Source organism: Dactylosporangium siamense, from assembly GCF_016862795.1.
Lineage (GTDB): Bacteria > Actinomycetota > Actinomycetes > Mycobacteriales > Micromonosporaceae > Dactylosporangium > Dactylosporangium siamense.
Genome location: NZ_BONQ01000138.1, coordinates 1 through 56,832 on the forward strand (window position 1 = coordinate 1; position 56,832 = coordinate 56,832).

52 protein-coding genes are annotated in these 56,832 nt (G+C 72.8%); 30 read left to right on the forward strand and 22 right to left on the reverse strand.

Features of this window, described 5'->3' with window-relative positions:
• The first annotated feature begins 935 nt into the window (after positions 1-935).
• From Dsi01nite_RS43770 to Dsi01nite_RS43810, 11 genes are all read left to right on the forward strand, one after another.
• Positions 936-2,585 (forward strand): WxL domain-containing protein, encoded by a 1,650-nt coding sequence (locus Dsi01nite_RS43770; protein WP_203852354.1) that lies wholly within the window; start codon positions 936-938, stop codon positions 2,583-2,585.
• 58 nt (positions 2,586-2,643) lie between these two features.
• Positions 2,644-3,621, forward strand: a complete 978-nt coding sequence (locus tag Dsi01nite_RS43775; protein ID WP_203852355.1) for a WxL protein peptidoglycan domain-containing protein — start codon at positions 2,644-2,646, stop codon at positions 3,619-3,621.
• Positions 3,618-4,838, forward strand: a complete 1,221-nt coding sequence (locus Dsi01nite_RS43780; protein ID WP_203852356.1) for a hypothetical protein — start codon at positions 3,618-3,620, stop codon at positions 4,836-4,838. The genes Dsi01nite_RS43775 and Dsi01nite_RS43780 overlap by 4 nt, the downstream gene beginning before the upstream one ends.
• Positions 4,825-6,180, forward strand: coding sequence for a type 1 periplasmic-binding domain-containing protein (locus tag Dsi01nite_RS43785; protein WP_203852357.1), 1,356 nt, complete (start codon positions 4,825-4,827; stop codon positions 6,178-6,180). Before Dsi01nite_RS43780 ends, Dsi01nite_RS43785 begins: the two co-directional genes overlap by 14 nt.
• On the forward strand, positions 6,167-6,895 hold the full coding sequence (locus Dsi01nite_RS43790) for an ABC transporter ATP-binding protein (RefSeq protein ID WP_203852358.1): 729 nt from the start codon (positions 6,167-6,169) through the stop codon (positions 6,893-6,895). Before Dsi01nite_RS43785 ends, Dsi01nite_RS43790 begins: the two co-directional genes overlap by 14 nt.
• An 82-nt stretch (positions 6,896-6,977) precedes the next feature.
• A complete protein-coding gene (locus tag Dsi01nite_RS43795) occupies positions 6,978-9,980 on the forward strand; it encodes an ABC transporter permease subunit (RefSeq protein WP_203852359.1) in 3,003 nt (1,000 codons plus the stop codon).
• An 11-nt stretch (positions 9,981-9,991) separates the two neighbouring features.
• Entirely contained in the window at positions 9,992-10,609 is a 618-nt protein-coding gene (locus Dsi01nite_RS43800; RefSeq protein ID WP_203852360.1) for a neocarzinostatin apoprotein domain-containing protein, read from the forward strand.
• Positions 10,606-11,952 carry a hypothetical protein gene (locus Dsi01nite_RS43805; protein WP_203852361.1) on the forward strand — a complete coding sequence of 449 codons (1,347 nt, stop codon included), beginning with the start codon at positions 10,606-10,608 and terminating at the stop codon, positions 11,950-11,952. The genes Dsi01nite_RS43800 and Dsi01nite_RS43805 overlap by 4 nt, the downstream gene beginning before the upstream one ends.
• An 82-nt stretch (positions 11,953-12,034) precedes the next feature.
• Entirely contained in the window at positions 12,035-12,154 is a 120-nt protein-coding gene (locus Dsi01nite_RS57840; protein WP_239136610.1) for a DUF4242 domain-containing protein, read from the forward strand.
• A 75-nt stretch (positions 12,155-12,229) separates the two neighbouring features.
• Positions 12,230-12,361 (forward strand): hypothetical protein, encoded by a 132-nt coding sequence (locus Dsi01nite_RS58540; protein WP_275423461.1) that lies wholly within the window; start codon positions 12,230-12,232, stop codon positions 12,359-12,361.
• Between the two features lie 12 nt (positions 12,362-12,373).
• On the forward strand, positions 12,374-13,597 hold the full coding sequence (locus Dsi01nite_RS43810; protein WP_239136611.1) for an MFS transporter: 1,224 nt from the start codon (positions 12,374-12,376) through the stop codon (positions 13,595-13,597).
• Positions 13,598-13,637: 40 nt separating this feature from the next.
• Here Dsi01nite_RS43810 and Dsi01nite_RS43815 read toward each other — a convergent pair whose 3' ends face one another.
• The 3 genes from Dsi01nite_RS43815 to sigJ all read right to left on the reverse strand — a co-directional run bounded on the left by Dsi01nite_RS43815 (position 13,638) and on the right by sigJ (position 15,753).
• On the reverse strand, positions 13,638-14,375 hold the full coding sequence (locus Dsi01nite_RS43815; RefSeq protein WP_239136612.1) for an aminoglycoside phosphotransferase family protein: 738 nt from the start codon (positions 14,373-14,375) through the stop codon (positions 13,638-13,640).
• A gap of 32 nt (positions 14,376-14,407) precedes the next feature.
• Positions 14,408-14,770 (reverse strand): DUF6928 family protein, encoded by a 363-nt coding sequence (locus Dsi01nite_RS43820; protein WP_373318935.1) that lies wholly within the window; start codon positions 14,768-14,770, stop codon positions 14,408-14,410.
• Between the two features lie 95 nt (positions 14,771-14,865).
• Entirely contained in the window at positions 14,866-15,753 is an 888-nt protein-coding gene (gene sigJ / locus Dsi01nite_RS43825) for an RNA polymerase sigma factor SigJ (RefSeq protein WP_239136613.1), read from the reverse strand.
• A gap of 131 nt (positions 15,754-15,884) precedes the next feature.
• Here sigJ and Dsi01nite_RS43830 point away from each other — a divergent pair, with 131 nt between their 5' ends.
• On the forward strand, positions 15,885-17,000 hold the full coding sequence (locus Dsi01nite_RS43830) for a nuclear transport factor 2 family protein (RefSeq protein WP_203852363.1): 1,116 nt from the start codon (positions 15,885-15,887) through the stop codon (positions 16,998-17,000).
• Between the two features lie 3 nt (positions 17,001-17,003).
• Here Dsi01nite_RS43830 and Dsi01nite_RS43835 read toward each other — a convergent pair whose 3' ends face one another.
• Complete coding sequence (locus Dsi01nite_RS43835) at positions 17,004-18,098, reverse strand: AI-2E family transporter (protein WP_203852364.1); 1,095 nt, start codon at positions 18,096-18,098, stop codon at positions 17,004-17,006.
• Positions 18,099-18,135: 37 nt separating this feature from the next.
• Entirely contained in the window at positions 18,136-18,894 is a 759-nt protein-coding gene (locus Dsi01nite_RS43840) for a class I SAM-dependent methyltransferase (protein WP_203852365.1), read from the reverse strand.
• Positions 18,895-19,057: 163 nt separating this feature from the next.
• Between Dsi01nite_RS43840 and Dsi01nite_RS43845 the strand changes: the two genes are divergently transcribed.
• The gene (locus tag Dsi01nite_RS43845; protein WP_203852366.1) at positions 19,058-20,056 is read left to right on the forward strand and encodes a hypothetical protein; all 999 of its coding nucleotides are present in this window, start codon (positions 19,058-19,060) and stop codon (positions 20,054-20,056) included.
• 88 nt (positions 20,057-20,144) lie between these two features.
• Here Dsi01nite_RS43845 and Dsi01nite_RS43850 read toward each other — a convergent pair whose 3' ends face one another.
• The 9 genes from Dsi01nite_RS43850 to Dsi01nite_RS43890 all read right to left on the reverse strand — a co-directional run bounded on the left by Dsi01nite_RS43850 (position 20,145) and on the right by Dsi01nite_RS43890 (position 28,643).
• Positions 20,145-20,888 carry a maleate cis-trans isomerase family protein gene (locus Dsi01nite_RS43850; RefSeq protein WP_203852367.1) on the reverse strand — a complete coding sequence of 248 codons (744 nt, stop codon included), beginning with the start codon at positions 20,886-20,888 and terminating at the stop codon, positions 20,145-20,147.
• Entirely contained in the window at positions 20,885-21,514 is a 630-nt protein-coding gene (locus Dsi01nite_RS43855; protein WP_203852368.1) for a hypothetical protein, read from the reverse strand. The genes Dsi01nite_RS43850 and Dsi01nite_RS43855 overlap by 4 nt, the downstream gene beginning before the upstream one ends.
• Positions 21,511-22,281, reverse strand: coding sequence for an SDR family NAD(P)-dependent oxidoreductase (locus Dsi01nite_RS43860; RefSeq protein ID WP_203852369.1), 771 nt, complete (start codon positions 22,279-22,281; stop codon positions 21,511-21,513). The genes Dsi01nite_RS43855 and Dsi01nite_RS43860 overlap by 4 nt, the downstream gene beginning before the upstream one ends.
• A gap of 76 nt (positions 22,282-22,357) precedes the next feature.
• A complete protein-coding gene (locus Dsi01nite_RS43865) occupies positions 22,358-23,281 on the reverse strand; it encodes a hypothetical protein (protein WP_203852370.1) in 924 nt (307 codons plus the stop codon).
• Positions 23,278-24,006, reverse strand: coding sequence for a hypothetical protein (locus Dsi01nite_RS43870; protein ID WP_203852371.1), 729 nt, complete (start codon positions 24,004-24,006; stop codon positions 23,278-23,280). The genes Dsi01nite_RS43865 and Dsi01nite_RS43870 overlap by 4 nt, the downstream gene beginning before the upstream one ends.
• Positions 24,006-25,214 (reverse strand): aromatic ring-hydroxylating dioxygenase subunit alpha, encoded by a 1,209-nt coding sequence (locus Dsi01nite_RS43875; protein WP_203852372.1) that lies wholly within the window; start codon positions 25,212-25,214, stop codon positions 24,006-24,008. Before Dsi01nite_RS43875 ends, Dsi01nite_RS43870 begins: the two co-directional genes overlap by 1 nt.
• Positions 25,215-25,223: 9 nt before the next feature.
• Positions 25,224-26,189, reverse strand: a complete 966-nt coding sequence (locus tag Dsi01nite_RS43880) for an alpha/beta hydrolase family protein (RefSeq protein WP_203852373.1) — start codon at positions 26,187-26,189, stop codon at positions 25,224-25,226.
• Positions 26,186-26,986, reverse strand: coding sequence for an oxidoreductase (locus Dsi01nite_RS43885; protein WP_203852374.1), 801 nt, complete (start codon positions 26,984-26,986; stop codon positions 26,186-26,188). The genes Dsi01nite_RS43880 and Dsi01nite_RS43885 overlap by 4 nt, the downstream gene beginning before the upstream one ends.
• Before the next feature lie 61 nt (positions 26,987-27,047).
• On the reverse strand, positions 27,048-28,643 hold the full coding sequence (locus tag Dsi01nite_RS43890) for a carbon-nitrogen hydrolase family protein (protein WP_203852375.1): 1,596 nt from the start codon (positions 28,641-28,643) through the stop codon (positions 27,048-27,050).
• 77 nt (positions 28,644-28,720) lie between these two features.
• Between Dsi01nite_RS43890 and Dsi01nite_RS43895 the strand changes: the two genes are divergently transcribed.
• The 3 genes from Dsi01nite_RS43895 to Dsi01nite_RS43905 are packed head-to-tail and all read left to right on the forward strand — an operon-like array spanning position 28,721 to position 31,659.
• Positions 28,721-29,002, forward strand: coding sequence for a Dabb family protein (locus Dsi01nite_RS43895; protein WP_203852376.1), 282 nt, complete (start codon positions 28,721-28,723; stop codon positions 29,000-29,002).
• A 28-nt stretch (positions 29,003-29,030) separates the two neighbouring features.
• Positions 29,031-30,260 (forward strand): hypothetical protein, encoded by a 1,230-nt coding sequence (locus Dsi01nite_RS43900; RefSeq protein ID WP_203852377.1) that lies wholly within the window; start codon positions 29,031-29,033, stop codon positions 30,258-30,260.
• 46 nt (positions 30,261-30,306) lie between these two features.
• Positions 30,307-31,659 carry an MFS transporter gene (locus Dsi01nite_RS43905; protein WP_203852378.1) on the forward strand — a complete coding sequence of 451 codons (1,353 nt, stop codon included), beginning with the start codon at positions 30,307-30,309 and terminating at the stop codon, positions 31,657-31,659.
• Between the two features lies 1 nt (position 31,660).
• Here the strand turns inward: Dsi01nite_RS43905 and Dsi01nite_RS43910 are convergent, their stop codons facing one another.
• Genes Dsi01nite_RS43910 through Dsi01nite_RS43935 form a run of 6 tightly spaced genes read right to left on the reverse strand, consistent with a single transcriptional unit; the run spans position 31,661 to position 39,032 of the window.
• Positions 31,661-33,109 carry an aldehyde dehydrogenase family protein gene (locus tag Dsi01nite_RS43910; protein WP_203852379.1) on the reverse strand — a complete coding sequence of 483 codons (1,449 nt, stop codon included), beginning with the start codon at positions 33,107-33,109 and terminating at the stop codon, positions 31,661-31,663.
• A complete protein-coding gene (locus tag Dsi01nite_RS43915) occupies positions 33,106-34,230 on the reverse strand; it encodes an FAD-dependent oxidoreductase (RefSeq protein WP_203852380.1) in 1,125 nt (374 codons plus the stop codon). The genes Dsi01nite_RS43910 and Dsi01nite_RS43915 overlap by 4 nt, the downstream gene beginning before the upstream one ends.
• Complete coding sequence (locus Dsi01nite_RS43920) at positions 34,227-35,078, reverse strand: isocitrate lyase/PEP mutase family protein (protein ID WP_239136614.1); 852 nt, start codon at positions 35,076-35,078, stop codon at positions 34,227-34,229. The genes Dsi01nite_RS43915 and Dsi01nite_RS43920 overlap by 4 nt, the downstream gene beginning before the upstream one ends.
• Positions 35,075-36,493 (reverse strand): aldehyde dehydrogenase family protein, encoded by a 1,419-nt coding sequence (locus tag Dsi01nite_RS43925; protein ID WP_203852382.1) that lies wholly within the window; start codon positions 36,491-36,493, stop codon positions 35,075-35,077. The genes Dsi01nite_RS43920 and Dsi01nite_RS43925 overlap by 4 nt, the downstream gene beginning before the upstream one ends.
• A 1-nt stretch (position 36,494) precedes the next feature.
• Positions 36,495-37,784, reverse strand: a complete 1,290-nt coding sequence (locus Dsi01nite_RS43930; protein ID WP_203852383.1) for an acyl-CoA dehydrogenase family protein — start codon at positions 37,782-37,784, stop codon at positions 36,495-36,497.
• Between the two features lie 15 nt (positions 37,785-37,799).
• The gene (locus Dsi01nite_RS43935; protein WP_203852384.1) at positions 37,800-39,032 is read right to left on the reverse strand and encodes a flavin reductase; all 1,233 of its coding nucleotides are present in this window, start codon (positions 39,030-39,032) and stop codon (positions 37,800-37,802) included.
• A gap of 125 nt (positions 39,033-39,157) precedes the next feature.
• Between Dsi01nite_RS43935 and Dsi01nite_RS43940 the strand changes: the two genes are divergently transcribed.
• Complete coding sequence (locus Dsi01nite_RS43940) at positions 39,158-39,973, forward strand: IclR family transcriptional regulator (RefSeq protein WP_239136615.1); 816 nt, start codon at positions 39,158-39,160, stop codon at positions 39,971-39,973.
• On the opposite strand, the gene Dsi01nite_RS43945 is transcribed toward Dsi01nite_RS43940, so the two are convergent.
• Entirely contained in the window at positions 39,970-40,659 is a 690-nt protein-coding gene (locus tag Dsi01nite_RS43945; protein ID WP_203852385.1) for a hypothetical protein, read from the reverse strand. The two genes, Dsi01nite_RS43940 and Dsi01nite_RS43945, sit on opposite strands and share 4 nt — an antisense overlap.
• A gap of 77 nt (positions 40,660-40,736) precedes the next feature.
• Between Dsi01nite_RS43945 and Dsi01nite_RS43950 the strand changes: the two genes are divergently transcribed.
• From Dsi01nite_RS43950 to Dsi01nite_RS44005, 12 genes are read left to right on the forward strand one after another with little or no spacing between them, the layout of a single operon-like run.
• A complete protein-coding gene (locus Dsi01nite_RS43950) occupies positions 40,737-41,240 on the forward strand; it encodes a MaoC family dehydratase (protein WP_203852386.1) in 504 nt (167 codons plus the stop codon).
• The gene (locus tag Dsi01nite_RS43955) at positions 41,237-42,244 is read left to right on the forward strand and encodes an LLM class flavin-dependent oxidoreductase (protein WP_203852387.1); all 1,008 of its coding nucleotides are present in this window, start codon (positions 41,237-41,239) and stop codon (positions 42,242-42,244) included. Before Dsi01nite_RS43950 ends, Dsi01nite_RS43955 begins: the two co-directional genes overlap by 4 nt.
• Positions 42,241-43,452 carry a CaiB/BaiF CoA transferase family protein gene (locus Dsi01nite_RS43960; protein ID WP_203852388.1) on the forward strand — a complete coding sequence of 404 codons (1,212 nt, stop codon included), beginning with the start codon at positions 42,241-42,243 and terminating at the stop codon, positions 43,450-43,452. The genes Dsi01nite_RS43955 and Dsi01nite_RS43960 overlap by 4 nt, the downstream gene beginning before the upstream one ends.
• The gene (locus tag Dsi01nite_RS43965) at positions 43,449-44,774 is read left to right on the forward strand and encodes an MmgE/PrpD family protein (protein ID WP_203852389.1); all 1,326 of its coding nucleotides are present in this window, start codon (positions 43,449-43,451) and stop codon (positions 44,772-44,774) included. The genes Dsi01nite_RS43960 and Dsi01nite_RS43965 overlap by 4 nt, the downstream gene beginning before the upstream one ends.
• Positions 44,771-45,721 (forward strand): RidA family protein, encoded by a 951-nt coding sequence (locus Dsi01nite_RS43970; protein ID WP_203852390.1) that lies wholly within the window; start codon positions 44,771-44,773, stop codon positions 45,719-45,721. Before Dsi01nite_RS43965 ends, Dsi01nite_RS43970 begins: the two co-directional genes overlap by 4 nt.
• A complete protein-coding gene (locus Dsi01nite_RS43975; protein ID WP_203852391.1) occupies positions 45,718-46,206 on the forward strand; it encodes an FAS1-like dehydratase domain-containing protein in 489 nt (162 codons plus the stop codon). The genes Dsi01nite_RS43970 and Dsi01nite_RS43975 overlap by 4 nt, the downstream gene beginning before the upstream one ends.
• Positions 46,203-46,586, forward strand: coding sequence for a MaoC/PaaZ C-terminal domain-containing protein (locus Dsi01nite_RS43980; protein WP_239136616.1), 384 nt, complete (start codon positions 46,203-46,205; stop codon positions 46,584-46,586). Before Dsi01nite_RS43975 ends, Dsi01nite_RS43980 begins: the two co-directional genes overlap by 4 nt.
• Positions 46,583-47,683, forward strand: coding sequence for a thiolase C-terminal domain-containing protein (locus Dsi01nite_RS43985; RefSeq protein WP_203852392.1), 1,101 nt, complete (start codon positions 46,583-46,585; stop codon positions 47,681-47,683). The genes Dsi01nite_RS43980 and Dsi01nite_RS43985 overlap by 4 nt, the downstream gene beginning before the upstream one ends.
• Positions 47,680-48,054: a Zn-ribbon domain-containing OB-fold protein gene (locus tag Dsi01nite_RS43990; RefSeq protein ID WP_203852393.1), complete on the forward strand. Its 375-nt coding sequence runs from the start codon at positions 47,680-47,682 to the stop codon at positions 48,052-48,054. The genes Dsi01nite_RS43985 and Dsi01nite_RS43990 overlap by 4 nt, the downstream gene beginning before the upstream one ends.
• Positions 48,055-48,064: 10 nt before the next feature.
• Positions 48,065-49,228 carry an acyl-CoA dehydrogenase family protein gene (locus Dsi01nite_RS43995; protein ID WP_239136617.1) on the forward strand — a complete coding sequence of 388 codons (1,164 nt, stop codon included), beginning with the start codon at positions 48,065-48,067 and terminating at the stop codon, positions 49,226-49,228.
• Entirely contained in the window at positions 49,225-50,070 is an 846-nt protein-coding gene (locus Dsi01nite_RS44000) for an HpcH/HpaI aldolase/citrate lyase family protein (RefSeq protein ID WP_203852395.1), read from the forward strand. The genes Dsi01nite_RS43995 and Dsi01nite_RS44000 overlap by 4 nt, the downstream gene beginning before the upstream one ends.
• Positions 50,071-50,119: 49 nt before the next feature.
• Complete coding sequence (locus Dsi01nite_RS44005; protein ID WP_203852396.1) at positions 50,120-51,268, forward strand: hypothetical protein; 1,149 nt, start codon at positions 50,120-50,122, stop codon at positions 51,266-51,268.
• Positions 51,269-51,342: 74 nt separating this feature from the next.
• On the opposite strand, the gene Dsi01nite_RS44010 is transcribed toward Dsi01nite_RS44005, so the two are convergent.
• Entirely contained in the window at positions 51,343-52,206 is an 864-nt protein-coding gene (locus tag Dsi01nite_RS44010) for a hypothetical protein (RefSeq protein WP_203852397.1), read from the reverse strand.
• A 503-nt stretch (positions 52,207-52,709) separates the two neighbouring features.
• On the opposite strand from Dsi01nite_RS44010, the gene Dsi01nite_RS44015 reads away from it, so the two are divergent.
• On the forward strand, positions 52,710-56,642 hold the full coding sequence (locus tag Dsi01nite_RS44015) for a CHAT domain-containing protein (RefSeq protein WP_203852398.1): 3,933 nt from the start codon (positions 52,710-52,712) through the stop codon (positions 56,640-56,642).
• Positions 56,643-56,832 lie beyond the last annotated feature (190 nt).

The following is a 56,832-nucleotide window of genomic DNA, read 5'->3' on the forward strand; positions in this document are numbered from 1 at the left end:
CTGTCCTGTGTTGCTGGCGTTGCGCTGTCCTGTGCCGTGCTGCTCGGCGTTGCCTGCGTCGCGCTGTCCCGCGTGGCCTGTGTCGCGCTGCCCCGTGTTGCCTGGCCCGCGTTGCTCGGCGTTGCCTGCGTTGCGCTGTCCTGTGTTGCTCGCGTTGCGCTGTCCTGTGCCGTGCTGCTGCGTGCCGTGTCGCGTGGTGTGTTGCCCCGAGCTGTGCTGGGGCGTGGCAGGACTGGCCGGTTTGCGGGATGCCCTTGGCCGGCAGTGCGTCGTCGGTTGGTGGTGTGGGTTGCGTGGGCGGGGGCGGATCGTCGAGGTCCTTGTCGCTGGCGCCGGCGTACCCCGCTGACCTGCGGCCACGCCATGCCACGCCACGCCACGAGGCGGTTGGCGATGGCTCGTCGGGGCTTTCTGGGGAGCGGGGCTGCGGGAGAGGGCGGCGTTCTGGCCCCGTGCCTTGCGCTGGTGTGGGCAGGGTGGGCTGTTCGCGCGGCACGGCTTCCCGTGCGGGTCCGTGATGTCGGCATTCTGCGCATTTCATGCACCGACCTGCCGGCCCGCGGTGAACGGGTCCTGATTGATGGTCTGGTCGTCCGCACGGCCAGCGCCGTCCTTCGATCGACGCCCCTCGGCCCGCGAGGTCGGTCGCCCAGGTGGGTCGCCCAGGTCCAGCGGCCATCGCTCCGTGGCTGTGGTCGGGGTCCGGTGGCGGGGGCGGCCGTGGCTGGATTCGCACCGGGTCGGTGGTGCGGTCCCGGTATGTGGGCACTGGGCTCAACGGGGCAACAGCAGCTGTCCGGACGGTTGACAACCGGAGACGCGACTGCCTTCATAGACGTTACCACCGAAGAAACATCGTTCCACTCTGCGAAACGGCGACTGGATGCGGTGGGGCAGACCGCCGGAGCAAACACCAGAGAGGAAGCAGCAATTCGATGAAGACCCCCTCCAGGTTGGCGGCCGGGGCCCTCGGCCTCACCGCCGCCATCGCGCTCGGCAGCACCAGTGCCGAGGCGTACGGGCCCGCGGCGAACTCGCTCGGTTGTCGGCTGTACTTCAGCGACGCCGGCACCGGTACCTCGCCGACGACGTGGAACGACACGTTCGGGCTCACCCAGACGCCGGCCACGCCGTCGCCCGGGCAGACCGTCACCGTCACCTTCACCGCGACGACCGGGCCGAACAACGGGCCGGTCCCGCTCAACGCGGGTGATGTGCCGGTCATCATCAAGTTGGCGCTCGGCGGGTCCCAGTCGGGCACCGTCACGCTCAACATGGCCACCTATCCGACCGCCCCGGCGGCCGCGGGTGCGCCGCTCGGCTCCATCACCGCGACCGGCACCTACGTGGCCGGCACGGCTGGAGCGGCGTCCCTCACCGTCACGCAGGCCGTGTTCAACAACGCGACCGCGAAGACGTACTGCTCGGGTCCGGGCGACCGCGACCACAAGGCCGCCCCGGCAAGCAGCACGATCGTCGAGAACTACAGCGTGTTCGGCGGCGGCACCAGCATCACCTCGGTCACCGGGCAGGCCGTCACCAGCGCGGCGCGGGCGGGGAACACGATCAATTTCGCTGTGACCGGCCTCAACGCGAGCGCCACGCTGAGCGCGTCGCTGAAGAACGCGGGCGGCGGTGGCACCGCTGAAGGCAGCGGGGCCGGCACGACCGACGCCACGGGTGCGGGCACCGGGACGCTCGTCGTCCCGGCCGGGGCCACGACGGGGGCGCGGACACTGTCCGTGTCCGACGGCACCAACACGGTCACCACGCCGATCACCATCCTCGGCGCACCGGCCATCTCCATCACCCCCGGTGGTGGCGGCGCGGGCACCGCGGTCGCGGTGAGCGGCACCAACTGGAACCCGGGCAGCACCGTTTCCATCCGGGGTTACAAGGCCGGGGCACCTCCGCCGCCGCCCACCGCGGACGCGGCGGTCACGGCGACGGCGAGCGCGACCGGCGCGATCAGTGGCTCGTTCACCGTCAACGACCCGACCACCGCCTACATCGGCGCGACGTCGGGCGTGGGTCCGGGCACCCTGTTCGCGGTCGCCACCTGGACGGCCTCGGCCGACTCCTGCGTGGCGAAGACCGGGCTGGCGACCACGGGTTCCTGCAACCTCTCCTACAACCTGTCCCAGACGGTCACGGCGGGCAACCTCGCGATGTCCCGCACGGCCGGCTCGGGCAACGTCACGCTGAGCGGCGTCACGCTCAACGGGACCGTCCAGCACGGCACCGGCGCGCTCGCGCCGATCACCGTGACGGACTACCGGGGCAGCACCTTCGGCTGGAGCCTGGTCGGTGCGGTCACCGACTTCACCGGTACGCCGGGCGGCAGCATCGCGAAGGCGAACCTCACCTGGACCCCGACGTGTGTCGCCGCCGCAGGATCGACCAACGCGGTGACGGCGACGGCGGGCTCCGCGGGTGCGGTGGACGGCTCGACCCTGTGCTCGGCCCCGGCCAACGCGGCCGGCACGGGTGGCGGTTTCGACGCCGGCGCCGCGCTCGACCTGCAGATCCCGGCCAACCAGCTGGCCGGCAGCTACACCGCGACGCTCACGATCACGCTGAGCTAGCAACCGAGGAGGTGGGGGCCGGAAGGCCCCCACCTCCGAAGAACAAGGGGGAGCAACGTTGCGGAGAGCAGTAGCGATCATCGCAGCCCTGATGATCATGGCACCGGTAGAAGCCCACGCGGCTGACAACGGCGAGTGGTCGGTCAACCCGACCCCGCCCGCCGAGCCGGGACCCGCGCCCCGCCTGTACTTCTTCCTGGAGTCACCGCCCGGCACCTCCGTGCAGGACTCGGTCCGCGTGACCAACCTCGCCGACCAGCCGCGCACCTTCCGCCTCTACGGCGCCGACGCGTACAACACCCCCAACGACGGCGGGTTCGGCCTGCGGACCCAGGACGCCACCAACACCGACGTCGGCGCGTGGACACGGGTCGGTGCCGCGACGGTGACCGTGCCCGCGAAGTCCCAGGCGGACGTCCCCTTCGTCATCACCGTGCCGCCCAACGCGACCCCCGGCGACCACGTCGGCGGGGTCGTCGCCATGGAGGAGCAGCCGGGCGCGACCACGAAGCAGAACGGCGTCGACGTCACCGTCCGCCGCGCCGTGGCCGCCCGCGTCTACCTGAGGGTCAGTGGCCCGACCGTGCCCGGACTGCGCATCGACGGCGTACAAACGAAAAGCGAAAACCCCTGGCTGCCGACCACAGTGGACGGTGCCTACTCGTACACCGTGGTCAACACCGGCAACCTGCACCTGCCGCCGACCCTCCAGGTCCGGGTCACGGGCCTGTTCGGCCATAAGATCCGGCAGCACGGCAGCACCCCGCAGATCGACCTCCTGCCCGGCGCGCAGACCCGCCTCGGCGGCACCGTCAGCGGCGTGTGGCCGTTCGACGTGGTCACGACCTCGGTGACCGTCACCGCCGACGGCGGCGTGCAAGCGAGGGGCGAGGACACGACGGTGGTGGTCTCGTGGCCGACCCTCGCCGTCATCGTCGCCGCGATCGCACTCTTCATCTGGTACCAGAAGCGCCGAGCCCAAGCGCATACCGCCAAGCCTCGCAGGCGACTGCCCGAACCGGTGACGGTGCGATGAGGCGGATCCTCACCGTCCTGTGTGGACTCGCGCTGATGATGCCGGCCGCACCGGCCCGCGCCGACGGCCTGACCGCGAGTGTCAGTGCCCCGTCGGCGAAGCCCGGCACCAGTGTCAAGGTCACCGGCGCAGGCTGGCCCGCCGGGCAGCTGCTGCAGCTCGTCACCTGCGGTGAGCTCGCCATGACCGGCTCGGGCGCCTGCGACATGCGCGCGGCCCTCGCCACCCCGGCCAGGGCCGACGGCACGTTCAGCGTCGACATCCGCGTCGGTGACCCGCCGCGGCCGTGCCCGTGCGTCGTGCACGTCGCGCTCGTCGGCACCGGCGCCAGCGGCCACGTCGACGTCCCGCTCGAGATTCCCGGTCACACCACCGGACCGGCGCCGACCGCGGCGAGCACCGTGGCCCGGCTCGACGCGGTGCGGATCCGCCTCGATGGCCGCCCGTCGTGGACCGAATGGTTCGGCGCCAGGGCCGAGCGCACCCTGGTCTACGAGGTCCGCAACCCGGGCGCGCAGAGCCTGCGGGAGCTGCCGCTCAACGTGCGCGTCGGCAAGGGCGGCGGCGACCCGACGGCCGCGCCGCGGTCCGGCGAGATCCGGCCCGGCGAGACCCGCCAGTACCGGGTGCCGGTGACGATCCCGTTCGCGGCGTTCGGCCGGTACCAGGTCCGCGCCGACATCGCCGGGCTCGGCGCGGCGAACGTGGCCTACGACGCGTACCCGTGGGGGCTGTTCGCGCTCAACGCGCTCGGGCTCGCCCTCATCGTCCTCGGCGTCCGCAACCGGCTGCGGGCCCGGCGCCGCGCCGGTGACCCGCTCCCGGACAGCGCCGACCCGTTGCTCCTGCCGCCGCTGGTGCGGGTACCCGCGCTCGGCGCCGTGCTCGTCTTCGACGACGCCCCGGGCGCGAAGCGGCTCCGCCGCCAGGCCCGGGCCCAGATCAGCGCCGCGACCCTGCGCCAGCTGATCGGCGAGCCGGACGGCGACGGCGGCACGGCGATCGTCGACCTCGCCGCCCTGGACGCCGTCCTGGCCGGTGACACCCCGAAAGCGGACACCACACCAGCGGCCAGCACCGCCGTCGTCGAACTCGGCGAACTGGACGCGTACCTCGCCGGCCACGCGGACGCCGACGACTGGCGGGCCGCGTTGCAGCGTCCACCACGGAAAGGCCGGTTCGGCCGGCAGAAGAGGAGCCCCGGTGCGGGTGCATGACTGGTCCCTCGCGCTGAGGGCGGGCGTCGCGGCGGTCGCGGCCGTGGTGGCGTTCGCCGGCTGCTCGTCCGTGATGCCCGGCGCCCTGGACGGCGACGGCGGCGGCGACGCGGCCCCGCGCACCGGTGCCGGGCCCGGCGTCACCGCCGACAGCGTCAAGGTGGTGTTCGTCGGCGTCGACCTCAAGGCCACCGCGAGCGTCACCGGGTTCAAGACCGCCGACGCCGGCGACCCGGCGCGCCAGGTCAAGGCCCTCGAGACGTGGGTCAACGCCAACGGCGGCATCGCCGGGCGCAAGATGGTCGCGGTCTACCGCAACTACGAGGCGGCCGACGACTCACCGGCCGCCGAGGAACGGCTGTGCAACCAGATCACCCAGGACGACAAGGCGTTCGCGGTGGTGCTGACCGGGCAGTTCCAGAGCAACGCGCGCCCCTGCTACGCGTCCCGGCGCACGCTGGTGCTCGACGCGACCCTCGTCGCCAACGACCAGAGCACGTTCACGAAGCTGGCGCCGTACCTGTGGTCGGCCAGCTACCCGGACTACGACGAGTTCGTCCGCGCGTTCCTCGGCAGCCTCGAGCAGCAGCAGTACTTCGCCGGCACCACCAAGGCCGGCGTCGTGGCCGCCGACACGCCCACGAACCGCACCGCGTACGAGCGGCTGGCCGTACCCGAGCTCAAACGCCTCAACGTGACACCCACGGTCGCCTGGATCGACACGACCGACCTGGGCACCCTCAACGCCGGGTTGAACCAGGCCGCGGTCGACTTCCGGGCCAAGGGCGTCGAGCGGGTGTTCTTCCTCGGCGGCGCGCGGATGGCGTCGTTCTTCCTCACCGTCGCCGCCGCGCAGAGCTTCACCGCCCGCTACGCACTGTCCAGTTTCGACAACCTGACCTTCCTGGTGAACAACCCGGCGACGATCCCGCGCGAAGGTCTGCAGGGCGCCGTCGGGATCGGGTTCAACCCCAGCCAGGACGTCCCGGACAGCGCGTACCCGTTCCCCGGCACCGACGCCGAACGCGCCTGCGTGGACATCTACGCGGCCGACGGCCAGAAGTTCGCGACCCGGGAGAACGCCCGCGTCGCGTTCCCCTACTGCGACGCGGCGCTGCTGCTGCAGGCCGGCGCCCGTAACCTCGGCGCCGACCTCAACGCGTCGGCGTGGTCGCAGGCCGCCCGCGCCCTCGGCACGCAGTTCCGCCCCGCGACGGGGTTCTCGGGGCTGCTCGGCCCGGGCCGGTTCTCGGCCGCGAACGGTTACCGCGCCATCGCGTACGACGGCGGCTGCGGCTGCTTCGCCTACCAGGGCGAGGAGGTGCCCTTTGCCGCCCGCTGACGCCCTGGCCTGCACCGGCGTCGACGCGGCCTACGGGCAGGTCCAGGTCCTCTACGGCGCCGGCGTGCACGTCGCGGACGGCGAGATGGTCGGGCTGTGCGGCCCCAACGGCGTCGGCAAGACCACCCTCGTGCGGGTGCTCGCCGGCCTGCACCGCCCCGCGAGCGGCCGGGTGCTGCTGGACGGCCGGGACATCACCGCGGTGCCGGCCGCCCGCCGGGTCCGGCTCGGCATGTCCACAGTGGTCGGTCAGCAGGCCTTCGGGTCGCTGACCGTCACCGAGAACCTGCGCATGTACGGATACACGGTCAGCCGCCGCGACGGCCGCCTGCGCCGCGCGGTCGACGGCGCGTTCGCGGTCTTCCCCCGCCTGTACGAGCGGCGCGACCAGCTCGCCTCGACCCTGTCCGGCGGTGAACGGCAGATGCTGGTCCTCGCCAAGACCCTCATCCAGCGGCCCCGGGTGCTGCTCATCGACGAGTTCTCCCTCGGTCTCGCGCCAGTCGTCGTCGGTGGGCTCCTGGAGATGGTCCGCCGCCTGAACCGGCTCGGCACCTCCCTGCTCGTGGTGGAGCAGTCGGTCAACGTCGCGCTGTCCCTGGTGGACCGCGTGTACTTCATGGAGAAGGGCACGATCGTCGCCGAGCACACCTCCGCCCACCTCGCCGGGCAGCCGGAACTGGTCCAGACCCTCATGCTGGGCGGGCACGCATGAGCGGCCGGCGCAGCGGCTCGGGCCGCTCATCGGGATGGCAGGTCAGCTCAGGCCGACGCTGGAGCGCAGCGAAGGTGGCGGCATGAGCATCTGGGGCTACGACTTCGGGCCGGACCGGATCCTGCTCGGCCTGTTCACCGGCCTCACGTACGCGTTGCTGGCCGTCGGCCTGGTGCTCGTGTACCGCTCCAGCCGGTTCGTCAACTTCGCGCACGGCTCGATCGGGGTGTTCGGCGCCGCCGTCCTCGGCCGGCTCGTCGCCGGGGAGGGCCTGCCGTACTGGGTGGCGTTCCCGGCCGCGATGGCGGTCGCCGCGGGGGTGGCGGCGGCCGTCGAGGCGGGCGTGGTGCGAAGGCTGCGGCACCGCTCCCGTGTCATCGGCATGATCGCCACGCTCGGGCTGTCCCAGTTCATCCTCGTCGTGTCGCTGCTGGTGAACCGGCAGGGCGTCAGCGGCGCCACGTTCCCCCGCCCGCCGGGGCTGCCGTCGTTCACGGTCGGGCGGACGCCGGTCGGGCCCGCGTTCACCGCGATGCTGATCCTGACCCCGCTGCTGCTTGTGGCGCTCGCACTGTTCCTGAAGCGGTCCCGGCACGGCCTGGCCATCCGCGCCGCCGCCGACCAGCCGTCCGCCGCTCTGCTCGACGGGGTCGCCGCACCGCGGATGGCGACCGTCGCCTGGGCGATCGCCGGCGGGATCGCGGCCTTCTCCGCCATGCTCGTCACCCCCACCCAGGGCGCCCAGTCCATCGAGACCCTCGGGCCGGACCTGCTGCTCAAGGGTCTCGCCGGAGCGGTCATCGCCCGGCTGTCGTCGATCCCGGTCGCGTTCGCCGCGTCGCTGGGCATCGGCGTGCTCGAACAGATCCTGCTCTCTGGTTCCTCCGGTGCCGGTGTGGTACAGGTCGTGCTCGGCGCGACGATCCTCATCGCGCTGCTGCGCCAGCCCCGCCTCGGCCGGCGGGACACCGACGACGGCGGCTGGGCCCGCTCCGGCGCCGGCCCCCTGTCCGGGCCATGGCCGGTGCGCCACCTGGGCCGGCTCACCGCCGGTGCCGGGTTCCTGCTCGCCGCGGCGCTCGCGTATCTGGTGGACAACCAGACGGCGTCGGCGCTGACCACGGTCGCCGGCTTCACCCTCGTGGCGCTGTCGGTCCTCGTCGTCACCGGCGTGGCCGGGGAGCTGTCCCTGGGCCAGTTCGCGTTCGCCGGCATCGGCGGCGCCGTGTCGGTGCGGGTCGCCGCGCACACCGGCAACTTCTTCGTCGGGGTCGTCGCCGGCTGCGCCGCGGCCGCGCTCGCCGCCGCCGCGGTCGGCGTCCCGGCGCTGCGGCTGCGGGGGCTCGCCCTGGCCGTCACCACCCTCGCGTTCGCGCTGGCGACCAGCGCGTTCCTGCTGCGCCGGGACTGGTTGCTCGGCTCGGGCGTGGCCACCCCGAAACCGCGGTGGGCCGGCTACACCCTCGAGGTCGCCAAGGACTACTACCTGTTCGCCCTGCTCATGCTCGGACTCGGGCTGTGGCTGACCGCGAACCTGCGGCGCGGCGCGTTCGGCCGGCTGCTCACCGCCCTGCGCGACAACGAGGAAGCGGCGAGGGCGCTGACCGTGTCCGCACCGCTGCGCAAGCTCCAGGCGTACGCGGTCGCCGGCGCCCTCGCCGGCCTGGGTGGCGCTGTCATCGGGCACGGGCAGACCCAGCTCACCGTCAACAGCTTCCCGGCCGGGGCGAGCGTGGACGTCGTCGCGATCACCGTCGTCGGCGGGATCGGGTTGCTCGGCGGGCCGCTGCTCGGCGCGCTCGTCATCGTCGGCATCCCCGCCTTCGTCGACCTCGGCATCGCCGGTCAGGCCGCGCTCACCCTCGCCTGGCTGCTCGTCGTCGTGCTGCTGCCCGGCGGGCTCGGCGGCCTGGTGGTGCGCGCCCGCGACCTCCTCGCGGCCCGCTGGACCAGGCCACCGGCACCCGCCGCGGCGCCGCCACCCGGCGACACGGCGGCGGGCGGCCGTACCGAAGACGCGGCGGACGGCCCACCCGATGACGCGGTGGCGGACGGCGCGTTCGACGACGTGGCGGTGGACAGCGCATTTGGCGACGCGGTGGTGGACGGCGCGTTCGACGACGTGGCGGTGGACAGCTTTGCTGGAGGCGCGGCGGTGAACGGCACACGGCCGCGCACGGCGGTCGAGGGCCCGGCACACCGCGGGATCCCGTTGCAGCGCGTAGGGGAAGCCGTCGCGGGACGGCACGCGGCGACGCTGCCGGCCCGCACCGAGCCCGTCAGGGCGCCCGCGCCCGGGGAGCCGCTGCTGGTGGTGCGTGACATCGCCCGGTCGTTCGGCGGGGTCAGGGCCGTCGCCGGGGTCCGCCTCGACGTCGCGGCCGGCGAGGTGCTCGGCATCATCGGCCCCAACGGCGCCGGAAAGACCACGCTGTTCGAGATCATCGCGGGATTCGTACCCCCCGACGCCGGCACCGTCACGTTCGCCGGGCGGGACGTCACCCGCGCCACCCCCGAGCGCCGCGCGAAGCTCGGCCTGGTCAGGTCGTTCCAGGACGCGCGGCTCTTCGCCACGATGACCGTCCTGGAGACGGTGATGACCGCTGGGGAGCGGACCGCGCCGAGCGGGCTGCTCGCCTCCGCGCTCGGCGCGCCCCTGGCCGAGCGGCGCAAGGCCGCGCGGGCCCGCGAGCTGATCGACCTGATGGGACTGTCCACAGTGGCCGGTTCGCTGGTCGGTGCGCTGTCCACCGGCACCCGGCGGATGGTCGAGATCACCTGCCTGCTCGCGCTCGAACCGGCGCTGCTGCTGCTGGACGAGCCGTCCTCGGGCGTCTCCCAGGCCGACGGCGCGGCCCTGGGCGACCTGCTGCTGCGGGTGCACCGCGAGCTCGGCACCACGCTGCTCGTCATCGAGCACGACCTGCCGCTGCTGTCCCGCCTCGCCACCCGCATGGTCGCGATGGAAAGCGGCCGGATCATCGCCGACGGCACCCCGGACGACGTCCGCGCCCACCCGGCGGTGGTGCGGTCCTACCTCGGCACCGACCTCGCCGCCGTCAACCGTTCAGGCGCAACGACATGAGGAGCATTCCGATGCAACGACGGATTCCGACCCTGGCGGTGCTGGTCACGGCGGCGCTCGCCGGGATTGTCCCGCTCGGCGCGGCGCCCGCGTGGGCCGCGCCCACGCTCACGGTCAGCAAGACCACCGGCCTGACCGACGGTGCCTCGGTGACCGTCGGCGGCAGCGGGTTCACCCCCAATCTCAAGCAGATCGCGGTCGGGCAGTGCATCGAGGAGGTGAAGGGCCCCACCGACTGCAACCTCGCCGGCGGCAGCCAGTTCGTCAACGCCGACGCCGCCGGCAAGCTGCCGACGGTGACGCTGAAACTGGCGCAGAAGTTCGGCACCTTCGACTGCACGAAACGCACCTGCGTGATCGCGGCGCAGATCCTGCCGTCCGGCGGCAACGCCGGCGAGATCGCCGCGAACAAGGCGTCGGTGAAGCTCACCTTCGGCGCCGCGGCGGCCGCGACCACGACCCAGGCGGCGGCCGCCACGACGGAGCCCACGGCACTGCCGAAGACCGGGCCCGGCGACGAGCCGTTCGTGGTGCTGCTCGCCGGTTCGGCGCTGCTGACCGTCGGTGTCGGGCTGCTGGTCGTGCTGCCGGCCCGGCGGCGCCGGGCCCGTGCCGCGGAAGGGGTGTGAGCACCGTGCGCCGCATCGCGACCGGAGCCGCCGTCGTGGCGGCCGTGGCACTCGTGGGCCTTGCCGTGCCCGCGCTGGCGGCCGACCCCGTCGCCGCGACCCTCGGCTGCCGGCTGTACTTCAGCGACGCCGGCACCGGCACCTCACCGACCAGCTGGAACGACACGTTCACCCTCACCCAGTCCCCGGCCAGCCCGGCGGCCGGGCAGACGGTCACGGTCACCCTCGCCGCCGCGGCGGGCGTCACCAACGGCCCGGTGCCGCTCAACGCCGGTGACGTGCCGGTGCGGGTCACGGTCGCCGTCGGTGGCGCGCAGACCGGCACCGTCACGCTCAACCAGACCGCCTACCCGGCCTCGGCGAAGGCGGCCGCGGTGCCGCTCGGCCCGATCAGCGCGACCGGCACGTACACCGCGACGACCGCCGGCACCGTGACGCTGACGGTCCGGCAGGTGGCCTTCGCCAACGTCACCGCCACCACGTACTGCTCGGCGACCGGCGACCGGGACCACAAGGTCGCGCCCGTGGACACGCCGATCACGCTGTCGTCCGTGGTGGCGCCGGCCCCGTCGGGCTCGCCCTCACCGAGCGCGTCCGCGTCCGCGTCTGCTTCGCCGAGCCCGTCCGTTTCGCCGTCCGCGTCCGCGTCCGCTTCGCCGAGCGCGTCCGCGTCGAGCACCGAGGCGACCACCGCCGCGGAGACGTTCGGGCCCAAATCGGTGACGATGAGGTGCAAGACGCTCAGCACGATCCGCGACTGGACCGCCACGCACACGCTGAGCATGTCGCCCACCAACCCCGGGTACGGCGCGAACGTGACCATCACGTACACCTTCGACAACGGTGGGAAGAACGGCCCGGCGCCGATCACCGCGGGCGACCTCAAACCGACCGCGACCGTGAAGCTCAGCGGCGCCCAGTCCGGCACGGTGAAGCTCGCCGGCCCGGCCTACGGCGCGATCGCGGCCCAGGCGACGGTGCCCGGCGCCACGCTCACCGGCCAGTTCACCGCCGGCACGCCCGGGCTGGTCACGCTGACCGTGGCGGACATCCTGTTCGACCACCCGCAGGTGGACACCGAGTGCAACAACGGCAGCGACCCGGTGACCGGGCCGGCGGACACGACGATCGTCGCCAAGTTCACCGTCAAGTCCACGGCGGCGACCGCCGCGGAGGCCGCCGGGCAGGCGCTGCCGAAGACCGGCGACGGCGGGATCCTGCCGGTGCTGCTGCTGTGGGGCACGGCGCTGCTGCTGACCGGGGCCGGCGCGCTCGTCGTCCTGCCGGCCAGGGCCCGCCGCCGGGCCGCCCTACATACCGGGCTCCCCACGCCCGGCGAATAGGGAACCGCTCCCGATGCCGGCGCGGCCGGCGGCGGCGAGGCCTGCCTCATCGCCGCCGGCACCGCGCCGCGGCAACGATCGCGTGCACGAGACCGAGGACGAGGAGACCATCCCGGAGCATGCCCGCCGCGGCGGCTTCCCGGCCGACCTGGTGTCGGTGGTCGCCAACGAGTTCGGCCCCCAGACGGCCGGATCGGCCTGACAGATCGGCCTGACGGATCGGCGCCGCTCATACCGCTGTGCTCCGGTGTCGGCCTGGGCCGCCCCTGCGTCGCTGATGAGCGGCCCGAGGCGCTGCGCCGGCAAGCTGTTCATCTCCGTCACGACCGCCGACCACCACGTCCCCGCGGTGCTGACGAAGCTCGGCCGCGCCGTCGCCGGGCAGGCCGAGGAGCTCAACCTGGCGTAGGGTCCTGTGCTCGTGAGCACCTTGAGCAAACTCGTGCCGGACCGGCTCGGCACCGGGTTCCGGTGGCTGCTGGCGTCGTCGTGGACGAGCAACCTCGGCGACGGCATCGCCGTCGCGGCCGGTCCGCTGCTCGTCGCGTCGCTCACCACCAACGCGTTCCTGGTGTCCCTCGCCGCCATGCTGCGGTGGGCGCCGCCGCTGATCTTCGGCCTGTACGCGGGGGTCCTGTCCGACCGCCACGACCGCCGGCGGATCGTCATGGCGTCCGACGGGTTCCGGGCCGTCGTCCTCGCGGTGCTGATCGCCTGCATGGTCACCGACCAGCTCACCGTCGCGCTCGCCCTCGTCGCGCTCGGCCTGCTGACCACGGCCGAGGTGTTCGCCGACAACGCCGCCGCGACGCTCGCCCCGATGCTGGTCCACCGCGACGACCTGGCGATCGGCAACACCCGACTCCAGGCCGGGTTCCTCACGCTCAACCAGCTCGTCGGCCCGCCGATCGGCGCGGCACTGTTCGCGGCCGGCGTCGCCTGGCCGTTCGCCGCCGAGGCGGTCCTCGTCGGCGCCGGCGTGCTGCTGGTGTCCCGGGTCGTCCTGCCCAAGGACACGACCGAGGCGGTCGGGGTGCGGCACGCCGTCGTCGAAGGACTGCGCTGGACCGTGCGGCACCCCGCCGTGCGGACCCTGTCGCTGACGATCCTCGTCTTCAATATCACGTTCGGCGCCGCCTGGTCGGTCCTGGTCCTCTACGCCCAGCAACGCCTCGGCCTCGGCGCCGTCGGGTTCGGCCTGCTCACCACCGTGAGCGCCATCGGCGGTCTGCTCGGCACCGGCCTCTACGGCCAGCTGACCCGCCACGTGAGCCTCGGCAACATCATGCGGGCCGGCCTGATCATCGAGACCCTCACCCACCTGGCCCTCGCCGTCACGACGTCGGCGTGGGTCGCCTCGGTCATCCTCTTCGTCTTCGGCGCCCACACGTTCATCTGGGGCGCCACGTCGATCACCGTCCGCCAGCGCGCGGTCCCCACGCACCTGCAGGGCCGCGTCGGCAGCGTCAACACCATCAGCGTCTACGGCGGCCTCGTGATCGGCTCGGCGATCGGCGGGACACTGGCGACCCGCATCGACGTGACGGCACCGTTCTGGTTCGCGTTCGCCGGCTCGGCCGTCTTCGTCGTGCTGCTGTGGCGCGAGCTGACCCGCATCGCGCACGCCGATCAGTCGTCAGTGTGATTCCGTTCCGCCGGAGGTGTACGACCAGCGCCGGCGCGCGTCACATCCTGGCCCGCAGCACGTCGACCTCGCAGCCTGGCGCGGACGGGTCGAAGCCGTGCTCGACCAGCCAGCGAACCGCCAGCAGGCTGCGCAGCGACCACCATCCCCGGATCGCGTCTCGGTCGACGTCCGCGCCGTAGCCGGCGAGCAGGTCGTCCAGGCGGTCCTCGTGCCCGAGCGTCAGCGACGCCACGTCGAACATGGCGTCGCCCCGGCTCGCCTCCGACCAGTCCAGCACGCCGGTGACCGTGTCACCGTCGACGAACACGTGCGAGATCTGCAGGTCGCCGTGCGTGAACACCGGCGTCCACCGCCGCAGCGCTGCCCCGGCCACGTGGCGGTTGCGCGTGACCAGGTCGGCGGGCAGGACGTCGTTCGCGACGAGCCACCCGCATTCGCGGTCGAGCTCCGAGGCGATGTCCTCGACGCTGCGCCCCGGCCACGGCGGCAGCGGCGCGTCGTGCAGCTTCCGCACCGCCGCCCCCGCCGCGGCCCACGCCGCCGGTGACGCGGCCGACGGCTCGCCGAGGCGCCCGAGGGCCGTGCCCGGCAGGCCGGCGAGCGCCAGCACCGGCGGCTCGCGCCACAGGATCGCCGGTGTCGGGATCGGCGCCAGGGCCATCGCCTCGACCTCGACGTCGATCCGTGCCTGATCGGCGTCGACCTTCAGGAACACGTCCCCGACGCGCAGGGTCGCCCGCTCATGATGGGCGACGACGACCTTGACCTCATCCATGCCGGCCATTGTCGCGGGGGTGACCTCCGGCGTCACCGGGTTTCCGGATCCTCGCCGATCTCGCGCCACTGGCCGTCCGGCATCGGGCGGAACCGCTGCGGCGGCCGCATGCGCCGCATGACCTGCCGCGTCCTGGCCTCGCGTTCCGCCGCTTCCCGCCCGGTCGGGTCGGCCACCCGGAACCCGTGCAGGTGGACCCCGAACGGATCGACGTCGTCCGGGCGGCGGCTCTCGAGGACGAAACCGAGCAACCCACGCAGGGCCGCGTCACCCACCTCCAGCGGATGGAACGGCAGCGGGTACGGACCGTCGCCGGGGAACGTCGACCCGACCGGATGCTCGCCGGCAGCCCCGCCGGGTCGGACCCGGACCGCTCCCCGCAGGATGGTCCGCAGGTCCCCTCGGCGAACGCCAGCAGCGCGGTCTTCGCGCCCATCGAGCCGTCGCCTCCCCGGAAATGATCACCACGCCACCCCGGTCCGGCGTCGGGTCAGTCGGTCGTCCAGGGGCGGAGTTTCTCCGGGTTGCGGACGGCCCAGATGCGGTTGATCCGGTCGTCGGTGACGGCGAACGCATACACCGTCAGCGTGCGCCCGTCCTGCCGGGCGACCAGGCCGGGCCGGCCGTTGACGGTGCGCTCCAGGAACGTCACGCCGGCCGGGGCCTGGTGAGCGATCTCGACCCAGGCGCGGGCGATCTCCGCGGCGCCTTCGATCGGGTCGAGGAAGGTCATGGCCCGGCCGCCGCCGTCGGCGGTCGCGGTGGCGTCGGGGTCGAGCAGGCCGATGAGCGCGTCGACGTCCTTGGCCTCCCAGGCGGCCTTGAAGGCGCGGACGACGGCGGCCTGGCGGGCGGCCGGGGTGGCGGGAGCCTGGGCGGAGCGGATCCGGCGGCGGGCCGAGGACGCCAGCTGGCGGCACGCCGCCGGGGTGCGGCCGACGATGTCGGCGATCTCGGCGAACGGGTAGCGGAAGACGTCGTGGAGGATGAACGCGACGCGCTCGGCCGGGGTCATCGACTCGAGCATCACGAGAAACGCCATGTTGACCGACTCGTCGAGGGTGACCCGGTCGGCCGGGTCCGCCGGGGACCGGCCGGTCCACTCCGTGTGGTCGGGCAGCGGCTCGGGGAGCCATTCGCCCACGTACCGCTCGCGGCGGGCCCGGGCCGAGCTCAGCAGGTTGAGGCAGATGCGGCTGGCGACCGTGGTCAGCCAGGCGCCGGGAGACTCGATGGCCTCCTGCTGTTCGCGGGACATGGCGTACCAGCGGGCGTAGGTCTCCTGCACGGCGTCCTCGGCCTCCGCGAGGGAGCCCAGCAGCCGGTAGGCCAGGTTGATCAACTGACTGCGTTCGCTGATGATCGCTGGGGTGGTCATGACCTGCGGCTCCCTCGGTTGGTCTCAACGGTCCGACAAGACAGCGCGCCGAAATGTGAGCCTGACATTTCCGGGCGCTGTGCTGTCGGACCGGTGCGACCAACCCATTTTCCACTGAGCAGGGGACACCGATGACGGACTTTCAGGCGATCGCGGACCGGGTCGAGATCGAGGCGCTGCGCGGTGAGTTCACCGACGCGGCGATGATGCGCGACCGGGCCCGCATGGCCGCGCTGTTCACCGACGACGGCGCGCTGCGGATGCCGGACATCCCGGTCGACCTGGTCGGCCGGGAGGAGATCATCGCCGGGGGCGAGCGGCTGCAGGCCCAATGGGACTTCTTCGTGCAGAACTCCCATCCGGGCACGATCCAGCTCGACGGCGACACCGCGGCCGGCCGCACCTACATGCAGGAGATCGCACGGACCAAGGACGGCCGTCAGGGGCAGAACTTCGCCATCTACCACGACCGCTACCAGCGCACCGGCGACGGCTGGAAGTTCGCCGAGCGGGTCTACGAGATCAGGTACCTGGACACCAGCCCACTGGCCGGCACCGCACCGACCAGCAAGCCGGCCGGTGAGCCGACCAGCAAGCCGGCCAGTGAGCCGGCCGGTGAGCCCGCCGAGGCGCCCGCTGACGCGTTCACCGAAGCGGTGCCCGAGGCGGTCCTGGAGCGGACGGCGGCGGCGCTGCGGGCCAACAACTTCACCGTCGAGATCCTCGACGACGTCGCCGCCGCCCGGGCCCGCGTCGAGGAGCTGATCCCGGCCGGTGCCAGTGTGTTCACCGGGGCCAGCGAGACCCTCCGCCTGTCCGGCATCGACGCGGACATCAACGCCGGCGGGCGCTACGACGCGGTCAAGTCGCGGACCCTGACCATGGACCGGGCCACCAGCAGCCGCGAGATCTGGGGGCTGATCGCCAGCCCCGACGTCATCGTGGGCAGCGTCGCCGCGGTCACCGAGACCGGCTCCCTCGTCGTCGCGTCGGCCAGCGGCGCCCAGGTGCCCGGCTACGCCGGCGGTGCCGGCCGCGCCATCTGGGTCGTCGGGGCGCAGAAGGTGGTGCCCGACCTGAGCACCGCCCTGCGCCGCGTCGAGGAGCACTGCCTGCCGCTGGAGAGCGTCCGCGCCCAGGCGGCTTACGGCCGGCCCAGCGTCGTCAACCGCGTGCTCATCCTCAACGGGGAGCTCGAGCCCGGCCGCGGCACGGTCCTGCTGCTCCGCGAGGCCATCGGCTTCTGAACCTCAGTCGACGGTCGCCGCGACGTCGTCATCAGGGGGAGGCGAGGTGCTGTCGTCGGGGGGAGGCGAGGTGCTGTCATCTGGGGGAGGCGAGGCGCGCAGCATCGCCTGCCAGGAGACGGCGATCGCGGCGATGGGCGGCGCGAGCAGCACCCCGACCAGTCCAGCGACGGCAGCGCCGACGATCGTGACCGCGAGGATCGCGACCGGGTGCAGGTCCAGGGCCCGGCCGAACACGAACGGGCGCAGCACCCCCTCGAGCACGTTCTGCGTCACCAGCACGATCACCAGCATCCAGGTCGCCGCCACCGGACCGCCGGCGCCGAGGGCGACGAGCACCGCGAAGGCGGCCGAGACCCACGCGCCGAGATACGGCACGTATGCCGCGACGAACGTGAGCAGCGCGATCATGCCGACCAGCGGCAGCCTGAGCACCACCGCCCCGAGCCCGATGACCAGCGCGTCCATGGCGGCCACCACGGTCGTGCCGAGGACGTACTGCCGCATCCGGAGCGCGGCGCTGCCCAGCAGTTCCCGGGTCAGCCCCGGTCGCAGCGGCAGCCGCCGGTCGAGGTGATCGACCAGTTTCGGGCCGTCCTTGAACATGTAGAACAGCAGGAACGCGCCGAGCAGCACACCGATCGCGGCCTGGCCGGCGAGCGCGGCACCGCTCAGCACCGCCGAGCCGACGCCGAACAGCGCGGCCTGCCACTGCTTCGAGGCCAGGAGCGTGTGCAACGGGTCGGCACCCAGTGTTGTGCGCAGGTGCCGGCCCGCGTCGGCCGCGACGGTGGTCCAGTCGGAGCTCGCGGCGGTCACGGTGCGCACGGTGAGGGCGGCGAGCAGCACGAGGACCGCCGGGACGAACAGCGCCCCGACGAGCGCGGCGAGGGCCGGCGGGACCCCTCGCCGGCGCAGCCGGTCGACGAGGGGCTGCAGCGCCGCGGCGATCACGACGATGACGAGCACCGGCGCCAGGACCGCGAGGATCAGGCCCAGCCCGGCGATCAGCGCCGCCGCGCCCACGATCGCACCGGTCACCAGCCAGCCCGACCGCCCCAGCCGCGAAAGCCAGATCGGCGGGTCCTGCAGAGCCATGGCACGGCACTGCCCCGCGACGGTGCCGATAATCCGATCAGGGTGCGGTGGCGGTGGCGAACATCCGGCGCAGCGAGCCGAACGTCTCCAGCGACCGCCGCCCCTCCTCCTGCAGCGACCGCATCGCCGCGTCCGGTTCGGGCTCGACCACGACCGCCTCCCACAGCGCCCGTTCCGCCGCCCGCCAGTCCGGTCGCTCCCGGACGTCGATGTCGGCGAAGCCCGCTGTGGTCAGATCCTGCAGCAGGTGTACGCCGTTGATCCGCGGCGGCACGAGCGGGTCACCCGGGTTGACGGCCTCCCAGCAGGTCAACGCGAGCCGCCCGCCGGGCTTGAGCACCCGCCGGAACTCCTGCAGGGCGGCCAGCGGCGGCACGGCGAACTGCAGGGCGTCCACGCACATCAGCGCGTCCGCGGTGCGGGCGGCGACCCCGGTCTCCAGCAGCGTCCCGACCCGGAACTCGGCCCGCCCGCCCGGCAGCCGCTCGGTGGCGGCCTCGCCCGCCAGCCGCACCGCCGTCGCGGAGAAGTCCACCCCGATCAGCCGGGCGCCGGTGCGCTGGGCGATCTCGATGCCGTACCCACCCCGCCCGCAAGCGACGTCGACCAGCAAACCGCCGTCCGGCACCCGCAGCCGCTCGGTGACCTCGGCGACACCTTCCCAGGTGAGCAGGCTGGTGGACCGCAGGTGCGCCGGCAGGCCGAGCATCCGGGCCACGAGGGCGTCCCGGCTGGTCGAGCCGGCCATGTCGGCGTACCACTGGTCGAAGTAATCCGCGTCGGGGAGCGTGGTCATCCGGGCATTGTGTCCCAGCGACCACCGGGGGCGCCCGCCCTTGTGCACAGGGGGCGAATTCCCGCGGACCGCATGACGGTCGGTGACCGCAACTCCTTACGAGCCACGAACGGCATCGATCAGGTGCTACCGCCGGCACTGTCACGATCGATACGTTCGGCCCATGACTCATACCACGGGGAGAGCCATCCGCCGATGGCTCGTAAGAGTCGGCGCGACTGTCGTCGTCGCCGGGACCGCCACCAGTCTGGCACCCGGCGCGGCGGCGTCCGCAGGCGTCCAGCCGTACGTCCAGTCGAGCACCGTATCGAAGCCCGTCCTGAACGGTGGTGAGCGCGCCACCCAGACCATCACCCTGAACGCGCCGGCGCCGGCCGGTGGGGTGAACGTCCGGCTCTACGGCGACCGCATCTACAACTTCAGCACCGGCGGCTCGGTGGTCGTGCCGCAGGGGAGGCGCAGCGTCACCTTCCCGTTCCACGTCGGCGCGCCGGCCGAGACGTTCACGCTCAACCTGTCGGCGCAGACCGCCGGGTACGACCTGAAGGCCGTCACCCAGCTCGAGGTGCGCGCACTGGACCCCCGCAAGCAGGCGGTCACGGGGTTCCGCGTCAGCGTCCCGGAGGCGGTGGCCGGTGACACGGTCGCGGGCACCGTGCAGCTGCTGCGACCGGCACCGTCCGGTGGCTTGGCGGTGGCACTGTGGCCGAACAGCACCTACGAGTACGGCGCGCTCGGCTTCGAGGAGCTCTGGGCGCTGGTGCCGGCCGGCCGGACCACGGTCACCGTGCCGCTGCACGCATCCGCGGAGCGGTCGGTCGTCGCGAAACCGACGGCGGATCTCGGCACCTCGAGGGCGTCCGGTGACACGGTCGTGACGCCGGACGCGCTGTCGTTCAACGGCCCCGCCGCGGTGGGTGCCAGCAACGACTGGCTGCTGGGGATCGGCCGGGCCGGGCATCCCGGCGGCGCGGTCGTGTCGCTGACCTCCGACACGCCGGGCATCACGGTGCCGGCGACGGTCACGGTCCCGGCGGATCGCGTCACGACCGCCTTCCCGGTCACCGTCGCGGCCGACGTCCCGGCCTGGACCATCTTCAACGTCACCGCCGTCTGGAACGGCACCACCGTCACGACGCAGTTCTTCACCTACCCGGCCTGATCACCGTGGCCGCTGCGCCGTCCGGCCGGAACGCATCGGGCCGGACGGCGCAGCGCGCCGCCTCCAGCGGGAGCCGGGCGAAGGCTTATCAGTGCGAGCGCAGCAGTGAGCCGGCGCCGTACACCTTGTCCTGGATGCCGTTGTCGCGCAGCGCCATCCACCAGGTGGCGGCGTTGATGGCGATCACCGGCTTGCGCAGCCAGCGCTCGGCCTCGTCGGCGAGGCGGACCATCGACAGGTTGGTGCCGCACTGCACGATCGCGTCGACGTCGGGGCCGTCGACCTCCAGGATCGCCGCGCGCAGCTCGTCCTCGGTGACGTGGGCGATCGACACGGCCGTGGGGCAGCGCAGGCCCTTGATGCGCACGACCTCGAAGCCGAGCTCCGAGAAGAAGCGCACCACGTTCTCGTCGCCGATCGGCTGATACGGGGTGACCACGCCGATGCGGCGGGCGCCGAACAGGTGCAGGGCGCGTTCGCAGGCCTCGGCGCCGGTGGCGACCTGCAGGCCGGTGATGCCGTTGATCTGGGCGACGAACTCGCGGTTGCCCTCGACGCCGCCCCAGAAGGTCTCCGCGGACATGCCCATGACCATGAAGTCCGGCTCGCAGGTGAGGACCCGCTCGCAGGCGTGGCCGATCTCGGCGCGGATCTGCACGAGGAGGTTCTCGAAGCCCTCGTCGCTGGACAGGTCCTGGTTGCGGATGTGGATGCGGGAGAAGTGGGCGGTCACGCCGGGCACGCCCATGGCATAGAAGTCGGGTTCGACGATCGTGTTGGTGGAGGGGGCGATGACGCCGAACTTGTGGCGCCAGCCCAGGGCGTCGGTCATGCGGGCACCTCTGAGGGGGAGGGACGGTAGGCGCGGACGGTGAGCCAGACGGCGGTGAGGAACGCCAGCTGCGCGGCCGTGTTCGTGCCCTGCTCGGTCCACTGCAGGCGCAGCGTCTCGTGGTCGGGGTGGTTGCGCAGCGGCACGAGGGCCGTGACGAGGACGATGCCGAGCGTGTAGAGCGCGATGGCGAGCCGGGCCCGCCGGCGCCCGGCGTACACAGCGCCGATGACGCTGATCGTGGTCACGCCCGCGGTGGCGAGGATGAACACCGGCTTCATGCTGCCCGCGACCAGGGCGCCGCCCACCACGGCGGCGTACACCGCGGCGAACGGCCACCAGGGCGCGGTGGGAAGCAGTGCCCAGATGAGCAGGACGGCGCCGGCGGACATGAGGGGGAAGAGTGCGCCCTCCAGCCACGGCAGGTCCACGTTGAAGCCGGCGACGAGGAGCTTCCACACCGACTTGGCGATGCCGCCGGCGCCGATGAGCACGGCACCGATCCGCCCGGGGGTGACCCGGCCAGGGGCGCCCAGCGAGGCCAGCAGCCAGAAGCCGTACATCGCCAGCAGTGTCGGCACGAAGTCCTCGACGGCGAGGACGACCGGATAGTCGTGGCCCGTCATGCGAAGAGGTCCCGTTTCCGGAAGGCGGCCGTGGCGAAGCGGCCGAACGCCTTGGGGGTGGTGAGCCAGGCGACCCGCCCGCCGTTCGGCACCCCGGCGAGGACCCGGTCGGCCAGCCACGGCGTGACGGTCTCGACCTTGTCGGCCAGGATGTTGAAGATCTTCTTGGCCTTGGCGAACTCCTCCGGCGTGTAGTCGCGGGAGAGCAGGTCGGTGACCACCATGCCGGGGGACAGGTGGGCGACGGTGACCGGCGAGTCCTTGCCGAGTTCCTTCGCGAGGGCGTCGGTGAGGTACGTGACGGCCCGCTTGGTGGCGCCGTATCCGGTGAGCCCGGCCGCCTTCTGGTTGCCGGAGCCGAAGCCCTCCATGTTCCACAGGGCCCCGTGTCCCTGGGCGCGCATGGCGGCGAGGACGACGGCGCTGGCGTGGGCGACGCCGCGCAGGTTCACGTCGATGACCTCGTCCAGCTCCGCCGGCGGCAGGTCCCACAGCGGCCGGCGGGCCGTGGACACGCCGGCGTTGTTGATCCAGATGTCGACCGGGCCGTACGCGGCGACCGCCTCGTCCCACAGTGCCCGCACCGCGTCGCGGTCGGTGACGTCGGCGACCACGCCCCGCAGCTCGGGCCCGCTGCCGGGAAACGCCGCCGCCACCGACTCCAGCGACCGTCCACAGTAGACGACCGAGCACTTCCGGGCGAGGAACTCGCGCACCAGGCCGTGGCCGATGCCGCGGGTCCCACCGGTGACCACAACCACGGTCATGCGTCCTCACTTCGTTCCGGGCGCATGACCCATTGCTGTTCCCCCGATGACCGGCCCGAGACGCTTCGCTGGCCGGTCATGCGCTGATCCAGGTGAGCGAGCCGTGCAGGATGCCGGCGAGGGTCGCGCCGTTGTGGATCCGGTACGCCACGGCCAGTTCCGTGCCCGCGCCCATGCCGGGGGTGGCGTCGAGCATGAACTCGCGGCCGGTGATCTTCACAACATCGGTGCAGTGGACGGTGGCGTAGTTGGCGCGGCCGAACGCGATCGCGTTGCCCCACGCCTCCGGTCCCTCGTAGAAGGAGCGGAACCCGTCGCGGCGCCAGTCCACCGTGTACGACCGGTCCAGGGCCCCGGACCAGGTGACCGTCAGGCGGGTGCGCAGCAGGTCGATCGGGGTGAGGGCGATCGTAACGTCGACCGGGCCGATCAGCTTCTGGTCGGCGCCCCACAGCTCGCACCGTCCACTGTAGGCACCGGCCTGCTTCGTCGGCAGGATGTAGGGCACCGGGCCGTTGCGGGTCTCGGCGGCGAGGTGCTCGCGCAACGAGGCATCGGAGACGCCCCGTTTGTAGACGCCGTTGAAGCAGCCGACGACCGCCGGGCCCTGGTAGAGCATGGAGGAGTACACCTGGGTGTCGTCGCCGAGCACCTGGTTCCAGGTGTTGAGGTCGACCTGCCAGCCGGGGCCGTAGTAGTGGGCGTCGACGAAGGTGCCGTAGGGCTGGCCGGTGCCGAAGAAGTCCGGGCCGGTGTAGACGCGATCGGCGTCGGAGTCCACGACGCCGAACGCGAACGGCGCGCCGAGCCGGAAACGCCCCGCGAGCGGGCCGCCGCCTTCCAGGCCACCGTCCATGTAGTACGTGGTGACGCCGTCGGCGAAGACGGAGGAGCGGCGGATGTCCTCGTAGCCGCGCCAGGTGCCGTCGGCGTCGAAGAGGCTCGGACGCCCGTGCCACTCACCGGCGATGCGCTGCTGCCATTCCGAGGGGGAGGTCACGTGAGCGGCCCGCCGATCAGCACGTCGCGGATCCCGTCCGAGGCCGGCTCGCCGAGCAGCCGCGACACCTGCGCCCACACCGGGTCGACGGCCGGGCTGAACAGGTTGGCGCGGACGGTGGCGTCGCGGGCGGCGAGGTCCGTGTCGCCCAGTGACTCCACCACCGGGGAGGGCAGCCCGGCGGAGACCAGGCCGAGCCAATGCGACACGTAGGCGTCGACGATCGGGTTCATGCCCTGGAACGCGGCCTCGTCGGCGCGGTGCACCAGCATCCACGGCGACATCAGGGCGTGCTGGCGCGGGCCGATGTGCGCCCGGCTGAGCCCTTCGCGCTGTGACGCCTCCTCGTACAGGGCGGTCAGCGGGTGATACGCGCTGTCCATGTAGGACAGGTGCGACGACAGCTCGGCCCGGGGGATGAGGTCCAGGTGGTAGGCGTAGTAGGCGCCGCCGTAGACGGAGTCCAGGGTGAAGTGCGGGACGCCGGACTTCGGTGCGGTGAACGCGAACACCATGTGGGAGTCGAGGTTGATCGGCGGCACGGTCAGGCCGACGTAGACCATCCGGGAGATCCCGCCGGAGCCCTCCCAGACCCGCATCGTGCCGACCGGGGCCGGTGACATGGGCGAGCGCAGCTCCCGGTAGGGCGAGCCGACCTCGGTCAGCGGCTGCTGGGCGAGGATCGCGTCGAGGGCCCGGGTGGCCAGGGCGAAGGGCAGCGACATCACAGTTGCTCCTCTGAGTCTTCGGCGTCGCGGCGGGCCTGACCGAGACGTTCGGCCTCGGCGACCGTGGGGTGTTCGCCCTTCGCCTTGTGCACCCAGGCGCGGGCGAGCTCCGGGTTCTCCCGGCGGGCCGGTGAGGCGATGACCGTCGCCTCGCGGCGCGGGACGTCGCCCATGATGCGGTCCTCGTCGCCCAGCAGCCAGCCCTGCTCGGCGAGCTCCTGCCGGCGGCGCCGGTAGTGCACGGCGATCAGGTCGCTCTTCACGTGCAGCTCGGCGCCGAGGTCGAACGGCAGCAGCTCGGGGCGGACCTTGTCGACCACCGGGGCGTCCTGCCCGAAGATCTTCTCGACCCGCTGGATGGCGTTCTTGTCGGCCCAGTTGCCGGTGAAGAAGTCCCGCAGCGCCACCCACTTGACCAGGGTGGTGGTCTCGTCGATGGGGATGTTGGTGTCGTAGATGATGAGGTTGCCCAGCGGCAGCCGGACGTGCAGCTTGATCATGTTCGGCAGCATCCAGCCGGCCGTCGTCGCGACCGGCGGGCGTTCCTTCAGGTTATTGCCGCGCCGCCCCACCATCGCCCAGATGCCCTTCGGCGCGGGCGGGTGCAGGCGCACCGTCGCGAACGCCGACCACTCGTCGGGGATCTCGAGCTCGTACTCCTCGACGTCGGGCCGCTCCGGGTTGCCGAACGATCCGGAGTGCACGAACGGCGTGTGCGCGATGTCGCAGCCGTTCTCGAGGATCCGTTCGTAGTTGGACTTCCACAGGTACTCGCCGGTGACGGCCTTGAACCTGCCGCCGTTGGTCACCAGGTCGTCGAACTCGGGCCAGACCGGGATCGGTGGGCGCTCCTCAGCCGGGAGGTCGCCGAGGAACACCCAGACGAAGCCGTAGCGCTCCTCGACCGGATACGAGTCGACCCGGGCCTTCTTCGGGATGCCGCGCCCGGGCTGGTTCGCCGGGATCTTCACGCAGGCGCCGTCCGGCTCGTACTCCCAGCCGTGATACGGGCACACGATCGAGTCGTTCTTGACCCAGCCGCCGGACAGCGCGGCGCCGCGGTGCACGCACAGGTCCGACAGCGCGACCGGGCGGCCCTTCGGCGTGCGGTACAGCACCAGCTCCTGCCCGAGGCACGTGGCCCGCAGGGGTTTGGTGGTGACGCGGTCGGCGAACTCGACCGCGTACCAGAAGTTCTTCAGCATGCGAGGCTCCTAGCGGCGCCGGACGGACACCAGGTCCTGGGGGAACGTGTCGAGGGCGGCCGGGTCGCCGCCGCGCAGATGGGTGCGCAGGAACGCGGACAGCAGCCCGGCGATGGCGCCGCGGGCCGTCGCGTCGCCCACGGTGGACGGCCGGTCGAGGAACGACCGGGCCGCGGTGGGGTCGGCGGGCTCGACGACGCTGAAGTGGTTGGCACCGGCCAGGGTCGCCAGGACGTGCTCGCCGTCGCGGTCCTTCAGCGCCTCGTCGAACGTGCGGTTGACCGGGTCGTGCGACCCGTCCGCCGAGGCGCCGTAGCGGTCGGCGGACGCGGCGATGACGCCGTCCTCGGTGCCCGCGAGGAGCAGCACCGGCGACTCGACGAGCGCGTCGGCGATGTGGCCCGCGGGCCAGCCGAGCATGGTGGAGACCATGGTGTGCGCGCCGTAGGTCGCGACCGCCCGCACCTGCGGGAAGAAGCGCCCCGACTGCAGCGCGACGGTGCCGCCGGCGGAGTGCCCGAACAGCGCCACCCGGTCGAGGTCCAGGGCGCCGCGCAGCGGCCCCTCAGCGGCGTTGAGCGAGGCCAGTTCGTGCAACAGCGGCGCGATCGCCTGGCAGGTCGGCCCGTCGCCGTAGGTGTCCGGCCGGGCCAGGGCGAGGTCCACGCCCGGCGTGATGCCGACCTGACCCGCGAACAGCGGCCCGACCCAGTCGTAGGTGACCGTGACGAAACCCTGCCGGGCGAGTTCGACGGCGAGCCAGCGGTACGCGTCCTGGCCCACGTTGATGCCGCTGAGCACCAGCACCACGGGGTGCGGCCCGCCGGCCGGGTCGGCCTGGAAGACGCCGCTGAGCCGTTCGGTGTCCGAGCCGGTCACCAGCGCCGGGTAGTGCACCTTGAGATGGGCGGTGGCGTAGGGCTCAGGCGCGCCGGGGATCGTCACGGCGGACCACAGGGATCGGACGGTCGTCATGGGCGGGGCAGTTCGCGGTCGCCGCCCCACAGCGCCCGCACCAGGCGCTGGGTGGTCTCCTCGCCGAAGTAGCGCACGCCCATGACGTTGGCCGGGTCGCGGTCGGCGATGTTGCGCCGGGTCGCCAGGTCCCGCTCGCGCAGCGCGTCACGCTCGCCGGCGGGCACCTCGGGGGCCTCGTCGACCCACGTGAGCCACTGGTCGACCTGGGCGTGCAGCCGGTCGCTGACCACCTGGATGTTGCGGGCCGTGCGCTCGAACGAGTACACGTAGGCGTTCGGCGACAGCGAGGCGCGGATGAACCCGGCCCGGCTGGTGAACCAGGCGAACTCCGGGTCGGCCCGGTGCTCCAGCCACGCCTCGTTGGGCGGCGCGTAGTAGCGGTCGAAGTAGTCGCCGTCCACGACGATGTCGGTGCGCGGGATGTAGTCGGTGTAGAACCAGCCGCCCGGCCAGCACAGCAGCGCGATGCCGAGGTGCGGCACCTTGACCTGGGGGCCGAGCCAGCAGGTGAGGTGCAGGTTGACGAAGCTGCGCGACGGGTCGCCCAGCCACGAGTGCACCATCCAGTCGACCTCCGGCCCGCTGTAGGCGGCCACCCGGCCGCCCGGTCCCTCCGGATACGTCCCGTACTGCTCCAGCGGCTCCGTCGACGGATCGCGGGTGGTGGCGAACCTCGCGTCGATCTTGGCCTTGAGATCCGCCAGGAGCTGCTGGAACTGTGCGAAGGTGTCGTTGACGTCGATGACGGGCGAGGCGTCGAGCATCTCCTCGACGTGCTGGACGGTTTCCTCCACGCGCTCACTCTCCAACTCTCAGGCCTTTATGGAAACAGTGTTTCGCTACGGGTAACGGATGTCAACGGGTCAGCGCGTCCACGAGCTGCCAGGGTCGCCCGTCCAGCAGGTCGGTGCCGCGCGAGACGAGCTTGTTGCGGCTCTGCGCGGGGGCGAGGACCGCCGTGGCGACCGCGGTGCCGGCCGGGACCTCGGTCACCAGCGGGTGGCTGATCCGGCCGGTGAACGGGCCTTCCCAGGCGGTCCACAGCGTGAAGTCGGGGCTCAGCGCGTAGAAGGCGGCCGGCGTGCCGAGGGGTGTGGCGGCGACGATGTTGAGCCGGTTCTCCGCGGCGCGCTCGGGCAGGCCGAGCGCCAGCTCCCAGTCCTCGGCCGGGCTGAACGGCACGGCCACCACGTCGGCGCCGGCGATCGCGGCGAGGCGGAACACCTCCGGGTAGATGGCGTCGTCGCCGACCACCACCGCCAGGCGGCCCCACGGCAGGTCGAACGTCTCCAGGCCGTCGCCGTGCCGGTCGACCCGGCCGTCGAGCCGGGCGACCGGGTGCAGCTGCAGCTGCCGGCCGATGACGCCGGCGGCGGACACCACGACGCCGGTGTGCGCGCCGTCCTCGACGACGCTGGTCACCGCGACCGCCGCCGTGTCCCGCAGCAGCTCCTGCAGGGCGGCCACGACCGAGGGGTCCTGCAGCTCGGGCAGCACCAGGAGCCGGGCGCCGGCGGACAGCGCCTCGGGCACGCCGCCGTGCCCCCGCACCACCGCCGCGTGCAGCGACTCGGCGGCCTGTGGCGGGCGGGGGTCCTGGGGCGGCCGGCCGATCGGGGCGTAGACGGACCCGCGCCGCGCGGTGAAGCGGTCCGTGCCGTCGGGGCGGCGCTTGTCCCTGGCGAGGGCGGGGTCGATGTCGGCGACGACGACCGCCTCGCCGGTCCGCGGCCCCTTCGCCACGACCGTGCCGTCGGGCGCCACGATCTGGCTCTCCCCGGCCCCGTGCAGCCACTCCGGCGGCACCTTGAGCCCGGCGCTGATGACGTCGAGCTTGTCGGCGGGCAGCAGCGGGCCGACCTTGTTGGCCGCCACGACCCAGACCCTGTTCTCCGCGGCCCGCACCGGGATGTGCAGGCTCGCCTCGTCGGTGGCGAACGAGTTGAGGCTGTTGAGCAGGACCTCCGCCCCGCGCAGCGCGAGACCGCGGGCCACCTCCGGAGCGACGCCCTCCATGCAGGCATACATGCCGACGGTACCGAAGCCGGTGGCCATCACCGGGCCGTTCTCGCTGCCGCGGTGCAGGTGGTCGTTCTCGCTGCCCATCAGCGTCTGCTTGTCGCTCTGCCCCAGCAGTGCGCCGTCGGGGCCGAACAGCAGGTTGGTGCCGGTGGTCCGGCCGTCGTCCTGGGCGAGCGTGACGTTGATCTTGACGAAGCAGCCGTGCTGCGCCGCACGCGCGGCGATCGCGGTCAGGAACGGGTCGCCGAGGCGGCAGGCCATGCGGCGGGCGTGGTCGCGGTCGTCGTACCACGACAGGTGGTTGCAGAACTCCGGCAGGACCACCAGATCCGCGCGCTCGGCGGCGGCCTGGTCGATCATCCGCAGACAGCTCGCGAGGTTCGCGGACACGTCCTGACCGACGGCGAACTGGACAGCGGCAACCCTCACGAGGGCCTCCTGGTTCCTCTAGCGGAACAGTGTTTCCCGAACATACACTCGCCGCGCGTTCACTGAAAGAGAGGTCGATGCTCGTGCTGACCCATGTCGTCATCATGAAGTTCGCGGATCCGGGCGACGCGCCGAAGGCCAAGGAGCTCCTGGAGGGCCTGGTCGGCGTGGTGCCGCAGGTCCTGTCCATGACCCTCGGGCTGGACACCGTGCGCAGCGAGGTGTCCGGCGACCTGTGCATGATCACCACCCACGACGACGTGGACGGGCTGCGCGGGTATCAGGCGCACGAGGCGCACCAGGAGGTCGGCGCCTGGCTGCGGCCGCGCCTGGCCGCGCGCACGGTGGTGGACTTCTGAGCTTGCCGCAGTCCGGCATGATCGACGCATGCGACTGCGCGCGTACCGGGGAGTGCCGCTGTGGCCGACCGTCCTCACCGAGTGGGCGCTGCGGGTCGCGGCCGTGCTGCCGCCGTTCGTGCTCGCCGGCGGCGCCTGGCTGATCTGGGGCAACTGGATCGCGCCGATCGTCTGCGGGGTCGTGGGCGCCGGGGTCGCGTTCGTGGCGCTCGGCACGGTCCTCGGCGACCCGCACGAGCCGCTCCGCGGGCGGCGGCTGCGGTACGCCCTGGCCAAGGACCCCGGTCTGGAGCTGCACGCCCGGGTCGTGGCGGAGACCGCCCGGCACGACCCGGGCGCCGAGCTGGTGCTGCGCGAGGGGATCGCCGAGGGCAGCCTGCCGCACCTGCGAGAGCTGGCCGACCTGATGCGCAGCCAGTATCGCGACGACGACGTGCGGACGCTGGCGACGCAGATCGCCGGGTCGGGCACCGTGGAGCAGCTGCGGGCGATGGTGCCCGGGCCCTACCGCTACTCGAGCTTCGCGGTGCCGCTGCAGGCCGAGATGGTCGCGCGGCTGCCCGACGACATGCACGAGCGCCTGCTCCACGCGGCACTGCTGGTCGAGAACGGCGCGCCCGCCAAAGCCATGCCGGAGGTGAACACGGCGATGGCGTTGCTCGGCGACGCGCCGCTGGACCAGCGCGCCGCCGACTTGCTGCGGCGGGTCGCTCGGGGCTTCGTGGCACGCAAGCGCCTCGCCGACGCCGAGAAGATCCTGCGCCTGGGCATGCGCGACCCGTCCGTGCTGGCGGCGCTGGCGGGGCTGATGGTGCGGCGCCGCAAACCCTCGCAGGCGATCGACGTGCTGCGCGCCCACCCCGACCAGGACGACCCGGTGGTCAGGTATTCGCTGTACCTGATCCTGCGCGGCCGGGGCAGAGCCGCGGAGGCCGAGGCGCTGGTGCCGCCCGGCGGCTGGCCTTCGCAGATCACCCGTCCCCGCCTCCAGGCGGCCGGGTCCGGCTGGTCGTATCCCACGTCAACCGGCGGTGGGTCGTCCTGGGCCGGCGCCGCGCTCGACGGTGCGGTCGACGGGGTGGTCACGGGCCTGGTGCACCGCACCTTCGACGACAGCGGTCCGGGCGACTCCGGCTCCAGCAGCTCCACCGACTACGGCGGCTTCTCGGGTGACTCCGGGTCCGGCGACAGCGGCGGCTATTCCGGCGACAGTGGTGGCGGTGGGTACAGCTCCGACAGCGGCGGCAGCAGCTGGTGACGGGCGGCCCGCATGAACGGCCTGCGGGCGGGTACCAGCCGCGGCGATGATGAGGGGTCGGGCGCTCGCGATCGCCCTCGTGGCGGCGTTCATGACGCTGCTCGACGTCAGCATCGTCAACGTCGCGATCCCGTCGATGCAGGCCGACCTGCACGTCGGGGCGAGCGGCCTGCAGTGGGTGCTGTCCGGATACGCGCTGACGTTCGGGCTGCTGCTGGTGCCCGCCGGCCGGTTCGGTGACGCCCGCGGGATCCGGCCGGTGTTCGTGGCCGGGCTCCTCGGGTTCACGGCGGCCAGCGCCGCGGCCGGGGCGGCGCAGAACGAGGCCTGGCTGGTCACCGCCCGCCTGGTGCAGGGTGCCTTCGCCGGCGTGGTGAACCCGCAGGTGACCGGGCTCATCCAGCGGCTGTACGCACCGCCGGAGCGGGCCCGGCCGTTCGGCCTGCTCGGCGCCACGATCGGCATCGCCACCGCCGCCGGCCCGCTGCTCGGCGGGGTGATCATCCAGCTGGCCGGGGCGAGCGACGGCTGGCGCTGGGTGTTCTACATCAACCTGCCGGTCGGGCTCGCCGCCGCCGTGCTCGGCTGGCGGCTGATACCCCGGCGCCCCGCGGACCGGATCCGCCGGGAGAGCCTGGACCCGGTCGGGGTGCTGCTGCTGGGCCTGGCCGTCGTGCAGATCCTGCTGCCCCTCATCGAACAGCGGGAGTGGTACCTGCTGGGCACCGGCGCCCTGACCCTCGGCGGCTTCGTCTGGTGGGAGCTGCGCTACCCCGGGGTGCCGCTCGCCGACCTGCAACTGTTCCGCCGCCGCTCCTACGCGCTCGGCACGACCCTGGTGCTGCTGTACTTCGCCGGGTTCACCGCCAATTTCTTCATCCTCACCCTGTACCTGCAGCGCGGCCAGCACTTCACCGCGCTGCAGGCGGGCCTGGCCACGACCCCGTTCGCGCTCGGCTCGGCCCTGGCCGCGTTCGCCGGCGGCCGGGTCGTCAACCGCTTCGGCCGGCCCCTCGTCGTCGCCGGGCTGCTCACCGTCATCGCCGGCCTGGCCGGGACGCTCCTGGTCCTGCACACCGTCGACTCGGCGTGGGCCCTGTCGGTGCCGCTGCTGGTCGCCGGCATCGGCAGCGGCCTGGTCATCACCCCCAACCAGACCCTCACCCTCGCCGACGTGCCCGTCGACCGGGCCGGCAGCGCCGCCGGCGTCGTGCAGACCGCGCAGCGCGTCGGCGCGGCGTTCGGCATCGCGGCGATCGGTGCGGTGTTCTTCGCCCGGCTCACCGCCACGTCCGGCAACTGGACGGCCGCGTTCGAGATGGCGCTGATGGTCGCGATCGGCTCCCTGGTCCTCGCCCTCGCCGCCGCCGCCACCGACGTGGCCCTCGGGCGGCGGTGACTCAGGACGGGTACGCGGTGGGGGAAAGGCCGGCGCCGCCGGCCCGGAACGCGGCCGGGGCGTGCACCACGCAGGTCTGCACGTACTCGGCCAGGCCCTCCTCGCCGTACTCGCGACCCCATCCGGACCGCTTCACCCCGCCGAACGGGGCCCGCAGCGACATGCCGGTGCGGTTGTGCGTGTTGACGAACGTGAAGCCGGCCTCGATGCGCCGGGCGAAGGCGAACGCCCGCTCCTCGTCGGCGCTCCACACGGACGCGCCGAGGCCGAGGTCGTCGTCGTTGGCCATGGCCAGGACCTGGTCCTCGGTGTCGTACAGGATGAGGGGCACTACGGGGGCGAACTGCTCCTCGCGGATGAGTGCCGCGTCGGGGCGCGGGTCGACGACGAGCAGCGCGGGCGAGAAGTACCCCTCCGTCTCGCTGTAGCCCTCGCCGTCCTGCCCCAGGTCGATGATGCCGCTCGCGGTGTGGTCGGCGGCGAGCGCCAGGTCGAACGCCCGGCGCTGCGCGTCGGCGCTGATCAGCGGTCCCATGGTGACGCCGTCGGCGAGGGGGTCGCCGATGACGAGGACCCGGGCGGCGGCGGCCACGTAGGCGTCGACGAACTCGCCCGACCGGTCGCGGGGCACGTACAGCCGCTTCGCCGCCATGCACACCTGCCCGGCGGTGGCGAAGCTCGCCATGACAAGACGCTCCATGGCGGCGTCGTCGAACGGCGCGTCGTCCAGGAACACCGCGGGGTCGTTGCCGCCGAGCTCCAGCACCGAAGGGATGAGCCGGTCCGCGGCGGCGGCGGCGATGGCCCGCCCGGCGTCCTCGCCGCCGGTGAACGCGACCTTGCGCACCAGCCGGTGCGTGACGAGCGCCGTGACGAGGTCGGCGTGGCCGTGCATGACCTGCACGGCGTGCTCCGGCAGGTGCTCCTGGAACAGCCGGACGATCCGGTCGACGGTGAGCGGGCCGAGCGGTGACGGCTTGACGATGACGGTGTTGCCGGCGGCGAGCGCCGCGGCGAGCTTGAGCATGGCCAGGATGACCGGCGCGTTCCACGGCGTGACCGCGACGACGACCCCGTAGGGCTTGCGGATGCTGAGCAGCCGGCCCCGGGCGTCGTCGAGCTCCTGGTCGGCGTACGCGGCCGGCGCGTACTCGATGACCCACCGCAGGTGCTGCACCGCGAACCCGATCTCGCCCCGGCAGTCGGCGAGCGGCTTGCCGATCTCCCGGGCGAGCAGGGTGGCGAGCTCCTCCCGGGCGTCGTCGATCGCCTCGGCGGTGTCGCGCAGCGCGGCGAGCCGGTCGTCGATCGGGGCGGCCGACCACTCGCGGAACGCCGCGTGGGCGGCGCGGACGGCGTCGTCGACCCGGTCGGGGATGTTCCGGGTCACGGGCGTGACCCGGCCGACGATCTCAGTGTGCCGCGCCGGGTTCTCCCGCTGGATGCTCACGCCGCCCCCTCCCGCAGTGAAGCGATCATCGAGGACCGTAGCAAATAGGCGCGGGCCGCGACCGGGTCGGCGGCCAGCGCGCGCAGCTCGTCGGCGTAGGCCGAGGCGCCGCCGGCACGCAGCTTCTCCCAGTTGCTGTGGGTGGTCTTCTGCACGTAGTTGCGGGCGACGTCCCGGCGGGCGGCGGCGGTGGCCGTGACCGCGTCGTCGTCCCCGGCGGCGATGGCGCGGGAGAGGAGGACCGCGTCGTGGATGCCGGAGTTCATGCCCATCCCGCCGAGCGGGTTGTTGATGTGCGCGGCGTCCCCGGCGAGCACGACCCGCCCGACCCGGAAGGACTCCGCGACCCGCTGGTGCACGCGGTACAGCGTGGTGTGCGCGATCCGCCACGGCCGTCCCGGGTCGGCGACGCCGAGCAGCCGCTCCGGCAGGCGGGCCCGCTCGACGTCGTCGGGGGTGTCGGGCGGGGTCGGCAGCAGCACCCGCCAGTGGTCCGGGGTGCGCAGCACGACGAGCCACTCGACGGGGTCGAAGAGGTAGTTCACCTCGGCGATGCCGGGCAGCAGCGCGGTCAGGTCCTCGTCGGTGGAGCCGACCAGGAACCGGTCCGGATACGTGATGCCCTCGAACGCGTCGCCGAACAGCGACCGGCGCACCGCGGAGTTGGCGCCGTCGGCGCCGACGAGCCAGTCGCCCCGGAAGGTGTCGTTGACCGTCACCCCGGTGCGGTCCTGGGTCACCCGGTCGACGCGTTGTCCGAAGTGGACGGTTCCCGGGGGGAGCAGCGGCAGCAGGAGCCGGGTCAGCTTGCTCTGCTCGCACTGCAGGCGGAAGGGGTACGGGGTGTCGCCGGCGAGCAGTGACATGTCCAGCTCGGCGATGATGCCGCCGCCGCGTTCCCGGTACTGGAAGCGGGGCGAGACCAGGCCCTGCGCCAGCAGCGCGTCGAGGACCCCGAGGTCGGCGAGCATCTCCAGGGACGGCGGGTGGAACGTCGAGGCCCGCGACTCGGTGGCGAGGGCGTCGCCGGCCTCCAGGACGGTGACGTCGACGCCGAGGCGGTGCAGGGTGAGCGCCGCGGTGAGCCCGACCGGCCCGGCGCCGGCGACGACGACCTTCATGCGGGCACCTCCGGGGCGTAGCGGGCGTCCAGGGCGAGCGCGTCGGCCTGCCCGACCAGGCCGGTGAACGCGTCCCAGGGCAGGCGGGGGACCGCGCCGGCGTGCCCGTCGGCGGCGATCGCGGCGTACGCGGCCCGGGCCGCCTCCAGCGCGGCGAGCAGCGGCGCGACCGGGTGCAGGACGAACCGGACGCCGAGCTCGGCGAGCGTCGCGTCGGCCACGAAGGCGGCCGGGCCGGCCTCGGAACGGTTGACGACCAGCGGCATGTCCGGCAGCGCGGCGTGCACGGCGGCGAGGTCGTCGACACCGGTGACACCCTCGACGAACACCGCGTCGGCGCCCGCGTGCGCGTACCGTAACGCCCGGTCGATCGCGTCGTCGAGGCCGGTGACGGTGTACGCGTCCGTCCGCGCGACGACGACCAGGCCGGTGCCGGCCTCGGCGACCGCCCGGATCTTCGCCGCGGCCAGGCCGGCGTCGAGCAGTTCCTTGCCGGCCAGGTGCCCGCAGCGTTTCGGGCTGACCTGGTCCTCCAGGTGCAGCCCGGCGACCCCGGCGGCGGCGTAGCGGCGGGCCGTCCACACCGCGTGCGGGGCGTTGCCGTAGCCGGTGTCGGCGTCCGCGAGCAGCGGCACCACGCCCAGCGCGGGCGTCACGGTGGCGGCGACGGACGCGATGTGGGTGCCGTGCAGGTAGCCGAGGTCGGGCAGCCCGAGCCGCAGCGCCGACACGGCCGCTCCGGACAGGTGGGCCGCGGCGAACCCGGCCCGCACCGCGAGGGCGGCGGTCAGCGGGTCGTACACGCCGGGCAGGTGGGTCACGCCTGCACCGGTCAGGAGCCGTCTCACAGCGCGAAACCGTTCTCGACGCCGGTCACCCGCGGGTTGGTGAAGAAGCGCAGGGTCTCCGCGGTGCCTTCCTCGCCGAGGCCGGAGACGCCCCACGCGGGCCGCGGCGTGAACAGGTGCAGGCTCATCACCGAGGAGCCGTTGACCTTCACCTCGCCGGCCCGGATCAGCCGGGCCACCGCGAGCGCGGCCGCCTCGTCGGTGCCGAACACGTAGCCTTCCAGGCCGTAGGCGGTGTCGTTGGCGAGGGCGACGGCCTCGTCGACGGTGCCGTAGCCGTGCACGGTGGCGACGGGCCCGAAGATCTCGTGCCGGGCCGGCTCCTCGGCGGCGCCGGTGACGAGGGCGGGGGCGAAGAAGTTCCCGCCGGCGGGCACGTCGGTGAACGTGTGCGCCTTGCCGCCGAGGTCGAGCAGCCGGGCCGCGACGAGTGCGCGGTGCCCGCTGTGGATGAGCGGGCCCAGCTCGGTGGCCGGGTCGGCGGGGTCGCCGACGCGCAGCGCGGCGAGCCGCTCGCCGATCGCCGCGAGCAGCGACGGGAGCAGGTCGTGCGGCGCGATGAGCCGGCCGAGGGCCCGGCACCACTGGCCGTTGAGGGTGGTGAGCAGGTCGACGGCGGCGCGGGCGGCGGCGTCGACGTCGGCGTCGGGCAGCACGACCAGGGGGTTGTTGCCGCCGAGCTCCAGCTGCGCGGGTTTCAGCCCGGACGCGCACTGCCCGGCGACGGCCCGGCCGCCGGGGACGCCGCCGGTGAACGACACGGCCCGGATCCGCGGGTCGCCGACGAGCGTGGCGCCGACCTCGGGGCCGCCGTGCAGCAGCTGCAGCACGCCCGGCGGCAGCAGCCCGGCGATGATCTCGACGAGGAGCTGGGTACCCAGAGGGGCGTACTCGCTGGGTTTGACGACGGTGGGGCAGCCGGCGGCGAGGGCGTTGGCGGCCTTGTGCGCGGCCATCGGCGCCGGGGCGTTCCACGGCACGAGGCACAGCGCCGGCCCCCACGGCAGCAGCTCCACGGTGACGGGCCGGCCGTCGTCGCGGGTCATGGTGCGGGTGAGCCAGCCCTCGCGCAGCTGCGCGGCGGCGAGCCGGAACGACCCGGTGACGATGAACCCGAGCGGGGTCGCCTGCCGGATCGGCACGCCGGTGCTCGCGCTCTCCACGGTGACGATGCCGGCGACGGCCGCCTCGAGGGCGTCGGCGCAGGCGTCGAGCAGGTCGGCGCGTTCGGCCGGCGGCACGGCCGCCCACGGTGCGGCGGCGCGGTCCGCGGCGGCGAGGGCGGCCTCGACCTCGGCGCGGGTGCTGCCGAGCTGCGGGCCGAGCACCGCGCCGGTCGCCGGGTCCTCCAGGGTGCCGTTGAGGGTCCGGGTGGCCGGTGCCCAGGCACCGTCGACGAGTGACCGGGCTGGCATGTCACTGCTCCTTCGCGGACGAAGCGCTCACGTTGGCGAACAGCGCGTTCTCCGCGCCCGAGGTGACCAGGTTCGCGGCTTCGAGCCGGCCGCGCTCCGCGGGGAACGTCATGACGAGGGACATCGCGGTGTCGCGCACGGCGCGGGCGATGACCCCGGTGTTGGCGGTGCCCGACGTGCCGGTGCACTTCAGCGCCCCGACGGCGACGTCGAAGCAGGCCTCGGTGATGGAGCCCTTCGCCATCCGCCACTGGCGGAACACGTCGTCCTTGCTCCGCAGCGGCGGCTCGGACGTCTCGAGCTCCAGCTGCCGGCGGATCCAAAGGTACGCGGTCTCGAGGCGCTCGGTCATGTCACCGAACAGCACCTGGTGCATGGGGCTGCTGGCGACGGGCCGGCCGGTGTCGGCGAACGCCTTGCCGGTCGTGGCGGCGAGCGCGGCGTCGTACGCGGCCTGCGCCGAACCCAGGTAGACCGCGGAGATGGCGCACTGGTTGCCGACGAACGAGCCGCGGCTGACCTGCAGCATCCGCACGAACGCGCCGGGCACGGTCAGCGCCTCGTCGTCGGCGATGAACACGTCGTTGAGCGTGATGCCCTGGTTGGCGGTGGCCCGCATGCCGAGGGCATCCCAGGTCGGGCGCTCGCCGACGCCGGCGGCGTCGCGGGGGACGAAGAACGTGGCGAGCCCGGCGGCGGTGTCGGTGCCGGCCAGGCGGGCGGTGGTGAGGTAGTAGTCGGCGACGCCGGTGGCGCATCCGAAGGACTTCTCGCCGTTGAGCAGCCAGCCGCCGTCGGTCTTCGTCGCGGTGGTGCTGATGGAGATGTTGGCGCCGGCGCTCTTCACCGACTCGCTGGCGAAGTTGGCCAGCCAGACGCCCTCGGCCATGCGGGTCAGGACCTTCTCGGCGAACGCCCGGACGGCCGGGATCTCGTCGGTCTCGAACAGCCCGGCCCGGATCGCCTCCAGGGGCAGCAGCCCGCGGGACGCGCTGGTGTTGTGGAAGAAGTAGGCCAGGGCCGTCGAACCGCAGGCGGTGCCCATGGCGAAGGTGGCCGCGGCGAGGTCACGCAGGGTGCCGCCGAGGCCGCCGTACTCCTCCGGCACGACCAGGCCGAGCAGGCCGGAGTCGCGCAGCAGGCCGACGTGTTCGATCGGGAAGCGACCTTCGGCGTCGGCGCCCGCCGCGGCCTTCCGCAGCGCGGGCAGCACGGATTCGACGCGTTCGGCCCGGCCGCGCTCGGCGTCGGACAGGCCGTCCAGCAGACGGTCGGCGGTGAGCTGTGCCATGACAGCGAAGTCCTTTCAGGAGATCGGTACGCGGTAGGTGCGGCCGGGCAGCGCGCCGCCGAGATGTCGTTCGAGCTCGGCGGCGGCGGCGACCAGCGCGGCGCGGGGGCTGTCGCAGGCCACGCCGAGCCGGTCGGCGAGGAACTGCACGTCTTCGCAGGCGAGCACCCCGTCGATGCCGCCGAGCGTGGTGTCGAAGTGCCGCACCCCGCTCTTCATCGCCGTCAGCGCGTTGACCAGGCCGAGGCCGTGCCGGTCGCGCAGGCGCACCCGCAGCGACACCGGCCTGGCCCGGACCGTGGCGTCCTGCAGCAGCTCCCGGACCTGGCGGGGGGAGGCGGCCTCGGCGCCCTCGTCCAGGCCGATCTCGGCGCAGCCGAGCGAGGCGAGCAGGTCGACGGCGTCCAGGACGGCACTGCCGTTGCCCGGCGCGAACGCGTCGGGCAGCCAGCAGGTCGCCGTCATGTCGTAGCGGTCGGCCTCGTCGAGGATGTGTTTCGTGGTCGCGGGGTCGCCGGCGAGCAGCTCGATCACCCCGGCGCCGCTCAGCGCCGCGTCGGCGACCTCGTCGGCGGTCGTGACCAGGGCGGTCGCCGTCGACCGGTCGCCGGTGGAGGTGAGGCAGCCGAACGGGTCGCGGACCCGGACCCGGACCCCGGCGGCGCGCAGCGCGGTGGCGAGGGTGCCGGCGGCGCCGGCGGAGACGGCGTGGTTGCGCAGCGCGGAGAGCAGGCCGGTGTCGGCGACGCTGACCTCGTCGGGCAGCACGTCGGCCAGCTGGCCCCAGGCCCGGGAGTGGAACAGCAGCGGCGCGACGATCCGTGCGGTGGACGCGCCGAGCACGGCGCCGACGAAGATGGTGTGGTCGCCGCCGGCGTACGCGTGGACCACCCGGCAGTCGAGCCAGCCGACGGCGTCGGTGAGCACCGGCGCGCCGGTGACCCGGGTCTCCCAGGCGCCGCCGGCGAACCGGTCGGAGACGTCCTCCTGCCCGGCGAAGCGGCGCCCGACCACGGTCTGGTCCTTGGCCAGGACGCTCACCGCGAAGACGCCGCTGGCCTCGATGAGCGCGTGCGTGATGATGCGCCGGTTGAGGCACACGAGAATCAGTGGCGGGTCCATGCTCACACTGGAGAAGGAGCTCGCGGTCATGCCGTGCCAGCCGTCGCCCGCGACGGTGGTCACGACGCTGACACCGCTCGGCCACTGTGCGAGCACCGAACGGAACGTGTCGGGGTCGATCGTCACCCGCGCCCACCTTCTGTTCCACTTAGCGAAACGCTGTCACGGTCACGGTAACGACGGCGGTGAAGCGATGTCAACGATGCGCGGACGCCGTTTCCCCTAGGGAAATCTGTGCTTAGACTTCTGGGGTGTCGACCACCACCACGACGGCGTCCAGCGCCGACAACGCCGACGGCTCCGCCAGCCGCTCCATCGCGGCGGTCGAGCGGGCCATGGACGTCCTGCTGCTCTTCGGCCGGGTCGGGCGCCCCGACCTCGGCGTCACCGAGATCGCCGCCGAGCTCGGCCTGACCAAGGCGGCGGTGCACCGCATCCTCACCGCGCTGCGCAACCGGGACCTGGTGACGGTCGATCCGACCACCCGCCGGTATGCGCTCGGCCACGCGGCCGTGGCGCTCGGCCGGGCCTACCTGGCCCGCACCGACCTGCGGGCGATCGCCGCGCCGGAGCTGCGCCGGCTGTCCGAGGAGACCGGCGAGACCGCCACCCTGTCCATCCGCCGCGGTGACATGCGGCTCTACGTCGACCAGGTGGTGCCCGAGCAGGAGCTGCGCCTGGAGGTCCAGCTCGGCACGCCCTACCCGCTGCACGCGGGCGCGTCGTCGAAGGCGTTCCTGGCCTTCCTCGGCGAGGACGAGATCGAGGTGTACCTGGCGAAGCACGCCCTGGGCGCGCTGACGGAGAAGACCATCGTCGAGGACGGCGCGCTGCGCCTGGAGCTGGCCGCGATCCAACGCCGTGGCTACGCCACCTCGATGGGGGAGCGCCAGGTCGGCGCGGCGTCGGTCGCCGCGCCGGTGTTCGACCATGACGGGCACGTCATCGCGGTGCTGTCGGCGGCCGGCCCGCTGTCGCGCTTCAAGCCGCGGATGGCCGAGTGCGCCGACCGGCTCCTCGCCGCGGCCGCCCGGGTGTCCGGCCATCTCGGCTACCACGCCGGTTAGTGCATCCAGGGTTTGAGCACCCCGAACGCGGCGGCGGCGAGGACGGACAGCCAGATGCCCCACACGTAGGGCAGGCAGCCGTCCACCGCCCGCCGCAGCCGGTGCTCCACCTCCGGCGTCGAGCCGCTGGTCATCAGCTCGCCGTAGGGGGCGGCGAAGCCGCGCAGCGTCAGCCGGATGCCCAGACCGCACGCGATGGCCGTGGCGTAGAGCGCCACCTTCGCGCCGAGCCACTTCGGGTTGCTCGTCACGCCGAACGGCTCGGTGGCGAAGATGGTGTACACCGCGAGGGCGTACAGGATGCCGATCAGCGTGATGCGGATGCCCCAGTCGGCCCGCCGCACCAGGGGGTGTTTCCCCGGGGCGTGATGGTCCCTGATCGTCAGGAACAGCCAGCCGAACGCGAAGAGCCACACCGGCAGCACCGTCCACCACTGGAAGAGGGTGAAGCCGCCGAGCTGCGCGCCGTGGGAGTCCAGGGCCATCAGGGTGACCCCGCTGGGCAGGAACAGCACCAGGCAGATCTTCGGGCCCAGGTCCAGCCCGCCCATGATCTTCAGGGCGGTGTTGCGCGCGACGGGCGGCAGGTCGGGCCGCAGGACGAAGCGGCTGGAGTAGAAGACGCCCAGGTCTCCGCCCAGCCAGAACACGAACAGCACGATGTGCAGCAGGATCCACCAGCCCATCGGACAATGGAAACACTGATCCGCTGTGGGAAACAAGTGCTTGACTCCGGCGTGGCGCGCTGCCTAGCGTCACGTCCATGACCCTGGGCAACTACCTCGAGGACTTCACGGTCGGCGCCGTGTACCAGCATCCGCTGGGCCGCACGATCAGCGAGGCCGACAACACGTGGTTCACGTTGCTCACCATGAACACCAACCAGAACCACTTCAACGCGCACTTCGCCGCCGACGCCCCCTACGGCCGCCTCATCGTGAACTCGGGGCTGAGCGTCGCGATCGTGCTCGGGCTGTCCGTGTCCGACATGAGCCAGCACGCCATCATGAACCTCGGCTGGGAGCAGATCCGCCTCACCGCGCCGGTGTTCGTCGGTGACACCCTCTACGCCGAGTCCATCGTGCTCGCCACCCGGCCGTCGGCGTCGCGCCCCTACGCGGGCATCGTCACGTGCCGCACCCGCGGCCTCAACCAGGACGGTGACGAGGTCATGTCGTGGGAGCGCAGCGTCATGGTGTACCGGCGCGACGCCCCCCACGACAAGTCGCACTTCCCCGTCGCGAAGACCGGTCCACTGACGGTATGACGATCCCGGCGCTGCATTTTCAGCCCTGGGGCGAGACGCTCCAGGAGCAACTCGACGCGGCACGCCGGGCCGAGGCCGCCGGCGCGGCCGTCGTCTGGGCGCCCGAACTGCACCGCAGCGCCCCCGTCACCGCCGCCGCGCTCGCCGCCCGCACCGCCACGATCGGGGTGGGCACCGGCATCGCCCTGGCCTTCGCCCGCAGCCCGTTCCTCACCGCGCTGTCCGCGCTCGACCTGGACGAGCTGTCCGGCGGCCGGCTGCGGCTCGGCCTGGGCACCGGCGTGCAGCGGCTCAACGAGGACTGGCACGGCGTCACCTGGTCCCGCCCGGTCACCCGGCTGCGCGAGACCGTCACCGCGATCCGGCTCGTCATCGCGGGTGCCCACACCGGCGAACCGATCGACTTCGAAGGCTCGGCCGTCCGGCTGCGGGTGCGCGGGTACCGCCGGCCATATCCACCGGTCCGTCCGGCGATCCCGGTGTACCTCGCCGGGGTCGGGCCCGCGATGACCGCCCTGGCGGGGGAGATCGGCGACGGCTGGATCTCCCACGAGCTGTGCTCCCCGTCCTATCTCGCCTCGCACGTCCTGCCCCGCCTCGGCGCGAAAGAAGGGTTCGAGGTCGTGGTGTCGGCCTGCTGCGCGATCGACGCCGACCCTGCACAGGCGCGGGCCGCCGCCGCGGGGGTGGTCGGCTTCTACGCCTCCGTGCGCACCTACGCCGACCTGTTCGCCTTCCACGACCTCGCCGACGAGCAGCAGCGGGTCATCGAGGCGTTCCGGGGCGGGCTGCCCGCCGACGGGCTCGCCGGCGCGGTCGCCCCCGCGATGGTCGACCGGCTCACCCTCGCCGGGACGCCGGACCAGGTCGCCGCGCGGATCGCCGAATACGGCGGGCTCGCCGGCGCGATCAAGCTCAGCCCGCCCACGCACGGGCTGCCGCCTTCGCGGATCCGCGCGCTGCAACAGCAGATTCTGCGACTGATCGAGGAGCTGAGCCGGTGAGACCCCTCGAAGACATCCGGATCGTGTCCCTCGAACAGTACGGCGCCGGACCGTTCGGGTCCGTGCACCTCGCCGACCTCGGCGCCGAGATCATCAAGATCGAGGACCCGCGGACCGGCGGCGACGTCGGCCGTTACGTGCCGCCGTACGCCGACGGCGAGGACTCGCTGTTCTTCGAGACGTTCAACCGCAACAAACGCTCCATCTCCCTCGACGTCACCTCGCCCGCCGGGCGGCTCGTCTTCGAGGACCTGGTGCGGGCCAGCCACGCCGTCTACTCCAACCTGCGCGGCGACGTCCCCGCGAAGCTCGGCATCCGCTACCAGGACCTCCGCGCGGTCAACCCCGCGATCGTCTGCTGCTCCCTGACCGGCTTCGGCATGACCGGCCCGCGCGCGACCCAGCCCGGCTACGACTACATCCTGCAGGGACTCGCCGGCTGGATGGAGCTCACCGGCGAACCCGACGGCCCGCCGACGAAGAGCGGGCTGTCCCTGGTGGACTACAGCGGCGGGCTCGTGGCCGCGATCGCGCTCCTGGCCGGGGTGCACGCGGCCCGCCGCGACGGCGTCGGCATGGACTGCGACCTCAGCCTGTATGACACCGCCGTCGGCATGCTCACCTACCCGGCCGTGTGGCATCTCAACGGCGGCTTCGAACCCGTGCGCACCCACCACTCCGCGCACCCGTCGCTGGTGCCGTTCCAGGTGTTCCAGGCCGCCGACGGGTGGATCGTCGTCGGCTGTGCGAAGGAGAAGTTCTGGCGGCGCCTCGCCGACCTGCTCGACGCGGTGGCCGGCACGTCGTTCGCCACGGACCCCCGGTTCGCCACGTTCGGCGGGCGGCACCAGCACGCGACGATGCTGCTCGCGCTGCTCGAGGACGCCTTCGCGACGCGGACGGTCGCGGCGTGGCTCGCCGACCTGGGGCCCGCCGGCGTCCCGTGCGGGCCCGTCAACGACGTCGCCGCGGCCCTCGCCGACCCGCACACGGCGGCCCGCGGCATGGTCGTGGAGACCGATCATCCGGTGTTCGGCACGATCCGCCAGCCGGCGTCGCCGGTGCGGGTCGGCGACGAACCCGTCCCGCACCGGCGCGCGCCGCGCCGCAACGAGGACGCCGTCTACGTGCTGCACGAGATCCTCGGCTACGACAGCACCCGGGTCGGCGACCTCACCGCCGCCGGGGCGTTCGGGCCGGTCACATGACGGTCGCCGCCGCCCTCGCCGACTGGGGCCTCTCGGCCGACCTCGCGGACCTGCCGGTCGAGGCCGCGCTGCGGCACCTCCTCGACGGATGCGGCACCGCCGTCGCCGCCCTGCGGTCCGGTGCCGCCGAACCGGCCCTCGCCGTCGCGCGCGGGCTCGGCGGGCCGCCGGAGGCACGGATCCCCGGCACCGCCACGCGGCTCGGCGCTCTCGGGGCGGCGCTCGCCGGCGGGGTCCTCGTGCACGCCCTCGACTTCGACGACACCCACGCCGGCGGACTCGTCCACGCGACCGCGCCCGTCCTGCCCGTCGTCCTCGCCGTCGGTGAGCAGCTGCGCGTCACCGGCGCCGAGGCGGTCGCCGCGCTCGCCGTCGGCCTGGAAACCGTCTGCCGGCTCGGCGCCGCCGCCCCGCACGCGTTCCACGCCCGCGGGGTGCACGCCACCGCCGCCTGCGGGGTCCTCGCCGCCGCCCTCACCGCCGCCCGGCTGCACCGGCTCACCGCCGCGCAGACCGTCGACGCGCTCGGCATCGCCGCCAGCCAGGCCGGCGGGCTCCTGGAGTTCCTGCACACCGGGTCGTCGACGAAGCAGCTGCACACCGGGTTCGCCGCGCACCACGGCATCCTCGCCGCCCGCCTCGCCGCCGCGGGCGCCAGCGGACCCGCCAGCGCCATCGAGGGCCCATCGGGGTTCTACGCGGCGCTCGCCGGTCGGCGCGTCCCACCGGAAGCGGTCCTCGACGGGCTCGGCGAGCGGTTCGAGCTGACCCGGATCACGGTGAAGCCGTATCCGGCGTGCCAGCTGCTGCACGCGCCCCTCGACGCCGCCGCGACCCTGCGTCTCGACCCGGGCGACATCGTTGATGTGCTTGTGGACGTGCACCCCGACGCGGAGGCGATCGTGTGCGGGCCCGACCAGGCCGCGCCCCGCACCGAATACCAGGCGAAGTTCGCCCTGGCCTGGTGCGTCGCGGCGATGCTGCGCGACGGCGCGGTCACGGTCGCCACGTTCACCGGTGTCGACCGGCCCGACGTGCTCGCCCTCGCCGCGGTGGTGCGGCACCGCGTCGCGCCGTGGTCCGGTGCCGCCGCTGACCAACCCGGGCGGGTCGAGGTGACGCTGCGGTCCGGCCGGACGGTCGTCGGCGAGGTGGCACGCAGCGGCGGCGGACCCGGGGCGCCCGGCCTCGACGCGACCGTGCGCGCCAAGGCCCTCGCCAACCTCGGCGCCGGCGGACCCCGGGTGCTCGCCGCCGTGGCCGCGCTGCCCGGCGCCCCCGACCTGGACGATCTCCTCGACGCGCTGGGAGCGACCGCATGACCACCTACCTGCCGGGTGTCTCCGGCACCGACCCCGCCGCCGTCTACGCGGCGGCCGTCCGGCAGCTGGCCGACGCCGGTTTCGGGCCGGACGACATCGTGCACGTCACGCAGTACGTCACCCGTGCCGGGGGTGCTGTGGACGTGCACCGGGTGCCGGTGTCGGTGGTGCCCGTCGCCGGGTTCCCCGACCCGGCGCACACGTTCGGCGTCGAGCTCGTCGCCCATCCCGGCGGCGGCACGGTGATCGACACCGGTGACGGCGGGGTGCTGCGGATCGCCGGGGACCTCGTCCACCTGCCGAGCGTGCACACCACCACCGGGGAGTTCCGCGACCAGTACCGCTGGTGCCTGACGCGGATCGGCGAGCTCCTGGCGCACGCCGGGCTCGGCCTCGACGCCCTGGTCAGCACGACCGACTTCACCGCGACCGCGACCCGGGCCGAATACCCGCGCTGCGGCCGGCCCCGGCGCGAGCTGCTCGGCCCGGTCTTCCCCGGCGCCGCCGGCATCCTCGTCGACACCCCGGTCGCCGCCGGCGCCGCGGTCTCCATCGCCGCCCTGGCCGGTCTCGGCCCGCTGCGACCGGTGAACCCCGGCTGGGCCCGCTACGACACCCTGACCTACCAGCCGGGAGTCGTCGCCGGGAACACCCTCGTCATGTCCGGTTTCGGCGCCCTCGACCCCGCCACCCAGCTCGCCGTGCACGACGGTGACCTCGTCGCGCAGGCGGCGTTCATCTACGACAACATCGACCTGGTCGCGCCGGATGCGAGGGTCACCCGGATCCTGGAATACGTCACGCCCGCCGGTCTCGCCGACTACGACAAGCTCGCCGCGATGCGCACCGAGCGATACCCGGACGCCGCGGTCACCTCGGTCGTCTGCTCCGCCCTGCTGCGCCCGGAGTTCCTCATCGAGGTCGTGCCGACGGCGGTGCTCGCATGATGACCGACGAGATCCGCGCGCTCATCGGCCGGGAGGTCACCTACACCGCGCCGGAACCCCTCGGGCGGGCCGCGATCCGGTACTTCGCGCTCGCCGTCGGCGACCACAACCCCGTCTACACCGACGACGCGGCCGCCCGCGCCGCCGGCCACGACGGGGTGATCGCGCCGCCGACGCTCATCTGCGAGACCAACCAGTACGCCGGGCTGCCCGCCGACGCCGACGGCTACGCCGGGCACACCTGGGGCATCGAGCTGCCCGGCACCCGCCAGGTCCGCGGCGGCAACGCCTACGAGTTCCACCGGGCGGTGCGCCCCGACGACGTGGTCACCGCGACGTGGCGCCTGCGGGACATCGCCGAGCGGACCACGGGTGCCGGGCAGCCGATGCTGGTGTTCACGTCCCGGGCCACGTACACCAACCAGGACGGCGACCTCCTCGCCACCAACGAGGAGACCATCATCTACCTCGGGGTGACCCCGTGAAGCCCGGCCTCGAACTGCCGCCGCTCGAACGGCGCATCGCGCTGCCCGACATGATCGCCTACGCCGGCGCCACCTGGGACTGGCACCGGCTGCACTACGACCCCGTCTATCTCGCCCCGCGCGGCCTCGACCTTCCCGTCGTGGACGGCCAGGTGTTCGGGGCCCTGCTCGCCGAGCAGGTCCAGGACTGGATCGGCGCCGCAGGGGTGCTGCGCACGCTCAAGTTCCGGTTCAAGCAGCTCGTGTACGCCGGGGAGACCGTCCGCTGCGTCGGCACCGTGACCGCGGTGGACGGCGGGCTCGTCACGATCGAACACCAGGTCCTGGCCGGGGACCGGGTCGCGGTCGCGCCCGCGTCATCCACTGTGGAACTGCGATGAGCACCGGGGTCTGCATCGTGGGCGCGGCCGAATCCGACCTCGGGGTCACCGGCAAGACCGTGCTGCACCTGCAGACCCAGGCGATCACCCGGGCCCTCGCCGACGCCGGGCTGCGCCTCGCCGACGTCGACGGGCTCGCCACCAACGGCGTGTCCCGGTTCTCCGCCACCCAGGTCGCCGAGCACCTCGGGCTGCGTCCACAGTGGACGGACTCGACGTTCGCCGGCGGGTCCGCGTTCGAACTGTACGTCGGCCACGCCGTCCAGGCGATCCAGGCCGGGCAGGCGTCGGTGGTGGTCATCTCGTACGGGTCCAACCAGCGCTCGGCACGCAGCCGCACCCTTGCCCCGTATGAGGCGCACACCCCGGAGGCGCAGTTCGAGCAGCCGTACGGGCCGCTGTACCCGGTGTCCGCGTACGCCATGGCCGCCCAGCTGTACCTGCACACGTACGGCACCGCCCGGGGCCGCGCGGGCATGACCGAGGTCGCGGTGGCCGCCCGCGAGTGGGCCCTGGCGAACCCGCGCGCCTACCGCTACGGCGCCGGGCCCCTTGATATGGACGGCAGTCCATTGCTCAGCGACCCGCTGCGGGTCGCCGACTGCTGCCTCGTCACCGACGGTGGCGGCGCGGTTGTGCTGACCACCGCCGCGCGGGCCCGGGACCTGCCGGGTGTCCCGATCGAGGTGCTCGGCTACGGCGAGGCGACCACCGGCACGTCGATCGTCGGCGTCGGCGACCTGCTGCGCACCGGCGCCGTCGACTCCGGCCGGCGGGCCTTCGCGATGGCGGGGCTCACCCCGGCGGACGTCGACTCCGCCCAGATCTACGACTCGTTCACCATCACCGTCCTGCTGTCGCTGGAGGCGCTCGGCCTCTGCGACTTCGGTGAGGCCCCCGACCTGGTCGCCGCCCGGACACTGCCGCTGAACACGTCCGGCGGCGGGCTGTCCTACTGCCACCCGGGCCAGCTGGGCGTCCTGCTGCTCGTGGAGGCGGTCCGCCGGCTGCGCTCCACACCGGACCGCACCGCGCTCGTGCACGGCACCGGCGGGATCCTCTCCACCCACGGCACGGTCCTGTTGGGACGCTCGTGATTCCATGCGACGAGACCACCCTCGGCTGGTGGGACGCGACCCGGGAGCGGCGGCTCACCGTGCAGCGGTGCGCCGCGTGCGGGCACCACCAGCACTACCCGCGGCCGGTGTGCCTGGCGTGTGGCGGCCTTCAGCTGTCCCTGGTGGACGTCGCCGGCACCGGCGTCGTGGAGACGTTCACCGTCGTGCGCCGCGCCCCGTCGCCCGGGTTCGAGCCGCCGTACGCGGTCGCCGTCGTCGCCCTCGACGAGGGTCCGCGGCTGCTGTCCAACGTCGAGCCCTGGCCGGACGTGACCATCGGCGCCCGCGTCCAGGTGCGCTGGCGGCCGCTGGACGATGGCCGCAACCTTCCCGTGTTTGTCGTCGTTTAGGGGATCCACAGTGGACTTCGAGCTCACCGACGAGCAGCGCCAGTTCCGTGACGTGCTGCGGGCGTTCGTCGACAAGGAGATCCGGCCCGTCGCCCGCGAGTGGGAGGCCACCGACCGGTACCCGACGGAGATCGTCGCCACGATGCGCCGGATGGGGCTGTTCGGGCTCACCGTCCCCGAGGAGTACGGCGGCCTCGGCGCCGACATGGTCTCCTTCGCCCTCGTCTTCGAGGAGATCGCCAAGGGCTGGATGGGCATCGCCGGCATCCTCGGCAGCCACTCCCTGTCGTGCTGGCTCATCGCCCGGCACGGCACCGACGAGCAGCGCCGCCGGTACCTGCCGGACCTCGCGACCGGGGCCCGCCGCACCGGCATCGCACTCACCGAACCCGACGCCGGCACCGACCTGCAGGGCATCCGCACCGTCGCCCGCCGCGACGGCGACGACTACGTGATCAGCGGCCGCAAGACGTGGATCACCAACGCCCGCCACGCCGACCCGCTGCCCGTGCTCGTCAAGACGGACCCTTCCGCGAGCCCCGCGCACCGTGGCATGTCGGTGCTGCTGGTCGAGGCCGGCACGCCCGGCTTCGAGGTCCTGCGCGACCTGCCGAAGCTCGGATACAAGGGGACCGAGTCGTGCGAGATCCTCTTCGAGGACTGCCGGGTCCCCGCGTCGGCCCTGCTGGGCGGCGTCGAGGGCCGGGGCATGCAGCAGGTCCTGTCCGGCCTCGAGACGGGCCGGATCAACGTCGCCGCCCGCGCGCTCGGCATCGCCCAGGCCGCCTACGACGAGGCACTGCGCTACGCGGGGCAACGCCGGGCGTTCGGGTCGCACATCTCGGAGTTCCAGGCGATCCAGCTCCGGCTCGCCGACATGGCGATGCAGGTCCAGTCGGCCCGGCTGATGGTGTACTGGGCCGCGTCCCGCGCCGACGCCGGCCGCCGCGTCGACCTCGAAGCCGGGATGGCGAAGGCGTTCGCGTCCGAGGCGGCCGCCGCCTGCGCCCTGTCGGCGATGCAGGTCCACGGCGGCTACGGCTACTCCAAGGAGTTCGACGTCGAACGCCTCTACCGCGACGCCCCGCTGATGATGATCGGCGAGGGCACCAACGACATCCAGCGCATCGTCATCGCCAAGGCACTCACCAGCGGGAAAGGCACCATCGGATGAGGTCGTACCTCTACGTCCCCGGCGACGCGCCGCAGAAGCTCGACAAGGCCCTGACCCGCGGCGCCGACGCGCTCATCGTCGACCTCGAGGACGCGGTGCCCGCCGCCGGCAAGTCCCGCGCCCGCGCGCTCGTGGCCGAGTGGCTCGACGCGCTCCCGGCCGACCGTCCCGCGATCTGGGTCCGGGTGAACCCCGGCCCGACCGGCGAGGACGACGTGCGTGCCGTGACCGGGCCCAACCTCGCCGGGGTCTGCCTCGCCAAGGCCGGCAGCGCGGCCGAGGTCGCCGCGTTCGGCGCCACCATCGCCGCCGCCGAGGAGGCGTGCGGCCGGCCGGTCGGCAGCGTTGCCGTCGTGCCGCTGCTCGAATCCGCGGCGGCGGTCCTCGGCGCGCCCGACATCGCCCGCGCGCCGCGGGTCGCCCGGCTCCAGATCGGCGAGGCCGACCTGCGCGCCGAGCTCGGCGTCACCCTCGGCCCCGACGAGCGCGAGCTGCTGTTCGTCCGCTCACAGATCGTCCTGGCCAGCGCCGCGGCCGGGATCGCCCCGCCGGTCGCCTCCGTCAGCACCGACTACCGCGACCTGGCGGCCCTGCGCGCCTCGACGGTCGCGTTCCGGCGGCTCGGGTTCCTCGGCCGCGCCTGCATCCACCCCGCCCAGGTCGCCGTGGTCAACGAGGTGTTCACCCCGACGCCGGAGGAGGTCGCGGAGGCGGCCGACCTGGTCCGCCGCTTCGACGCCGCGCTCGACTCCGGCGCCGGCGTCCTCGTCGACGTCGATGGCCGCATGGTCGACGCCGCCGTCGTCCGCGCCGCCCGCCGCATCGTGGACCTCGCCACCTAGCGATCGGCCAGGTGTGCTAGAAACTTCTCCGGTACGGGGGAGGTACACAATGCGTCGTCTCTGCGTGATGCTCGGGGTGCTCGCGATCGGGCTGGCCGGCTGCGGCTCGTCCGGTTCGTCAGGCTCGTCCGGTGAACCCGGGAAGGGCAAGCCGGGACCGTCCGCGTCGAAGCCGCCGCCGCCGAAGGTCCCGGGCAAGGTCGTGGTCGTGGTCGGCGGCTCGCTGAAGGTGCTGACCCAGGAGCCCGACGGCCACCTGATCATCGCACCGCTGGACGCGCCGAAGTTCGAGGACTACGAGTTCACGCCCGACCACAAGACGGTGATCTACCGCGCCGGCACGGTGGTGACCGCCCGCAACCTCGCCGACGGCAGCGAGAAGAAGCTCGCCGGCGACGCCAAGAGCAACAGCCTGTGCCTGCGAACCTCACCGGACGGCAAGCGGGTCTCCTACCGCCGCAACGACGACCTCGTCGTGGTGGACCTGGCCGGCAAGGTGACCGTGCTGGACAAGGTGAAGCGGGACAAGTACGGCAACGGCACCGTCACCGCCACCACCGAGCTGGGCTGCGGCGAGTGGCTGGACGCGACGCACGTCGTGTTCGACCGGCGCAAGTCGCTGCCGGAGACCGTCTCCGTCAAGGCCCTCGAGTTCGACGTGGTCGTCGACGCCGACACCACGACCGTCGCGGTGCTCGGCGGCAAGAGCCCGAAGCTGATCGACTCGCCGGCCATGTGGAACCCCACCGCCGTCTGCGGCAACTGGGTCGTGGCCAACAACGGCAAGAACGCGGACGCGCTGCACCTGAGGCAGCGCACCGGCGACGGCGACATCACCAAGGCCGGCGCGTTCACCGGCCCGGAGCTGGCCGTCACCGGCACCGCCGGCAGCACCCACGGCGTGCTCTTCACGCCCGGCACCTGCCGCCCACTGCTGTACTCCATCGACAAGCGGACCTTCCAGACGATCGACCCGGCGACCCGCGCGGTCGGCGCCCCGGTCGCCACCCTGCCCGCCGGCGGCATCGAGGTCCACCTGTTCGACGAGCCGGCGACCTGGCAGCCGGGCGACGCCGAGGTGCTCGCCGCCGTCGTCAACAAGCAGCTCGTCCTCGTCGACGTCAAGGCCGGCACCGCCACCCCCGTCCCCTCCGACGCCCTCGACGCCGCCGCCCGCGTGGTCGCCTGGCTGCCCTGACGGCATTGACGGACGTCAGGCCGGTGGGGCTGCCACCGCCGGCCTGACGGCGCGCCACGAGGCCCGCGGCGCGGTCATGATGACGCGTTGGCCGACTGCGACGCGCTGAACTGCCTCGGCGGACCCGTGTAGGCGCGTTTGGTCAGCAGGTCGTTGATGATGTTGCCCTCGATCGGGGTGACACGCCCCTCCGCCAGCCGCACTCCGAGCACGTTCGCCACGGCGATGGTGTAGGTGTCGATCGTCGCCTCGACCAGAAGGGCCAGCGCGGCGGAACTGAATACGGCATTGCGCCAACCAGCGGCGACTGCCAGGACGGCGATCACGGAGGCGGGCCACCACTGCACCGTCCACGGCGCGGCGAGCAGACCCCAGGCGACCAGCGCCGCGTCCTGCCGGTAACGGCGATGCGCGCCGAGGATGACGGTCCGGGCATCGTCCGTGGCGATCATCCAGATGCGCGGCCAGACGGCGGTTGCCGAGAGTCCGTATTGTGCGTGGACCCGCTCGCCGATGAGCCGGAAGTGCTCGCCGATGACGGACATCCGGGCCGGCAGATACCTGTCGGGAGGAGGCGGAGTCTGGTCACGCCATGCGTCTCTGGTCCGGTTACGCAACGTGGTGAGACGGCGTTGGGGGCCGTCGATCAGCCAGAGCCGGTGCACGACCTCGTTCGCCACCGCCGTCGCGGCAAGACCGGCCAGACTCGCGCTGAACAACGCCACGGCCGCCGTGACCAGCAGCTCCCCGGGCCGGGAACCGTGCTGCTGCCACCACTGCGTCACCTGGCCGCCCGCATGGGAGAAGTCGAGGGCGTGGGCCTGACCGGACACGGTGGCCCAGCCGACCACCGCGACATACAGCAGTCCCGGCAGCAGTATCGCGGCCAGCCAACGTTCGGTGATCTTCTGCCCCAAGGAGGCGATGAGACCTGTCACCGACAGCCTTTCCTACTCACGGCGCCTGGTCATGGTCCGGTCGTAGACCCCGCAGCGGGGTTCATGACCAGCGGCATCAGGTTCTGCGCGCCGTGAGCACGGCACGGTCGGCGCGACAGCGGGACATCCATACGCCCCGGTGACCGCTACCGGGTCCAGGCGCAGGTCGTCGAGGATGGTTGGTTCGCCACGGCGGACACTTTCGGCCAATGCGGCGTTGAGCGGAATATGGTGCGCTGCGAGCGCTTCGTCCACCGGGGTTCCGGCGCGGATCGCTATCAGCGCACCGTTCAGTTTGTGTGCCCATCGGTGATAGCCGGAATTCGTGGTCAACTCCGACATGTACCTGCAAAGCCAGCCAGTCGAAGGATTCTCGCTTTCTTGTTCTGCGTCCAATGGCCGATCGTCCCTCCGGATGAGCCTTGCGGCGCTTGGAAAGTTGAACCAGGAGCGGCAATGTCGTCATTCTAGGCTCCGCCCCCAACGCATCAATCGGAGTGTTGATGTCGATCGAGGAACACCTGGCGCTGGTGGTCCGCCGTCTCCGCGCCTACGAGGACGGCGACAGTCAGCCGGTGCTTGACCCGATGGCGCTGGACGAGGCCAATGACCTCCTCCAGCTTGCCTTCACCGCGCAGGGGGTGCGGGTTGACGCTGTGCGCGCGGTCGGATGGCTGCGTTGGCGTCGCTACCAGGCGCTCCCCGAAGGCCTTGATGACGGTGAGCTCGAGGCGGCGGTCGCGTTGTTCAAGGTGGTCGGCGCCGTCGATCCGGGCGGCGTCCCTGGCCGGCTGCTGCCGCTCATCCTTCCGGGCGGGCAACCGGAGATCGATCCGGACGAGCGGCTGCTGCGCGAGGCGATGGAGTCGCTCCGGCGCGGTTTGAGCGGTGATGACGCGGCTGCGCTCGCCCGTGCGATCGAGCTGTTTTCCGACATCGCCGTCCGGCTTCCCGACCACCCCGCGCGTGCGGGCATTCTCTCCAACCTCGGGATAGCGCTGCAAACACGATACGAGCGCGACGGAGCATTGTCCGACCTCGACGCGGCGCTGGCCGCGGTGCGCGAAGCCGTCGATTCCGCCCCGGTCGAAGACCCGGCAATGCTGTCCAATCTCGGTAACATCCTGCGGATCAGGGCGACGCGCACCCACGAGGTGCGCGATCTCGACGACGCGATCGTGGCAGGGCGGCGATCCGTCGACGTGGCGCCGATCGGCAGCGAGGACGTCTCCAAGTATGTGTTCAATCTGAGTCTCACCTGGTTCGTGCGGTTCGACCTCACCAGCGATGGGGACGACCTCGACACCGCGATCGCCACGGGGCGGGCGGCGCTCGCCGGGACATCCGTGGATCATCCCCGGCGGGGGGCACGGCTGGTGAAGCTGCAGGAGATGCTGCGCCGCCGGTTCGAACACGCACATCAGCTGGAGGACCTGGACATGGCTGCCGCCGCGGCCGAAGAGGCCGCCGGCGCCATGGCGACCGACGATCCGGACCGGGCGATGATGCTCGCCGACCTGGCCGAATTGTTGCGGGTGCGGCTGACCTTCGATCAGGCGGATGTCGATCGCGACGCGACGGTGGCCGCGATCCAGGCCGCGGTCAGCGCCGCCCCCGCCGGCCGCGATCAGGGCCAGTTGCTGTCCCGCCTCGGCGACACGTTGCGGGCCCGATTCGGGCGGACCCGTGAGCCGGCCGACCTCGACGCGGCGGTAGCCGTCGGGCGGCAGGCAGCCGATGCCGGCACCGCGAGCGGTCCGGACCGGGCGCGGCCGCTGCTCACCCTCGCCGAATCCCTGCACGCCAGGTTCCGGCACGCGGGCGACACGGACGACCTCGACGCGGCGGTTCAGGCCGGCCGTCAGGCGTTCGACCTCTGCCCGCCAGGGGACGCCATGCGTGCCCTCATCGTCGTCCACCTCGCAGTCATGCTGGAAGCCCGATACCTGGTGCGGGAGGGCCCAGCCGACCTCGATGAGGCGATCGCCGCCGCGCAGCTGGCGGTCGCCACAACCGCCGAGAGTGTGCCGCGGACGGAGTTGCGCTTCCGCCTGGGCGTCATGCAGTACCAGCGCTTCCTCCTGCAGGGCGACCCGGCCGACCTGGACGCCGCCGTCGGCGCGATCCGCACCGCGACGGCTGCCACGCAGATCGACGACGTCGAACTTCTCGGCCGCTTGACCGGCCTGGCCAGTGCCCTGCACGCACGCTTCCAGCACTTCGGCGCATTGAGCGATCTTGACGCGGCGCTCAAAGCGCTGCGCCAGGCGGTCGAAGTGAGTCCCAGCGACCATCCGGATCGGGGCCTGCTCGATCACACCATCAGCATCTGCCTCCGGAGCAGGTTTCTGCGGCTGGGCTACCCACCTGACCTCGACCTCGCGATCGATGCCGGAACGCGGGCCGTCGACGCCGGTGCGAGTAGCCCTGACAACGCGGCGGTACGGTTGTCCAATCTCGGGCTCGCGCTGCGAACCCGATTCGAACGGGCCGGTGACGCGGCCGATCTCGAGGCGGCGATCACGATGGCGCGGCGAGCCGCGGACGCCAGTCCCGCGCACGGACCGCAGCGAGCCGTGTATCTTTCCCAGCTCGGCAACGCACTGATGATGCGCTGTGAGCGGATGGACGATCCTGACGCCGGCGATGCGGGGATCGTCGCCCTGCGTGAGTCCCTCAGGTGCACGCCGGACCACGACCCCAAGAGGCCGGCCTTCATCAACAATCTCGGGGTCGCGCTCCAGGTGAGGGGCCGGCGAACGGGCGAGGCGAGCGACCTGGCCGAGGCGCTGCAAGGATGGTCGCTTGTCGCGCGGTTGGAGGACGCCGCACCGATGGACCGCCTTCGCGCGGCACGCGCGTGGACGATTGCCACGGCCGGGGCCGACGGGCCTCAGGCAGCGCTGGAGATGTTTCAGACGGCGATGACACAGTTGCCGTTGCTGACGGGCCGGCAAGCGCCACGCCTCGATCAGCACCAGGTGCTCCAGGCAGACGCCTTGTCCCTGGCTCGCGACGCTGCGGCCGGCGCGATCGCCGCCGGTCGGCCCGAACTGGCGGTGTCGTGGTTGGAGCAGGGCCGCGGGGTGTACTGGTCGCAACTGCTGGATGCGCGCACGGACCTGACAGCGCTGCGCCGCGCCGCGCCAGACTTGGCCGACCAGTTCGAAGACGTCCTCGGGCAACTCGAGGTCGCCACCGAATCCAACCCCGGCCACGAGGCGCAATCAGCCGTGGGTGAGGACAGGCGACGGGCCGGAGCCCGGCTCAGCGCCCTTATCGACCAGATCCGGGCGTTGCCACCGAATGACCTGTTCCCCGAGCCGGACCTGTTCCTCAGGCCGCCGCCCATGCACAAGCTGCTACCTCAAGCGGACGACGACGTCGTGGCCATGGTCAACTTGAGCCGGTGGCGGTGCGACGCTCTCATTCTGCGTGCGGACGGTGTGACGGTCCTGCCGTTGCAGATCTCCGAGCCGGAGGTGATTGCCGAGGCCGTCCGCTTCGTCGGGGCGCTGCACGACTTCGACGCGTCTGCTCAGACAGCGGTTGACCGTGTCGCCCTCGAAATGGCGATCACAGCGACGCTCGAATGGTTGTGGGACAACATCGCCGCGCCAATCCTTGACGGCGCGGGCATCACCGGCGAGCCCGAGGGGCGCAGTCCTCGCCTGTGGTGGTGCCCCACGGGGCAGCTCACCGTCCTGCCGCTGCACGCGGCCGGCTACCACCACACCCGCCAGACCGTGTATGACCGGGTCGTCTCGTCGTACACCCCGACGCTGCGGGCGCTCTCCCACGCCCGCAGCCTTCGGCCTTCCACCAATCCTCACCAGATCCTGATCCTCGCGTTGCCTGACACACCGGACGCCAGTCCGTTGCCCGGTGCCGCCGATGAACATCGGTTCCTGACCACCCTGTTCCCGCCCGAACGGCGCACGGTGTTGACCGGGATGGCCGCGAGCCGCGACTCGATCATTGATGCCATCTCCCGGCACCGGGTGGCGCACCTCGCCTGCCACGCGATCCAGTTCCCGCTCCATCCGATGGGCGGCGGACTGCGGCCCTACGACTGGGACACCGCGGGGTTGGTGACCGTGGCCGATCTCGCCACCACCCGGCGCGGCGGCGATCTGGCGTTCCTCTCGGCCTGCCAGACGGCAGCCGGCGGCGTCACCAATCTTGACGAGGCGGGCAGCATCGCAGCTGCCATGCAGCATGCGGGCTGGCGCCATGTGATCGGCACGCTGTGGTCCGTCTGGGACGAGCCCGCCGGCCTGGTCACGCGGGCCGTCTACCCGAAGCTGATCAACGCCGACGGTGACCTCGATCCCGCCGGTGCCCCCGACGCGCTGCACCAGGTCATCCGTGACCTGCGCACCGCCACCCCCGACACACCGAGCGTCTGGGCCCCGTTCATCCACATCGGGCCCTGACCATCGCCGTGACCCGGCCGGGTTCCTGTGACGTCCGACCGATGAGCTGCCACCAGCGTTCGTCGAACAGCTTCCGCCAGGAGCCGGTGGCTGCCGTCATCGACCGGGCCAGGGGCCGTCGACGGCGAGGGTGGGCGGCCGTGGCGCGGTTCGGCGCCCTCCGAGGTGCCGGTGAGGTCGGCGCCGACCG

Coding starts and splice junctions, on each gene's coding strand:
- Dsi01nite_RS43965 (WP_203852389.1), top strand. CDS start 43,449: ATGACGGTCGCCGCCGCCCTCGCCGACTGGGGCCTCTCGGCCGACCTC.
- Dsi01nite_RS43860 (WP_203852369.1), bottom strand. CDS start 22,281: ATGACCGTGGTTGTGGTCACCGGTGGGACCCGCGGCATCGGCCACGGC.
- Dsi01nite_RS43950 (WP_203852386.1), top strand. CDS start 40,737: ATGACCCTGGGCAACTACCTCGAGGACTTCACGGTCGGCGCCGTGTAC.
- Dsi01nite_RS43880 (WP_203852373.1), bottom strand. CDS start 26,189: ATGACGACCGTCCGATCCCTGTGGTCCGCCGTGACGATCCCCGGCGCG.
- Dsi01nite_RS43975 (WP_203852391.1), top strand. CDS start 45,718: ATGATGACCGACGAGATCCGCGCGCTCATCGGCCGGGAGGTCACCTAC.
- Dsi01nite_RS43905 (WP_203852378.1), top strand. CDS start 30,307: ATGATGAGGGGTCGGGCGCTCGCGATCGCCCTCGTGGCGGCGTTCATG.
- Dsi01nite_RS43770 (WP_203852354.1), top strand. CDS start 936: ATGAAGACCCCCTCCAGGTTGGCGGCCGGGGCCCTCGGCCTCACCGCC.
- Dsi01nite_RS44005 (WP_203852396.1), top strand. CDS start 50,120: ATGCGTCGTCTCTGCGTGATGCTCGGGGTGCTCGCGATCGGGCTGGCC.
- Dsi01nite_RS43895 (WP_203852376.1), top strand. CDS start 28,721: ATGCTCGTGCTGACCCATGTCGTCATCATGAAGTTCGCGGATCCGGGC.
- Dsi01nite_RS43840 (WP_203852365.1), bottom strand. CDS start 18,894: ATGACCACGCTCCCCGACGCGGATTACTTCGACCAGTGGTACGCCGAC.
- Dsi01nite_RS58540 (WP_275423461.1), top strand. CDS start 12,230: ATGAGCGGCCCGAGGCGCTGCGCCGGCAAGCTGTTCATCTCCGTCACG.
- Dsi01nite_RS43845 (WP_203852366.1), top strand. CDS start 19,058: ATGACTCATACCACGGGGAGAGCCATCCGCCGATGGCTCGTAAGAGTC.
- Dsi01nite_RS43830 (WP_203852363.1), top strand. CDS start 15,885: ATGACGGACTTTCAGGCGATCGCGGACCGGGTCGAGATCGAGGCGCTG.
- Dsi01nite_RS43955 (WP_203852387.1), top strand. CDS start 41,237: ATGACGATCCCGGCGCTGCATTTTCAGCCCTGGGGCGAGACGCTCCAG.
- Dsi01nite_RS43800 (WP_203852360.1), top strand. CDS start 9,992: ATGCAACGACGGATTCCGACCCTGGCGGTGCTGGTCACGGCGGCGCTC.
- Dsi01nite_RS43850 (WP_203852367.1), bottom strand. CDS start 20,888: ATGACCGACGCCCTGGGCTGGCGCCACAAGTTCGGCGTCATCGCCCCC.
- Dsi01nite_RS43985 (WP_203852392.1), top strand. CDS start 46,583: ATGAGCACCGGGGTCTGCATCGTGGGCGCGGCCGAATCCGACCTCGGG.
- Dsi01nite_RS43870 (WP_203852371.1), bottom strand. CDS start 24,006: ATGTCGCTGCCCTTCGCCCTGGCCACCCGGGCCCTCGACGCGATCCTC.
- sigJ (WP_239136613.1), bottom strand. CDS start 15,753: ATGACCACCCCAGCGATCATCAGCGAACGCAGTCAGTTGATCAACCTG.
- Dsi01nite_RS43835 (WP_203852364.1), bottom strand. CDS start 18,098: ATGGCTCTGCAGGACCCGCCGATCTGGCTTTCGCGGCTGGGGCGGTCG.
- Dsi01nite_RS43930 (WP_203852383.1), bottom strand. CDS start 37,784: ATGGCACAGCTCACCGCCGACCGTCTGCTGGACGGCCTGTCCGACGCC.
- Dsi01nite_RS43875 (WP_203852372.1), bottom strand. CDS start 25,214: ATGCTGAAGAACTTCTGGTACGCGGTCGAGTTCGCCGACCGCGTCACC.
- Dsi01nite_RS44000 (WP_203852395.1), top strand. CDS start 49,225: ATGAGGTCGTACCTCTACGTCCCCGGCGACGCGCCGCAGAAGCTCGAC.
- Dsi01nite_RS43925 (WP_203852382.1), bottom strand. CDS start 36,493: ATGCCAGCCCGGTCACTCGTCGACGGTGCCTGGGCACCGGCCACCCGG.
- Dsi01nite_RS43915 (WP_203852380.1), bottom strand. CDS start 34,230: ATGAAGGTCGTCGTCGCCGGCGCCGGGCCGGTCGGGCTCACCGCGGCG.
- Dsi01nite_RS43855 (WP_203852368.1), bottom strand. CDS start 21,514: ATGACGGGCCACGACTATCCGGTCGTCCTCGCCGTCGAGGACTTCGTG.
- Dsi01nite_RS43945 (WP_203852385.1), bottom strand. CDS start 40,659: ATGGGCTGGTGGATCCTGCTGCACATCGTGCTGTTCGTGTTCTGGCTG.
- Dsi01nite_RS44015 (WP_203852398.1), top strand. CDS start 52,710: ATGTCGATCGAGGAACACCTGGCGCTGGTGGTCCGCCGTCTCCGCGCC.
- Dsi01nite_RS43900 (WP_203852377.1), top strand. CDS start 29,031: ATGCGACTGCGCGCGTACCGGGGAGTGCCGCTGTGGCCGACCGTCCTC.
- Dsi01nite_RS43795 (WP_203852359.1), top strand. CDS start 6,978: ATGAGCATCTGGGGCTACGACTTCGGGCCGGACCGGATCCTGCTCGGC.
- Dsi01nite_RS43780 (WP_203852356.1), top strand. CDS start 3,618: ATGAGGCGGATCCTCACCGTCCTGTGTGGACTCGCGCTGATGATGCCG.
- Dsi01nite_RS43815 (WP_239136612.1), bottom strand. CDS start 14,375: ATGGATGAGGTCAAGGTCGTCGTCGCCCATCATGAGCGGGCGACCCTG.
- Dsi01nite_RS43970 (WP_203852390.1), top strand. CDS start 44,771: ATGACCACCTACCTGCCGGGTGTCTCCGGCACCGACCCCGCCGCCGTC.